48 protein-coding genes and 1 pseudogene (1 of these 49 running past the window's edge) are annotated in these 57,671 nt (G+C 39.3%); 30 read left to right on the top strand and 19 right to left on the bottom strand.

Annotated features, from left to right (window positions below; translation table 11 throughout):
- The 3 genes from ACE1B6_RS22895 to ACE1B6_RS22885 form a co-directional block, all read left to right on the top strand.
- A protein-coding gene (locus tag ACE1B6_RS22895) for a cation-translocating P-type ATPase (protein ID WP_413259588.1) crosses the window boundary here: on the top strand, window positions 1–2,731 show its 3' portion. It extends 431 nt beyond the left edge of the window; the window shows 2,731 of its 3,162 coding nt (coding positions 432–3,162); its start codon lies beyond the left edge, outside the window; the stop codon is at window positions 2,729–2,731.
- 83 nt (window positions 2,732–2,814) lie between these two features.
- On the top strand, window positions 2,815–4,017 hold the full coding sequence (gene metK / locus ACE1B6_RS22890; RefSeq protein WP_413259587.1) for a methionine adenosyltransferase: 1,203 nt from the start codon (window positions 2,815–2,817) through the stop codon (window positions 4,015–4,017).
- A 92-nt stretch (window positions 4,018–4,109) separates the two neighbouring features.
- Entirely contained in the window at window positions 4,110–4,340 is a 231-nt protein-coding gene (locus ACE1B6_RS22885) for a DUF7219 family protein (protein ID WP_413259586.1), read from the top strand.
- A 22-nt stretch (window positions 4,341–4,362) separates the two neighbouring features.
- Here ACE1B6_RS22885 and ACE1B6_RS22880 read toward each other — a convergent pair whose 3' ends face one another.
- From ACE1B6_RS22880 to ACE1B6_RS22860, 5 genes are all read right to left on the bottom strand, one after another.
- Entirely contained in the window at window positions 4,363–5,340 is a 978-nt protein-coding gene (locus ACE1B6_RS22880) for a magnesium transporter (protein ID WP_413259585.1), read from the bottom strand.
- Window positions 5,341–5,667: 327 nt separating this feature from the next.
- The gene (locus ACE1B6_RS22875; RefSeq protein WP_413259584.1) at window positions 5,668–5,961 is read right to left on the bottom strand and encodes a DUF5132 domain-containing protein; all 294 of its coding nucleotides are present in this window, start codon (window positions 5,959–5,961) and stop codon (window positions 5,668–5,670) included.
- 313 nt (window positions 5,962–6,274) lie between these two features.
- A complete protein-coding gene (locus ACE1B6_RS22870; protein WP_413259583.1) occupies window positions 6,275–8,002 on the bottom strand; it encodes a sensor histidine kinase in 1,728 nt (575 codons plus the stop codon).
- A complete protein-coding gene (locus ACE1B6_RS22865) occupies window positions 7,974–8,945 on the bottom strand; it encodes an ABC transporter substrate-binding protein (protein WP_413259582.1) in 972 nt (323 codons plus the stop codon). The genes ACE1B6_RS22870 and ACE1B6_RS22865 overlap by 29 nt, the downstream gene beginning before the upstream one ends.
- Window positions 8,946–9,047: 102 nt before the next feature.
- Entirely contained in the window at window positions 9,048–10,097 is a 1,050-nt protein-coding gene (locus tag ACE1B6_RS22860; RefSeq protein ID WP_413259581.1) for an amino acid ABC transporter permease, read from the bottom strand.
- A gap of 200 nt (window positions 10,098–10,297) precedes the next feature.
- Here ACE1B6_RS22860 and ACE1B6_RS22855 point away from each other — a divergent pair, with 200 nt between their 5' ends.
- A complete protein-coding gene (locus ACE1B6_RS22855) occupies window positions 10,298–10,639 on the top strand; it encodes a hypothetical protein (protein ID WP_413259580.1) in 342 nt (113 codons plus the stop codon).
- 2 nt (window positions 10,640–10,641) lie between these two features.
- Here the strand turns inward: ACE1B6_RS22855 and ACE1B6_RS22850 are convergent, their stop codons facing one another.
- The 3 genes from ACE1B6_RS22850 to ACE1B6_RS22840 all read right to left on the bottom strand — a co-directional run bounded on the left by ACE1B6_RS22850 (window position 10,642) and on the right by ACE1B6_RS22840 (window position 12,945).
- Window positions 10,642–11,550 (bottom strand): amino acid ABC transporter permease, encoded by a 909-nt coding sequence (locus ACE1B6_RS22850; RefSeq protein ID WP_413259579.1) that lies wholly within the window; start codon window positions 11,548–11,550, stop codon window positions 10,642–10,644.
- A 14-nt stretch (window positions 11,551–11,564) separates the two neighbouring features.
- Window positions 11,565–12,635, bottom strand: a complete 1,071-nt coding sequence (locus ACE1B6_RS22845) for an amino acid ABC transporter substrate-binding protein (RefSeq protein WP_413259578.1) — start codon at window positions 12,633–12,635, stop codon at window positions 11,565–11,567.
- Between the two features lie 76 nt (window positions 12,636–12,711).
- Window positions 12,712–12,945: a protein kinase family protein gene (locus tag ACE1B6_RS22840; protein ID WP_413259577.1), complete on the bottom strand. Its 234-nt coding sequence runs from the start codon at window positions 12,943–12,945 to the stop codon at window positions 12,712–12,714.
- A 600-nt stretch (window positions 12,946–13,545) separates the two neighbouring features.
- Between ACE1B6_RS22840 and ACE1B6_RS22835 the strand changes: the two genes are divergently transcribed.
- From ACE1B6_RS22835 to ACE1B6_RS22800, 8 genes are all read left to right on the top strand, one after another.
- Window positions 13,546–13,779 carry a hypothetical protein gene (locus tag ACE1B6_RS22835; RefSeq protein WP_413259576.1) on the top strand — a complete coding sequence of 78 codons (234 nt, stop codon included), beginning with the start codon at window positions 13,546–13,548 and terminating at the stop codon, window positions 13,777–13,779.
- A gap of 310 nt (window positions 13,780–14,089) precedes the next feature.
- A complete protein-coding gene (locus ACE1B6_RS22830) occupies window positions 14,090–14,374 on the top strand; it encodes a hypothetical protein (protein WP_413259575.1) in 285 nt (94 codons plus the stop codon).
- 41 nt (window positions 14,375–14,415) lie between these two features.
- The gene (locus tag ACE1B6_RS22825; RefSeq protein ID WP_413259574.1) at window positions 14,416–14,778 is read left to right on the top strand and encodes a YkvA family protein; all 363 of its coding nucleotides are present in this window, start codon (window positions 14,416–14,418) and stop codon (window positions 14,776–14,778) included.
- A 217-nt stretch (window positions 14,779–14,995) separates the two neighbouring features.
- Window positions 14,996–15,403, top strand: coding sequence for a hypothetical protein (locus tag ACE1B6_RS22820; protein WP_413259573.1), 408 nt, complete (start codon window positions 14,996–14,998; stop codon window positions 15,401–15,403).
- 88 nt (window positions 15,404–15,491) lie between these two features.
- A complete protein-coding gene (locus ACE1B6_RS22815) occupies window positions 15,492–15,836 on the top strand; it encodes an MliC family protein (protein ID WP_413259572.1) in 345 nt (114 codons plus the stop codon).
- A 103-nt stretch (window positions 15,837–15,939) separates the two neighbouring features.
- Window positions 15,940–16,611 (top strand): hypothetical protein, encoded by a 672-nt coding sequence (locus ACE1B6_RS22810; RefSeq protein WP_413259571.1) that lies wholly within the window; start codon window positions 15,940–15,942, stop codon window positions 16,609–16,611.
- Window positions 16,604–17,287: a hypothetical protein gene (locus tag ACE1B6_RS22805; RefSeq protein WP_413259570.1), complete on the top strand. Its 684-nt coding sequence runs from the start codon at window positions 16,604–16,606 to the stop codon at window positions 17,285–17,287. Before ACE1B6_RS22810 ends, ACE1B6_RS22805 begins: the two co-directional genes overlap by 8 nt.
- A gap of 8 nt (window positions 17,288–17,295) precedes the next feature.
- Window positions 17,296–18,615, top strand: a complete 1,320-nt coding sequence (locus ACE1B6_RS22800) for a four-carbon acid sugar kinase family protein (protein WP_413259569.1) — start codon at window positions 17,296–17,298, stop codon at window positions 18,613–18,615.
- Between the two features lie 325 nt (window positions 18,616–18,940).
- Here the strand turns inward: ACE1B6_RS22800 and ACE1B6_RS22795 are convergent, their stop codons facing one another.
- Together ACE1B6_RS22795 and ACE1B6_RS22790 are read right to left on the bottom strand one after the other, a co-directional pair.
- Window positions 18,941–19,312: an HNH endonuclease gene (locus tag ACE1B6_RS22795; protein WP_413259568.1), complete on the bottom strand. Its 372-nt coding sequence runs from the start codon at window positions 19,310–19,312 to the stop codon at window positions 18,941–18,943.
- A 6-nt stretch (window positions 19,313–19,318) separates the two neighbouring features.
- Window positions 19,319–19,522, bottom strand: a complete 204-nt coding sequence (locus ACE1B6_RS22790; RefSeq protein WP_413259567.1) for a hypothetical protein — start codon at window positions 19,520–19,522, stop codon at window positions 19,319–19,321.
- 103 nt (window positions 19,523–19,625) lie between these two features.
- On the opposite strand from ACE1B6_RS22790, the gene ACE1B6_RS22785 reads away from it, so the two are divergent.
- On the top strand, window positions 19,626–19,862 hold the full coding sequence (locus ACE1B6_RS22785) for a helix-turn-helix domain-containing protein (protein ID WP_413259566.1): 237 nt from the start codon (window positions 19,626–19,628) through the stop codon (window positions 19,860–19,862).
- The gene (locus tag ACE1B6_RS22780) at window positions 19,859–20,557 is read left to right on the top strand and encodes a type I restriction endonuclease (RefSeq protein WP_413259565.1); all 699 of its coding nucleotides are present in this window, start codon (window positions 19,859–19,861) and stop codon (window positions 20,555–20,557) included. The genes ACE1B6_RS22785 and ACE1B6_RS22780 overlap by 4 nt, the downstream gene beginning before the upstream one ends.
- Here the strand turns inward: ACE1B6_RS22780 and ACE1B6_RS22775 are convergent.
- Window positions 20,547–21,866 (bottom strand): DNA methyltransferase, encoded by a 1,320-nt coding sequence (locus tag ACE1B6_RS22775; RefSeq protein ID WP_413259564.1) that lies wholly within the window; start codon window positions 21,864–21,866, stop codon window positions 20,547–20,549. The two genes, ACE1B6_RS22780 and ACE1B6_RS22775, sit on opposite strands and share 11 nt — an antisense overlap.
- 95 nt (window positions 21,867–21,961) lie before the next feature.
- On the bottom strand, window positions 21,962–25,939 hold the full coding sequence (locus ACE1B6_RS22770) for a PAS domain-containing hybrid sensor histidine kinase/response regulator (RefSeq protein WP_413259563.1): 3,978 nt from the start codon (window positions 25,937–25,939) through the stop codon (window positions 21,962–21,964).
- 269 nt (window positions 25,940–26,208) lie between these two features.
- Here ACE1B6_RS22770 and minC point away from each other — a divergent pair, with 269 nt between their 5' ends.
- The 8 genes from minC (at window position 26,209) to ACE1B6_RS22730 (ending at window position 35,503) form a co-directional block, all read left to right on the top strand.
- A complete protein-coding gene (gene minC / locus ACE1B6_RS22765) occupies window positions 26,209–27,057 on the top strand; it encodes a septum site-determining protein MinC (protein WP_459563084.1) in 849 nt (282 codons plus the stop codon).
- A gap of 104 nt (window positions 27,058–27,161) precedes the next feature.
- Window positions 27,162–27,962 (top strand): septum site-determining protein MinD, encoded by an 801-nt coding sequence (gene minD, locus ACE1B6_RS22760; RefSeq protein ID WP_413259562.1) that lies wholly within the window; start codon window positions 27,162–27,164, stop codon window positions 27,960–27,962.
- A 144-nt stretch (window positions 27,963–28,106) separates the two neighbouring features.
- Window positions 28,107–28,418 carry a cell division topological specificity factor MinE gene (gene minE / locus ACE1B6_RS22755; RefSeq protein ID WP_413259561.1) on the top strand — a complete coding sequence of 104 codons (312 nt, stop codon included), beginning with the start codon at window positions 28,107–28,109 and terminating at the stop codon, window positions 28,416–28,418.
- Window positions 28,419–28,488: 70 nt separating this feature from the next.
- Window positions 28,489–29,364: a sugar phosphate nucleotidyltransferase gene (locus tag ACE1B6_RS22750; protein WP_413259560.1), complete on the top strand. Its 876-nt coding sequence runs from the start codon at window positions 28,489–28,491 to the stop codon at window positions 29,362–29,364.
- A 114-nt stretch (window positions 29,365–29,478) separates the two neighbouring features.
- Entirely contained in the window at window positions 29,479–30,852 is a 1,374-nt protein-coding gene (locus ACE1B6_RS22745; protein WP_413259559.1) for a hypothetical protein, read from the top strand.
- Between the two features lie 46 nt (window positions 30,853–30,898).
- A complete protein-coding gene (locus tag ACE1B6_RS22740; protein ID WP_413259558.1) occupies window positions 30,899–32,248 on the top strand; it encodes a DUF1822 family protein in 1,350 nt (449 codons plus the stop codon).
- Window positions 32,249–32,277: 29 nt separating this feature from the next.
- Window positions 32,278–34,767: a CHASE2 domain-containing protein gene (locus ACE1B6_RS22735; protein ID WP_413259557.1), complete on the top strand. Its 2,490-nt coding sequence runs from the start codon at window positions 32,278–32,280 to the stop codon at window positions 34,765–34,767.
- A complete protein-coding gene (locus ACE1B6_RS22730) occupies window positions 34,760–35,503 on the top strand; it encodes a DUF928 domain-containing protein (protein WP_413259556.1) in 744 nt (247 codons plus the stop codon). Before ACE1B6_RS22735 ends, ACE1B6_RS22730 begins: the two co-directional genes overlap by 8 nt.
- Window positions 35,504–35,548: 45 nt before the next feature.
- Here the strand turns inward: ACE1B6_RS22730 and ACE1B6_RS22725 are convergent, their stop codons facing one another.
- Window positions 35,549–36,535, bottom strand: a complete 987-nt coding sequence (locus tag ACE1B6_RS22725) for a tetratricopeptide repeat protein (protein ID WP_413259555.1) — start codon at window positions 36,533–36,535, stop codon at window positions 35,549–35,551.
- A 296-nt stretch (window positions 36,536–36,831) separates the two neighbouring features.
- On the opposite strand from ACE1B6_RS22725, the gene ACE1B6_RS22720 reads away from it, so the two are divergent.
- The gene (locus ACE1B6_RS22720) at window positions 36,832–38,625 is read left to right on the top strand and encodes an alpha/beta hydrolase (protein ID WP_413259554.1); all 1,794 of its coding nucleotides are present in this window, start codon (window positions 36,832–36,834) and stop codon (window positions 38,623–38,625) included.
- A 370-nt stretch (window positions 38,626–38,995) separates the two neighbouring features.
- On the opposite strand, the gene ACE1B6_RS22715 is transcribed toward ACE1B6_RS22720, so the two are convergent.
- The gene (locus tag ACE1B6_RS22715) at window positions 38,996–39,610 is read right to left on the bottom strand and encodes a Uma2 family endonuclease (RefSeq protein ID WP_413259553.1); all 615 of its coding nucleotides are present in this window, start codon (window positions 39,608–39,610) and stop codon (window positions 38,996–38,998) included.
- Window positions 39,611–39,662: 52 nt separating this feature from the next.
- Here ACE1B6_RS22715 and ACE1B6_RS22710 point away from each other — a divergent pair, with 52 nt between their 5' ends.
- From ACE1B6_RS22710 to ACE1B6_RS22700, 3 genes are all read left to right on the top strand, one after another.
- Window positions 39,663–40,520, top strand: coding sequence for a DUF4351 domain-containing protein (locus tag ACE1B6_RS22710; protein ID WP_413259552.1), 858 nt, complete (start codon window positions 39,663–39,665; stop codon window positions 40,518–40,520).
- 121 nt (window positions 40,521–40,641) lie between these two features.
- The gene (locus ACE1B6_RS22705) at window positions 40,642–42,591 is read left to right on the top strand and encodes an EcsC family protein (RefSeq protein WP_413259551.1); all 1,950 of its coding nucleotides are present in this window, start codon (window positions 40,642–40,644) and stop codon (window positions 42,589–42,591) included.
- A 162-nt stretch (window positions 42,592–42,753) separates the two neighbouring features.
- Window positions 42,754–44,553 (top strand): cyclase family protein, encoded by a 1,800-nt coding sequence (locus tag ACE1B6_RS22700; protein ID WP_413259550.1) that lies wholly within the window; start codon window positions 42,754–42,756, stop codon window positions 44,551–44,553.
- On the opposite strand, the gene ACE1B6_RS22695 is transcribed toward ACE1B6_RS22700, so the two are convergent.
- A complete protein-coding gene (locus ACE1B6_RS22695) occupies window positions 44,486–47,743 on the bottom strand; it encodes a PAS domain-containing protein (RefSeq protein ID WP_413259549.1) in 3,258 nt (1,085 codons plus the stop codon). The genes ACE1B6_RS22700 and ACE1B6_RS22695 overlap by 68 nt on opposite strands.
- Before the next feature lie 323 nt (window positions 47,744–48,066).
- Entirely contained in the window at window positions 48,067–50,034 is a 1,968-nt protein-coding gene (locus ACE1B6_RS22690; protein WP_413259548.1) for an FAD-dependent oxidoreductase, read from the bottom strand.
- 309 nt (window positions 50,035–50,343) lie between these two features.
- Here ACE1B6_RS22690 and ACE1B6_RS22685 point away from each other — a divergent pair, with 309 nt between their 5' ends.
- Window positions 50,344–50,910 (top strand): hypothetical protein, encoded by a 567-nt coding sequence (locus ACE1B6_RS22685; protein WP_413259547.1) that lies wholly within the window; start codon window positions 50,344–50,346, stop codon window positions 50,908–50,910.
- Window positions 50,911–50,978: 68 nt separating this feature from the next.
- Entirely contained in the window at window positions 50,979–51,368 is a 390-nt protein-coding gene (locus ACE1B6_RS22680) for a hypothetical protein (RefSeq protein WP_413259546.1), read from the top strand.
- A gap of 44 nt (window positions 51,369–51,412) precedes the next feature.
- On the opposite strand, the gene ACE1B6_RS22675 is transcribed toward ACE1B6_RS22680, so the two are convergent.
- The 3 genes from ACE1B6_RS22675 to ACE1B6_RS22665 all read right to left on the bottom strand — a co-directional run bounded on the left by ACE1B6_RS22675 (window position 51,413) and on the right by ACE1B6_RS22665 (window position 55,198).
- Window positions 51,413–52,018 (bottom strand): hypothetical protein, encoded by a 606-nt coding sequence (locus ACE1B6_RS22675; protein ID WP_413259545.1) that lies wholly within the window; start codon window positions 52,016–52,018, stop codon window positions 51,413–51,415.
- A 24-nt stretch (window positions 52,019–52,042) separates the two neighbouring features.
- The gene (locus ACE1B6_RS22670; RefSeq protein ID WP_413259544.1) at window positions 52,043–54,529 is read right to left on the bottom strand and encodes an HAD-IC family P-type ATPase; all 2,487 of its coding nucleotides are present in this window, start codon (window positions 54,527–54,529) and stop codon (window positions 52,043–52,045) included.
- Window positions 54,530–54,877: 348 nt separating this feature from the next.
- Window positions 54,878–55,198, bottom strand: coding sequence for a YkvA family protein (locus tag ACE1B6_RS22665; RefSeq protein ID WP_413259543.1), 321 nt, complete (start codon window positions 55,196–55,198; stop codon window positions 54,878–54,880).
- 248 nt (window positions 55,199–55,446) lie between these two features.
- On the opposite strand from ACE1B6_RS22665, the pseudogene ACE1B6_RS22660 reads away from it, so the two are divergent.
- A pseudogene (locus ACE1B6_RS22660) lies at window positions 55,447–56,062 on the top strand (MotA/TolQ/ExbB proton channel family protein); the annotation flags it as partial.
- A gap of 610 nt (window positions 56,063–56,672) precedes the next feature.
- Entirely contained in the window at window positions 56,673–57,377 is a 705-nt protein-coding gene (locus tag ACE1B6_RS22655; RefSeq protein WP_413259542.1) for an ExbD/TolR family protein, read from the top strand.
- Window positions 57,378–57,671: the final 294 nt, after the last annotated feature.

Raw genomic sequence — 57,671 nt, 5'->3', positions numbered from 1 at the left:
GGTAATCGCTGAGTTGGATACTTCTAAGAATAATGGTTTATCTACTGAGTTAGTGGAGAAAAATCTTCAGCGATATGGGCCGAATCTGTTGGCCCAAGCAGAACCTCGATCGGGATTGAGCATTTTTATCGATCAGTTTAAATCTTTGCCTGTTGCTTTGTTGGCTGTGGCTGCTGGTTGTTCAGTTATTACTGGGGGCGCGGTAGATGCAGCGGTGATTATGGGAGTGGTGGTGATTAATGCGGCGATTGGTTACGCTACGGAAAGCAACTCCGAAAAAATCATTCATTCCCTAAAAAGTTTGGTTCGACCGACGGCTTTTGTGTTGCGAGAAGGTAAGATTAGCGAAATTAGTGCAGCTGAGATTGCGATCGGCGATATTCTGGTTCTCAGACCGGGTAGTTATGTGGCAGCTGATGCCCGATTGATTGAGGCGAAACGTTTAAGTATTGATGAGTCGGCGCTGACGGGTGAAAGTATGCCTGTGGTGAAAACGATCGATCGCCTCACCGCCGCAGATACGCCACTGGGCGATCGGACCAACATGATTTACATGGGAACCTTAGTTACTGGGGGACAAGGACGCGCCGTAGTTGTGGCGACAGGGAAATATACCGAAATGGGGAAAATCCAAACCCTCGTCGGTGAAGCAGAAATACCCCAAACTCCGATGGAAAAACAACTCGATCAAGCTGGTAGTCAGTTAGTCATAATATCTGGGGCGGTTTGTGGCGTGGTGTTTGGGATTGGGTTGTTGCGGGGTTATGGATGGCTGGAAATGCTGAAAACCTCCATTTCTCTCGCTGTAGCTGCGGTTCCTGAAGGGTTGCCTACGGTTGCTACCACAACTCTGGCGCTGGGAATCGCGGAAATGCGTAAGCATAATGTGCTGATTCGTCGCTTGGATGCGGTGGAAACTCTCGGTTCTGTACAAACTATTTGTATGGATAAAACGGGGACTTTAACCGCTAATAAAATGTCTGTTGTGGAACTCTGGACGGATAGTAAATGTGTCAACTTGTGTCAGGGTAAGTTGACGATCGGGAATCAACAAGTTAATCCTTACACTTGTGATGAACTGCTGAAACTGATTCATGTTTTGGCGCTGTGTAATGAAAGCGAAATTAATGGCAATGGCGAACGCAACGGTAATCACAATAATGGTAATGGAAAGGGTAGCGAGTATGTAGTGCGCGGATCGGCGACGGAAAATGCTTTGATTGATTTGGCTGTTGAGTCTGGGGTAAATGTGGTTAGTTTGCGGGAAAACTATCCGATGCTGAAAATCAATCACCGTTCGGAAGACTGCAACTATATGTCAACTTGGCATCGTGCCCCCAATGGTCAAAAGTTACTCGCTGTCAAGGGCAATCCAACGGAAGTTTTAGGTTTGTGTAGTTCTTATTTGAAAGATGGGGAAATTCTGCCGCTGACGGAAACGGAGAGGATGGCGATCGAAATTGAAAACGAAAACATGGCAGGAAAGGCGCTGCGAGTATTGGGCGCAGCTTATCTCCTCGACGATCCTAAAGATATTAAAGACCGTGATGACTTGATTTGGCTGGGTTTGGTGGGAATGGCTGACCCAGTTCGCCCAGGTGTGAAAGGGTTGATGAGTGAGTTTCATCAAGCAGGCATTAATACGGTGATGATTACGGGGGATCAAAGTCCTACTGCTTACGCGATTGGTAAAGAATTGAATTTGAGTCAAAGCGATTCTTTGGAAATCCTTGATTCAACTCGCTTGAATGACCTCGATCCAGAGGTGATGAAAACATTATGCGATCGCGTTCATGTTTTTGCTCGGATTAGTCCCGCCCATAAACTGCAAGTTGTCCAATCTTTACAAAGTGCGGGTAAAGTTGTGGCGATGACTGGCGATGGCATCAACGATGCGCCAGCACTGAAGGCGGCAGATGTCGGCGTAGCAATGGGACATACGGGAACTGATGTTGCCCGTGAGGTGGCAGATGTTGTCTTGGAAGATGACAATCTGGAAACGATGATTATTGCTGTTAGTCAGGGACGGACGATTTACAACAATATTCGGAAATCGGTGCATTTCTTGCTGTCTACGAATATGAGCGAGATTATGGTAATGCTGACAGCAACCGCTTTAGGGATTGGTCAACCTTTGAGTGCCATGCAACTATTGTGGTTGAATCTCGTTACTGATATTTTCCCTGGTCTTGCTCTTGCTTTGGAACCCCCAGAACCAGATGTTTTGAGTTCACCGCCTCGTAATCCAGAGGAACCGATTATTCCCCAGTCTGAGATGGGAAGAATTTTGTTTGAATCGACGACGATTTCTGTTAGTGCTTTGGCGGGTTATTGGTATGCGGTGATTCGATATGGCATTGGGCCGGAAGCGAGTACGATCGGGTTTATGAGTTTGACGATCGGACAATTATTACACGCCCTGAGTTGTCGTTCTCAAAAACACACAGTTTTCAGCGCCCAACAACTGCCACCAAATCACTATCTAACCGCAGCATTAGCTGGATCGCTTGGTTTACAGTTGGTTGTGGCAGCTGTTCCGGGATTGCGTAATTTGTTACAACTAACACCGATTAATCCTGTGGATATGGGAGTGATTACCGCGAGTGCTGTATTGCCGTTGGTGGTGAATGAGGGAACAAAGGTAGCAGCTGAGTTAGTTGCAGATACAAAAGATGTTAAAGAACAAAATGTTTCTTCTCCCGTTCAGTCTGAAATAGGGGTTAAGGTTTAGGGGTTAGGGGTTAGGGAAAAAGACAATTCCCCAACCCCCAAACCCTAACACCCAACCCCTTGTAATCTTCAGGAGGTTACGTTATGAAAAAGGATTTCATGTTTACTTCGGAATCGGTAACGGAAGGACATCCTGATAAACTTTGCGATCAAATCAGTGATGCGATTGTGGATCATTTTCTGCGGCGAGATCCCTTTTCGAGGGTGATTACAGAATGCGCTGTTTCTACGAGTATTGTGTTTATTTCGGCGCGGTTTCAATCGGATGCGATCGTCGATTTTACTAAAATTGCTCGACAGGTAATTAAGCAAGTTGGCTATGAACAAGCTGATTTTAATGCTAAAACTTGCAGTATTATGACTAGTCTTAAGGAGTTGCCTTCTAAGATCGATCGACATTGGGATGAAAAGAAACTTTCGGAAGCAGAAATTGAGCGAATTCCTGTTAATGACCAAGTGACAGTTTTCGGTTTTGCCTGTAATCAAACTCCGGTAATGATGCCTTTACCAATTTGGTTAGCGCATCAGTTAGCGAGGAGATTGGCAGATGTGAGAATCAATAATATTCTGCCCTATTTAGCACCAGATGGAAAAACTCAAGTTGGGGTGGAATATAAAGACCGCAGACCTGACCGCATTCATAGTATTACTTTGATTGCGAGTCAAAATCAATCTTTAATGGAAAATGCTCCCGATTTAAAGCAAGTTCAGAAAGACCTTAAAGAAACGGTGATTGATTTTGTATTTCAAAATGAAGAAATTAAACCTGATGAAAAGACGAGAATTTTAATTGATTCTGACGATCCTTTTGCTGTTGGGGGCCCTTCGGCTCATTCTGGTTTAACGGGGCGAAAAAATGCGATCGACACTTACGGAGAATATTCTCGACATAGTGGTGCTGCTTTAAGTGGAAAAGATCCGACAAGGATCGATCGAATAGGCGCTTATGCTGCACGTTATGCGGCTAAAAATATCGTTGCAGCAGGTTTAGCTGATGAATGCGAAGTACAGTTAAGTTATTCCGTTGGACTGTCTCGACCTGTTAGTATTCAAGTGGAAACTTTTGGCACTGGAAAAATTTCTGATGAGGAGATTAGAGCCAGGTTAGAGGAGAATTTTGATTTCCGTTTAGCTGGAATTATCCGACAGTTTAATTTAAGATTGTTGCCCTCAATTTTTAAAGGTGGATTTTACAGAAAACTAGCCGTTTACGGTCAGGTTGGTCGCATGGATATTGGCTTGTTACCTTGGGAAATAACTGATAAAGTTCCGGTTTTGCAGGGATAATTTAATTTTAGAAATCATTAATGATTACCTATAAAACCTAGATTGTGTAATTTCTGAAGCTCTTAATTCTAAGAATTTCTGGAGATAAATCAATGAACCGTTTAAATTTCTTACCGAATTATCTTCCTTATCAAGGCGAATTGACTTGGAAAAATTTAGCGTTTAATGCTAATTTACAAGAATTTGCAGGGCGGGTTAACTGGATTTCTGAATTAGCTAACACTGGTGAAATATCTCCAGAAGAATCTTTCAATCAAATCGAATTGCTCTGGGAAAAATTAACGTTGAGTAAAGAACAATTAGGCATTGGTGGAGCAAGGTAGCTACACAGTTTGGTGATGGAGTTCATCCTAATAAAAGTTGAACGATCGTGAAATACATGAGCAAACTTAATACATCCTGAACGATCGTAGCGACTGGGCCGGAACCAAAGGCTGGGTCTTTTCCCGCACGATAGAGAAGCCAGGGGAAGAGCAGTCCAATGCTTGCGGCAATTCCTCCTGCTGTGATAATGGTTAAGGCTACCGCAAATGCTAAGCGAATATCGCCAAATGCTCCCCAGACGATCGGAAAACTGAGACCACCGAGAACCACCCCAATCAAAAGTCCAGTCCAAAGTTCGACAGATAACCAATTGCGGAGAGACATCTGGTTCAAAGACAAACCGCGGACAACGATCGCTTCTGTTTGTGTCCCGATCGCATCAGCCAGATACACAATTCCCGGCACGAAGAAGGCAACGAAGATTCGGGCTTCTAAAATTTGTTCAAAACGTGATACGACAAAGGTTGCTAAGATACTGCCGATAAGTCCGACAATTAACCAGGGTAGTCTATCTTGCGCCCGTCGGGTTGGGGATGCTTGAAGAGAGTGCTGAGTTTGTGCATCTTCTCGTCGAATACCTGCCAGTCGATGTAAGTCTTCAATGTGTTCGCGTCTTAAAATAGCGATTAGCGATCGGGCGGGAACAACTCCTCTGAGACATTCTTGGCTATCGATGACGGGTACATCAGTCAGACCGTATTTAACAGCTAACCCTGCTACTCGTTCTTGGTCTTCATGAAGATAGGCTCTTGGCGGATCGACAGTCATGATGTCACTTAGCTGTTGTTCTCGTGGCGCAGTCAGGAGATCTAGCAGACGCACTAACCCAAGTAAATGTCCTTCTCGATCGATAATGTAGACTGCATCTAGGGAATCGAAGGCATTCTCTGGAAGACTGGAAAGGGTAGAACCTACAGAGTCATCCGCGAAAGCAAACGGAATGTGGGGAACTAAGTACTGAGCAGCGGTTTCAGATACCGAAAATTTGGAGATTGACATCGATTCACCTCCCTTGTTAATACTTGTATAGGCTTTTTTTGGGTGTTCGAGAAAAGCGATCGCGCAACCATAACGTGCTTGGAGAAAGCATCCAAGCCAAGACTTACTAAGAAGTAAAAAGTAAAAAGATAATCTCCAGTTTTTACCTTTTAACTTTTTAGTTGGTACGTAATCTTACTTGTTAAAAAATTGGTTTTGATGCCATGAACTCTGAGAAAAGTTGCTTTTTTGAGTTTTGGTCATTTGCGGATTGGTTACTAGATCCCCGACTTCTTCAAGAAGTCGGGGATCTAAGGAAAAGAGCTTCTCAGTTTGGTCAGGTATAAACTAGCTTCCTTCTACTTGAATTTCTGTTAGTTTCAAGCTTTTAGGCTGTGCTTCTGTCAGTTCAGCTTTTGCTTCTGCTACAAGATTCTCAAAGCTTTGGTTCAATTCGTCGATCGTTTCCTTACTCTTCTCATACACAAAAAGCCCAGCTTTGATTGTTTCTTTTGCTAAAGGCTTAGCGATACTTGATGTAACAGGAATCAGTATTGGTAGCAATACTAATGCAGCAATTCCCGGAACACCAACTTCTTCAACTAAATTCTTCCATCCAGGTACAAAAAACTTAGAGGCCATCAGATTTTTACCTCCTTACTTCCTAATTTAAGTTATAGGATATTACAGTTAAATATCGGGAAAATCAAAACAAAGTTTAAACCTTTGAAACAAAGGTTAATAGTATAATTTATCTCTAGTTTGATTGAAGGGAAATTCTCAAACTTGTTCGCTTTAATTCCGATCGATAATTGTTGATTTTCAAAAAGATTATTTTCTTTAGGAAACCTGATTAATCAAGGGTAAAGGAATGAACGCAGATGTGGATCTGGGTTTTTTGTGGGGGTGCGATGTAGGCGATCGCTTTTTTTGCTTTACTATGCTGATAATCAGATTACTTTAAACTACAACTGAGATGCTTTTTAGGAATTAGAATCACAAATTCTGTTCCGCTTCCAGGTGTGGAAAAACACTCTAATTTACCATTATGTTTTTCGGTAATAATTTGGTAACTAATGGACATTCCTAAACCTGTTCCTTTACCTACAGGTTTTGTGGTGAAGAATGGGTTGAAAATTTTTGATTGAATTTCTGCGGGAATGCCTGGGCCGTTGTCGGCGATCGCAATTTTTACCCAATGAGAATCAACAACAGAAGTGGAAATTTTAATTTGGGAACAAGAATCTTTCTTTTCTTCTAAAGCATCGATCGCGTTTGCCAAAATATTCATTAACACTTGATTAAATTGTCCACTATAACATTCAACCTCTGGTAAATTGCCATAGTTGCGAATAATAGTAATCTCTGGACGTTCCGCGGTAGCTTTCAGACGATGTTGCAAAATTAGCAGTGTACTCTCAATTCCTTCGTGAATATCAACTTGTTTCAGTTCGGCTTCATCCATTCGGGAAAAGTTGCGAAGGGATAACACAATTTCCCGGATGCGTTTAGTACCTACTTTCATGGAATTGAGGATTTTTGGTAGGTCTTCCTGCAAAAAATTTAACTCGATTTCTTCTGCTGTAGCTTCAATTTCTGGTAAAGCTTTGGGGCAACATTTTTGACAAAGTTTCACTAGAGATAACAAGTCCTGAAAGTATATTTCTAAATGGGTTAAGTTTCCATGAATAAAATTAACAGGGTTGTTAATTTCATGGGCTACTCCGGCTACTAAATGGCCTAAACTTGACATCTTCTCTTGTTGAATTAATTGTGTCTGAGTTTGGCTTAACTCTTGCAACGTATTTTCTAACTCTTCTGTTTTCGTTTTAAGTTGCTGTTCTGATTTTTGCAATACTTCAGTATTATGTTGAATTTCAGCTGCCATATAATTGAAGGATTGAGCAATCTGGACTAACTCATCTGCGCCTAGTAAATTAACTCGAACGTTAAAGTTTCCTTGTGCTAGTTGATTGCTTGCTAAAACCAATCTTCGAGCACGTTGGGTGATAATTTTATCCAGAATGAATCCGACTAGAACGCATAAAATTAATAGAATTCCAATCATTTGCAGCGATTGATTTGTGGCATTTGCGATCGCCAATTGTTCTGCTTCAGTTAAGTCATAATCTAATACGATCGCACCGATGCGATCGGAACGCAGTTTACCTTCTGGTGGGGGAAATACAACTGGGTGAATTGCTGTAATACTCTGGCGATCTTGAGTAACTACAATCTCTCCTGCTTGATTGGTACGAACTTGCTCTATAACGGGTACTAAATCTGCCCAAAGCGTATTATTTAAGTATTGATTTTTCAGTTTATAGTCACTAGCATTACTAATTAGATTTTGTTCATTGCAAAACAAGGCAAACTTTAAATTTCTATCTCCAGAAAGGCGACCAATTAAGAGAGTAACACCCTCACTTTGAGAATTCTGGATATCAGTTCTCCGGTAAAGATATTCTAAAAGTTGAGCAGTTGATGTTGCAGTGAGTTTGGCGTGCTGAGTTAACTGTTCCTCTACCTGTTTGCGAGTTAGAAAAACTTGTTGTTGGTATGAAAAGCTTCCGGCAATACATCCCATGAATAGTAAAATTGCCGGAATTGTTAATCGTAAGGGAAAGAAAAGATACTTCATGCGACGAGCAAAATTACTTGATGGTTTTAATAATTTTTTCATTCAATAATGGTTCCAGGGGTATACTTCGCTCCAGCAATTTTTTATCGAGCATAACAGTTAACAAACGTTGTGTATTCTCCAGTAAAGAGCGATCGGTTTTACTTAGTAGTTCGAGATTTTTTTGGCGATCGGGAATAGTTAATAACTTCAAGGACGCGATAAACTGCTCTGGAGTAACTTGCTGTCTAATAGCCATTTGTTGAGCCGCATCGAGAGGATTCTGTTGATTATAATTTAGGGCGCGAAACCAGCCTTCAAGTAGCACTTTTAGATCGGCTTGACGCTGAATCAAAATTGGTTCTCTAACTACTAATACATCGATAATTTCCTGGGGAATTTGAGAACTGTCAAATAAAATTTTAGCTCCTGCTTCGAGGAGCTTAGAACGCACTGGTTCAAATGTGACAACTGCATCAATCAAGTTTTGTTTATAGGCTTGTTCATGTTCCGAGACACCGAGAGAAACTACTTGAATATCTGTGAGCAATAATCCGGCTTTATCTAACACACGCGACAATAAATAGCCTCCTACTGCATTAGACTCTACGCCAATTTTTTTCCCTTTGAGGTTTTGCAGCGTTTTAATTTCTGGCTTTGACATCAAAACATCTGCACCATTAGAAAAGTCGGTAATTAAGATAACTCTAATATCAGGATTAGTTTGTGCCAGCAATAAAGTTTCATCCATTGTCAATGCTGCGACTTCGATATCTCCGTTACGAAAAGCTTGACTAATTTCTGTTGCTGAAGGATAGTTGCGGAGTTCAATAGCAGATCCCTGATAATAGCCTAAATTTTTTGCTAGAAATAGTGGTTCATATCCCGGCCAAACATTTGCTCCAACTCGCAAGGGATTTATAGGTGCTTGAGCGCAACCGATCGAAATCGGTAATAGATAAGAAGTTATACCCAATCCGATAATCAACAAATGACGACGTTTCATAAAGTTGTGGTCGAAAATAGTTGGTGGGTGCGATCGCTAATCACTAACAATTAGTATAGGTAAATTTGGAAATAATTGCCTCTAGAGGAATTGAATTATTCCTTATCTTTGTCCGACACCTAGTTGCTTTTCTAACCTCCGACTTGCTAAAGACATTGAATAACAAAATACCCAATAAATCACTCCCACAAATAAGTAAACTTCGGCATATCTTCCCAGAAATTCTGGTTGTGCTAAGATCGATCGGGCTATCCCCGTCAATTCCAACAAAGCAAAAATTGCTAACAAAGAGGTATCTTTAAATAAGCCAATGAATTGACCAACAATTGCCGGAATTGCTATTTTCAACGCTTGGGGTAAAACAATTAATGAGGTAATCAAAACCGGATTTAATCCTAATGCTTTGGCGGCTTCTTTTTGTCCGCGAGGTATTGCTTGTAATCCGCCTCTAACGTTTTCTGCCATGTATGCGGCGCTGAAGAGTGTGAGTCCTGCGATCGCTCTCACCACCCGATCCAATCTCACATCAGATGGTAAAAATAAAGGTAACATTACTTGCGCCATAAATAGGATACCAATTAACGGTAATCCTCTAATTAGTTCAATATAAATAATACTGAATATTCGCACTATTGGCAGGTCGCTTTGTCTTCCTAATGCCAACAAAATTCCCAAGGGAAACGAAAGAGCAATACTGACAATTGCTAAAATTAAAGTTAATAATAAACCTGTCCATAAATCGCTACTAACAGGTTTCAATCCAAATCCTCCACCAATTAACCACATCACAACCGGAAAAGATAGCACCCAAATTAAGGATAACCATCGGCTAATTTGCGGCAAGAAACGTTTAGTTAATACTCCCCAAGTTACAAGAGAAAGAGAGATAATAATTCCTAAAACTATCCAAATTCGCCAAGTTAAATCAGCCGGATAACGTCCCACTAAAAACAAGCGTAAATTAGTGGTAACAACTGTCCATTGTGCTTGAGTAAATGCCCAATATAAGAAGTTTTTGCCAAAAACAAAGATTACCCAAAGACAGATAATAGTTAATAAACTGTTGTACCAGGTGTTAAACAGGTTTTTTAGTAACCAACTGAGCGTTCTGCTTTTAACTTTTAGAGGTGGTGTGTTATTGGCATCATTCATATTCACTAAGATTTTACGAATGTTATAGTATGATGTTTAATACAACATCATAATCAATCCGGGTTAGTTACCTCTTCCTCTCTTCTCTTCGCGCTCTTCGCGTCTTCGCGGTTCCCTAAAAAAAGGAAATTTTCCACCGGATTTAGTATAACTTATTATCGGGTATTGTTCTTTAGCTTTCAAGGTTTAGTACAAATCTTATGGCAGAATTAAGCGGAGAAATTCTTAGTATTGCTTTTGACTTACAAAAGCGACTGCTACAAATCACTCATCAAGCTAGTAGTTTGAGTTTTATGATTTGGGAAGAGATTGGGGAAACGGATGCAACTGTTGCTGATTTAGATTTGCTACAAGGTGTTACGGAACAAGCTAGGGCTAATTATACAAGGTTGACTAAACAGTTGTTTGAAATTGCGGTTTCTCGATCGAAGTCTAATTTAATGACGATGAACTCTCTGTCTCATTATTGTCACTCAATTGAAAGAAATCTGAGCGATTTAGAAGAAACGATCGCCCAAGTAAAAATCCATCAGAAGTTATAATACTATCTCTCTTTGATTTGAATCCGCCGATTGTACATATTTAAAAGCAGGGAAATACTTAAACTAATTGTCAGATATGTTATCATGATAATTACGATAACTTCTACTGCTCTTCCGGTAATGTTATTGGTAGTGGAGGCGATCGCATAAATATCAGGAAAGCCGATCGCAATTGCCAAACTAGAGTTTTTTGCTAAATTTAAATATTGGCTAGTTAACGGGGGAATAATTACTCTTAAAGCTTGGGGAAAAACTACTAAACGCATTAATTGAAAGGATTTTAATCCTAGCGATCGTGCTGCTTCCCATTGTCCTTTTGGTACTGCTTGAATTCCGGCGCGAATAATTTCGGCGATAAACGCACCTGTATATAAAGTTAAACCTAAAACTAAGGTTAAAAATTCTGGATAAAGTGCAGTATTTCCCGGAAGTAATAATCCTTGATTTGATAAAGAGATTATCCCAAATACAGAAATCGGATTTCCTCTTTGAGGTAACTTGAGGAAAATAGCGAAATACCAAAATAAAAGTTGTAATAATAAAGGTGTATTGCGGAGAACTTCTACATAAATCATTGCCAAGTTTCGCACTAACCAATTATCAGAAAGTCGTGCCACTCCGACAATCATTCCTACAATACTTGCTGATACTAGTCCGATCGCCATTACCCGCAAAGTATTAATCAAACCCACCAATAAAGCAGCGGCGAAAGTATCAGTAGATTTATAATTAACTACTGTCTCACCAATATCAAAACCAGCCTGTAAATTTAAGAAATCAAACCCAAACTGCAAACCTAATTGTTGCAGATTTTGCGTGAAATTTCCCCATAAAAATATCGCTAGAATTATTACTAGCAGGATTAATAATATTTGTCCAAACCAGCGCCAAAAACGGCTATTGTTCCACATAAATCAAGTAAAATTTAGCGAAAAGGAGGAGCATAAAGTAAGCCATTTTTTGTCCATAAATTATTTGGCCCACGGTCTAACTTTAAAGCTGTTTTTGGGCCTAAATTCCGGTTATAAATTTCGCCGTAATTACCCACAGCTTTAATGATTCGTACTGTGAAATCATTACTTAAACCAAGACCTTTACCCAAACTTCCTTCTACTCCTAAAAACCTGCGAAATAGAGGGTCTTTACTTTTAGTTAATTGCGTCACGTTTTGGGAATTTATACCTAATTCTTCCGCTTCGATTAAAGTGTAAACTACCCATCTAACAATGTTAGCCCAACGAGTATCACCTTCGGCGACTGCGGGGGCTAATGGTTCTTTAGACATTACCACATTTAAGATTTCGTGATCTTGCGGTTTTGGTAATGCTGTGCGACGGGAAAGTAACTGCGATCGATCGGAAGTTACCGCATCACAACGACCTTCTGCATAAGCAGTATAAGCCGTATTTACATCTTCAAAAACCACAGGTTTATAAGGTAGTCCGCGGCGACGCATTTGATCGGCAAGATTTTGCTCGTTAGTCGTGCCTGTTTGAGTACAAATTGGTTTACCTTTGAGATCTTCAAGTTTTTTCAAGCCACTATCTTTTCGCACCATCATGCCTTGTCCGTCGTAAAAAATTACAGGTGCAAATTCCATTTTTACGGAAGTATCTCTTCCCAAAGTTAAAGTTGTGTTTCGACTAAGAACATCGACTTCACCTGTTTGAACAGCGGTAAATCTTTCTTTGGCATTTAAGTTGCGGAATTGGACGGCATTAGGATTGTTAAATATTGCAGCTGCGATCGCTCGACAAATATCCACATCTAGTCCAGCATATTTCCCATCTGCGCGAACAAAACTAAAACCGGGCAATTCTCCACTCACACCACAGATTAATTTGCCACGACTTTTGATCGTGTCCAAACGACTTTTAACTTGTTGTTGAGCACTCGCATTTTCCGAAACGGCAGTTTTTCTTGATTCCCCACTACAACTAATTAGGGTCAAGAAAATTGGTATTGTGATTAGTATGCTGCAACACCATTTAGGCATATATTTCGTGCTTGCTTTCTCCTTTGCTTTCCCCGCCAAGTTTAGGTAAGGGAAATAAATGTAATCTATTTTACTATTAGTGACTTTCTTGCCAACCAGATTGACGTTCTTGAGCTAAATCGCGAATCAGCGTTAACTTTGAGTGCAGGTAGTCACTCAATATATCTACATCGTTACTGTTCAAAGAACCTTGATTTTTCAATTGTTTCAGCAGCCATTGCACTAAACTAGCGTCATCTAGCTTTAGTAGTATATTTGATTGAGTGTCTTCAATCAAAGACCAAATTTGACGGAGCATATTTGGAGTCATAGAATCTCCTTTTAATTATTGCTTTATGTTTTAAGATAACTAATAATTGTCTTATCAAACAGTAAGCAACACAAGTTGAAACAAGATTTACAAATCGCTTAATAAATCGAACAATATCTTGATTAGAACTGAAACACTACGTATTGAACTCCGGTCTTAATCTCTAGAGAGTATACCAGAAGTCGCTTTGCCGAGGGAAGGGAACGGGGCATCGGGAATGGGGAACAGATTTCAATACTGCTCAGTTCAGGGTAGGGGCGTTCGCGTAGCGTGCCGTAAACATTAGCATTCGGACAGAAAATCGGCTCTTCTGTATGAACGTATAATTATTTTTACCTATGTAAAGAGTTTTTTTAATTCAATTAGCTTATCATACCAATTACAGAAGAGTTTGACTATTGGGTGCTGAGTTTAGCGATCGCCTTAAAAATAAAATATCAAATGGCTAAAAAACAATTTTTAGGCAAAAATCCAAATAATTTCTCCAGCTTGCTTCTGTTTCTTGAGATAGATTACTCAACCAAGCAATTAATACCTAATGAAAGAGGAATCTACTTCAGAAATTCTCTAAGATCGGTGAAAAAGCAAAGGAGATTAATTATGTTAAAACTACGTCCAAAGCGTCCGAAAGCAGCGCCGGAAACCGATCCAAATCTTAGACCTTATACAGATCCAAATCCTGCTGATTACGAAGATCCTAATATCGAACCTTACACCGATCGCCAACCTAAAATTTATCAAGATCCCAACGTCGAACCTTACATTAATTCCCGTCCTCAACCATATAAAAACCCTAACATAGAGCCTTTTCTAAATCCCGCCTTAAAAAGCTAATTCTGTTTGCTAGAATCAGGAAATGTTAAGCTAAATATAGTGGATTATCAGGATTGCAGCGAGCGTACTCTTCACTTTATAGCTAATTTTGGCGATCGTTAAACCGACCGAATTTCTAGTAAATCTTATGTCAAGTACCAAAAGTAATAGTTTTAAATTAAATCAAGTTTATTTACTTCATCTATAAGTAAGATTTCTAGTTTTTATCTTTAGGAATAAACCATTTTAAAGTAAGTTAAGCTAAGGTTAAGGATATACTCTTCTTGCTAAACAGGAAGGGAAAAAATTTGTTAACAAGCGAGGAGAAGACATGAATATTGAATCCTTAGTTGATGGAACTATTAAGAAAGCATTGGAAGTGGGAGAAGAAGCAAAAAACCAGGCTGAAGATAAAGTAGTAAAGCCAGGGAAAAATGCTTTGCAAAAGGCAGAGAAGGAAGCTAAAAAGGCAAAGAAAAAAGCAGAAAAGGCAGCTGAAAAAGCAGAGAAAAAAGCTAAAAAAGAAGCCAAGAAAGCAGAGAAAAAAGCCAAAAAAGAAGCTAAAAAAGCTAAAAAAAAACAGCCAAAAGTTCTGAAAGAATTAACCCCAATCTAGATAGCGGTAGTGGCAATGATAAAAATCAAAGCAGCAAACCTGTGCAATTAGTGGCATCAGCTTTAAATGGTGCAATTAAAGATGTTAAAAAAGGGGAAATCCCTGGAATTCATCTGGATAATTTTCTTGGTAGTCTTAAATCTTTAGTTGAGAAAGTACCTTTTATCAAAGATGCAGTTGCCATGTATTATTGTATGAAGGATTCCGAAACACCCACTTTTGTTAAAGGGATTATTGCGGCTGCTTTGATTTATTTATTCTTACCCGAAGATGCGATTCCAGAATGGGTATTAGGACTAGGTTTCACTGATGATATGATTGTTATGTCAACAGCACTTTCAGCTATCAGCGGAAATATTACGGAAGCACATTGGCAAAAAGCCGAGGAATTTTTTCAAGCTTAATCAAGGCTTTCCGGTATATATTGATAGATATCATTTCCTCGGTTTCTAGACTTGGGAAGTGGTAGCAAGTAATGTATAAACAAAAATTGCTAAAATAATTATTTTATTCTTTGCGATCGTTCTAAAAATCTAGCTTGTCAAGTAAACAACATATCAGGTTTAATATAAGCGATCGCTTTTCCTTAAAAAAGGAAAATTATTAAAACCTAGAACGACAATGATTCAAAATGTTAAATTCGGATTGAAATTGCTGATTGCTACTTTTGGTACAGTAGGAATTACCCTAACTTTAGCCACCTTAACTGAAGCACAGTCAACCACCAAAACTTTCCGATATAACAATCAAACTTACACTGTGCGAGTAATTCAGGGTGCCGGAGATGAACGAGTAATTGAAATTGGAGTAAATGCACCTACAGAATCCGGCGACAGAAGCCTTACCACTTATCGTCAGTATAGTGGTAGCTGTAGCGGTTCTCAATACAGTTTTTTGGGAGAACATGGCGAGGATAGAAATGGCGTAGTAAGATTTTCTAATCCCCAATCTTCAAGAACAATTATTAAAGTCAGCGATGGTGCGGGAAAGGTGGTACAGCAGGGATTTAAGACAGCTTGTGGTAGGTAAGTAAACTTGACAAATTAGCGACGTTTTTCCCAAGAGATCGTAAGCTAGAGTAGTAACTTAAAACTGCGGTGTGCAGGTATGTAAAGTTATGAAAACAATCAAACTCGCAGCTTTTCTACTACCAGCAGTTGTGGCGATCGCTAGCTTACCAGCATCCGCCGAACAACAGCAAGTCTACCGCTATCAATGTAACAACGGTAAAACCTTTGAAGCAGAATATTCATCGGAAACAGCACAACTTAAGTTAGGTGAAAATGAAACCTTAACTCTCAAACAAACTCCCGCTGCTTCTGGTGTTCGTTATACTGACGATCGTACTACTCTTTTTACCAAAGGAAATCAAGCATTTATTGAAGTCGAAAATCAAAGAGTTTTTGACGGTTGTGTAGCTCAAGATACAACTAACCAAAGACGGATTCGTGCCCTTTGGTAAATGTTTCTCTCAAGAAATAGGGGTTAACTAAAATTATTAGTTAACCCCTCAATTATTCCTCTTTTTTGTAATTTTAGGTTCTATGATTCACCACTGGCAACGAATGAAAAAAGCATATCGAGTAATGCAGCCTGATTTACAAGGCTTAGAAATTACCAAAGGAGAATTAAAACATCTTAGTGGTATAGGTGTAGATGCAGTAATTCGACCTTTTAAAATGCGAAAAGTTGTCCAGGAGGTTTTCACATCACTGATAATTTTAGGATTACTGTTACTAAGTTGCTTATTGTTGATTTTATGCTTCCCCAATTACCGGATAACCTTAATTATTATTCATTTATTTTTTGCGCTTGGTTTAGTGTTTGAAGATGTGAAGAAAATATTTATAACTCAAAAAAATAAACATTTTGTCAGTTTAATTGACGACGTAGAAAGATATAACTCAGTAATTAAAAGTATTGATATTAACGATCAAATTGAAGCGGCGGGAAATCCGGGAGTTAAGTTAAACGACAGAGAACGAGTCATCGAAGCTTTGCAGTTAACCAGAGAAGATATAGTCCGGGCATTAAAAACCGAAAAAATTATTAGAGAAAACCAAGAATTTATTAACTTGAATCCCGACTTATTTGCTAATAACTTAAAAGCTTTGACCGCCTTACAAGTAGACGAACAAGCTAGCGAATATGGCAGAATTTTAAATGAAGCGTTACAGATTGGCATGAGTATTCAACATGAAATGAAACATTTAAAGGGTGACAGGTTTCATGAGTAAAAGCAACTTATTACAACAGGATTTGTTAGGTTTAGAAATTTCACCTGGGGAAATCAAACATTTAACTGGAATTGACCCAGAAGACATTTTTCGTCCTTCGATTTTGCGAGACTCAAGTAAGAAATGGAGTTTTTGGTTAAATGAAATTTCTATTGCCTTAGCCTTAACCCCAATTTTGTTAGGAGTTATTTACGTATTCATTATTTTACCAACGAGGGGTGCATCATTAAAATGGGCAGTTTTGTTAATAGTTTTATTTCCCTTTATCATCGTAGTTGGGCGGTTGATTTGGTTGAAAAAGCACAGTCCAGACATACTAGTAAATCTGTTAGATGAAATCGACAAATATCACGCAGTCGTGAAAGCAATAGATATCAAACATCAACTGGAAAAAGTCAGTAACTTCCATACTAATTGCAGCGACAGAAAACAAGTAATAGTAGCATTGCAACTGACACGGGAAGATTTGGTGCGGGCGTTGAAAAGCGATCGCATTTTGCGCGAAAATAAAAACCTACTTCCCAACAATGCCGAACTTTTAACCAACAACCTAGCAGCATTACAAACCTTACAAATCAACGCCAACGCCGACGAATACGGAAGATTAATCAATCAATCTTGGCAAATTAGCCTTACTGTCCAAGAAGAAATGAGAAAATTGCTAAATCAGCGTTAAAGTGAAAAATGTCCAGCAAACCTAAAATTATTGTCCTCGATGATGACCCCACTGGCTCGCAAACCGTCCACAGCTGTTTGTTGTTGACACGCTGGGATGTAGACACCTTGCGACTAGGGTTAACAGATGACTCGCCCATCTTCTTTGTTTTAACCAACACCAGGGCACTAACACCAGAAGCAGCGGCGCAAGTCACGCGAGAAGTTTGCCACAATCTCAAAATTGCCATCGAAGCAGAAAAGATTCAAGATTTTCTCGTCGTCAGTCGTTCCGACTCCACCTTACGGGGACATTATCCCGTAGAAACAGACGTAATTGCCGAAGAACTGGGTCCCTTTGACGCACATTTTCTCGTTCCCGCATTTTTCGAGGGCGGCAGATTCACCACTGACAGCGTACACTATTTGATAGTTAACGGCTCTCCCACCCCCGTCCATCAAACCGAATTTGCCAAAGATTCCGTTTTCGCCTATCATCACAGTTACTTGCCGATGTACGTCGAAGAAAAAACCAAAGGCAGAATTTCCGCAAACACGGTAGAAAGATTTCTTTTAAAAGACATTCCCAAAGGAAGTGTAGACAGATTAATGCAACTTTCGGGAAATCAATGCGGCGTTGTCGATGGTGAAACTCAAGCAGATTTAAACAAGTTCGCCGCTGACATTCTCACCGCTGCAAGTCAAGGGAAACGCTTTCTCTTTCGCAGTGCTGCCAGCATTTTAACAGCTTTGGCGGCTTTGCCTCCGCAACCGATCGCCGCTGAAGATATGGCAGAATATGTGAGAGAAGGGAAACCAGGCGCAGTAATAGTTGGTTCCCATGTGAAGAAAACAACCGAACAATTGGAAAAACTCTTACAAGAACCCGGTATTGTAGGAATTGAAGTAGACGTTTCTCATTTATTAGATGAATCAGAAGCGCAACGTGCAGCTTTGTTAGAAAAGACATTGCAAACTGTGCATAATGTTCATAACGAAGGGAAAACTCCCGTAGTTTACACCAGTCGTCAGGAACTCTCTTTTCCCGATACCGAAACTCGGTTAAAGTTTGGCGTAGAAGTTTCCAGTTTATTAATGGATGTAGTGCGAGGTTTACCTAAAGATATTGGTTTTTTAATCAGTAAAGGTGGAATTACCTCAAACGATGTTTTAAGTACTGGTTTAGCTTTAACATCAGCAAGATTGTTAGGGCAAATTTTAGCAGGTTGTTCGATGGTAAGAACCCCGGAAAATCATCCCCAATTTCCTAATTTACCAGTAGTTTTGTTCCCCGGAAATGTAGGAGACGCTGATGCTTTAGCCACAGTGTATCGCAGGTTATCCAAATAAATTCGTAGGGTGCGTTAGTAGTGATGGTGGGTTAGCATCGCGTAACGCACCCTACATATAACTTGGGTTTTTCGGATAATTACGTGAATATTTTAATACCTCACAGAGTCCTAGCCAAACTTCGTTTAAGAGGATTTTTACTGTTTCACGAGCGAACCCAATTTTTTCTTCAAAATCGACTAATTTGATGCCATGACATACTTCATTTAAGGAATTTTTCAAAGCTCGCAATTCATTTATAGTAATTTGAATTTCACTCTGGATAGTTTGATTATTAATTACATTTAATTTCTGACTGATGTGATTTATTAAAAAAATCACTTTTTCATGCCAACATCGTTGAGCGATTCAAATCAAGTGCTTGTATCGTTGCTCGACCTATAGCTGTTAACCCAACAATTTGCACACCGTTCCAATCAAAGTGTTCTTTCCATAGCTGTTGGCGAGGATTAAAGATTGAGACAACTTCACCCGTCTCCGAGTCTACAATAGTTTGCCGTGCGCCTTTCCGAAGTGAGCAAGAGACACAAGCAAGAGCCAAATTTTCCGCAGTCGTTTCCCCACCTGCTACTACAGGAACAATGTGGTCGATATGGAAAGTAGCGACTTGACCAATTTGCGAGATTTTGCAATATTCACAACGATTATCTGCTCTTTGAATGACTAATCGACGGAGAGAAACTGGTATTGCACTCATTTAAGCTCACTTTGTTACTCTTGTCGATCGCAAACGCAGTAAAGATAAAAATTCTGCCAGTTCCACAAGTCCTTCTGCTTCCTGTCTTTCTGCTTGAGACAATGTATAGCCTTCATCTTGACGATCTAACAAAGATTGTAAGCGTGCTTGCACTGCTTGGGGAAGTTGGAAATGGGTTAGTTCGATCGGAATCTCAACGATTTCAGGCATAAAGCAGTTAGCTTAATCAAAAACTTTGCTGTAGCTTTATTATAGGGGAAGCTGATTAGGGTAAGCTAACAATTAATCATTTAAAAATATAAAGTCAGCAGTCATGGATAATAGAGTAAAGGCTTTTGGACTGCGAGTTCGTTATTTCAGAAAACGGTTAGGAATATCACAAGATGATCTCGCAGATAAAGCTAATCTGCACCGAACATACGTTGGTGCTGTTGAAAGAGGTGAAAGAAACATTAGCTTACTCAATATATTGCGTTTAGCCGATGCTCTTCATGTTACAGCTAAAGAACTATTTGATGAAGATATTGATAACCAGGAGCATTTAAAGTGATAGATGAAACCAGATTACTTGAACTAGCTATAATTAATATTAGAAAAGTCCTAGAATTTAACCCCTACAAAAGTTATCCAGGTATAAATAATCGAGATGAATTTAAACAACTAATAGCACGCGATCCAGCTTTTAATACTTTAGGATTAGATGATGAGAGATACATTATTGCTAGGGTAGGTGGAAATCTGATTACCTCTTTACACCGTAAACTTGGCGATATGTATGAAGCTTTGTTTGGCTACCTCTTGAAAGAGAGTTTTGACTTGACTGAGGATGATTTGCATTTCAGTGTCGCAGTTCAAATTGGCGATCGCATTCAACTCCGTTCTACTGACGGTTTAATCAAAAAAGATCAGTTTAATCAGCGAATCCCTCAAGCTTGGATAGATTATCAAGGAATAGGTTTTGAAGTTCGTTCTTGCTATCAAATTGGTGATTCAAAAAGAATTCAAGCTGACTATGATATGTCATTAGCATTAAAATCTTACCAGATTCTACCTGTAATGTTAGTTTTTTGCAACACCTCACTGAGAAGTCCTTTAGTTAGATTATCTAAGAGTTGGGAGCTTTACCAAGGAATGAGCAGCTTTAACTTAATCGAATCAATTACTGGTTTCAACCTCTACAACTTCTTAGAGAATAATTCTCAGATTCTCAAAGCAGAAATAGATAATATTCTTTCTAACTTCTAATGCAAACCGCTGTCTCATAAAGCCGTTTTTTCCCACCTCTCTTTCTAAAAAAGATTATTCTTTCGACTTCAAAACCTTCATGTCTGAAAAGCTTACCTAAAATAGATTCAGTAAATATTTCCACACCTGAAAGTCTAGAATTTCCAACAATATATGCACCCCGGAATCTAGTTGCCTTAACTTCCTTGAGCAATTTTATGTGTTTCCACATATCAATAAAGTATTTGGTAGCGTAATTACACATCAAAACACTTTTATCTTTTAGTTCTTCGTAATAGCAAAGATATGATTTAATTTCCTCGGGAATTTCTAGCAATTCATTCTGTAAAATAGATGTAGCTCTACCCCAAGTTCCACCGATCGCCTGTAAGTCAATTTCTGTGGCTTGTCTTACATTATCTAAAACTTCCATAAAATGCAATTGCGGTCTAGTTTGATGAACGTAACTATAACGATTTGGATAAGGGGGTGATGTGATTACAAAATCCACAGGATGATTGATTTGTTGGGGCAAATTAGTAGTTGAATTGCCTAAATCGATCGATCCAAGTTCAGAAAATAATATTTCTTCGCTATTCAGATTGATTAAATCATCATGTATTATCCTTAAATTAAGGCTTACCTCGTAGAGAACATCAATTTCTCTTTTATGCTCATCGTCAAAAGTAATTGTTGGGTGATTTCTGTGAATATTTGCACAATCTAAACAGGCTTTGTTTAACGCCAGCCATACATAATCTTTAATTGGCAAGTATTCTGATTTTAACATGAATTGACGGCATATAATCAAATTTTTGAGAGCATACTTTCTCCACCATCTAAATACATTGTGAATAATTGGAATATTTGTATTAAAGGCAGTGACAACCTCTTCAAGAGAGGATTCTTTATATTGCTCGATCACACTAGATACTTCCGTCAAGTACTTCTCAAATAAATGAAGATGACTTGTATTCCACTGCAAAGATTTACTACCAACTTGTTGTAATAATGGGTTAATTTCAATTCCGATCGTTTTTATTCCTTTTTTCTGGCACTCTATAGATGTTGTTCCTCTGCCGCTAAATGGATCGACTACAAAATGCTCTCTAGTAATTTGAAATTCCTTGATCAAATATCTTACTAAACCTGGTGAATAACTGGGAGTCAGCCGATACCATCTATGCACAGATTCAACTTGTCCGGCTTTGAAGGTAATATCCCCAATATCTACTTCCTGATAATCAAAACCAGACTCTCGGATATTCCGATGAAAACACTTTTCATTATTGTCGATATCTAGTTCAAATAGTGATAGCTGTTGATACATAAAGTATTTTTTAAATATGCTACTTAAAAGTAGCATGATTTACTTGACCGGACAAGACTAGACTTAGGCAAAATTGCAATATTTCTTCAATCATTTCAGTGGAGATGGTGCGTTACGCGATCGCTAACGCACCTACATAAGGCGATCGCCACCACAGCTTGAACTAAAAGTTCTGGTTCTAGGGGTTTGGTGACGTGCTTTTGGTAGCCACTGGCTAAGACTCTTAGGCGATCGTCTTCTCTAGCATAAGCGGTTAATGCGATCGCTGGAACTTCCCCGCCCTTTTCTGGTGGTAAAGCGCGTATTTGTTGAATCAAGCAATAGCCATCGACTTCGGGCATTCCAATATCGCTGACTAACACATCTGGTTGAAAGGATTCCAGATTTACCAGCACTTCCGATGCAGAAGTAACGCTGAGAACTTCGGCACCATATTGGGAAAGTATGACGCTTAATAGCTGACGGGCATCAGGATCGTCATCAACTGTCAGAACGCGAAATCCCGTGAGATCGGCTTCTTGGTTGAGTAAATCTTCTGATTGTTTGATTTCTGGTTCTACATTCAGCAAAGGCAACCAAATTGTAAAGGTTGCGCCTAACCCTTCGCCGGGACTGTCAGCAGTAATTGTACCTCCGTGAGCTTCCACTAACTGACGGACGATCGCTAATCCTAACCCCAATCCTCCATATTTCCGAGTCGTCGAAGCATCTTCCTGACGAAATAATTCAAAGATGTGAGGCAGAAAATCTCGGTTAATCCCTTTCCCTGTATCCCTAACAGTAATTTGAGCAAAATTTAGAGACTGCGAGGAAGAGGTAGTTAGATGATTTCCCCCATTTCCCATACTGCTGACTCGTTCCATTTGGATGTCTACTCGCCCACCATCGGGGGTGAATTTGATAGCGTTAGAGAGTAAATTCCAGATAACTTGCTGGAGGCGGACGGGATCGCCTGATACTTGCCCGATGTTGGGTAAAACGGGATGTAAGAAGATAGATTTAGCTATGGCTGCGGTTCTGATTGTTTCGATCGCCCCTTCAATCACAAAGGATAAATTGACGGAAGTTACATTTAAGCTGAGTTTACCCCGGAGGATTTTGGCAATATCTAGCAGATCGTCAATTAATTGAGTTTGTAATCTGGCATTGCGTTCAATGGTGGCTAGGGCTTGGGCGGTGCGAACTTCGTCAAACTTGCGGATTTGCAACAGTTTTGCCCAACCTAAGATTGGATTTAAGGGCGATCGCAACTCGTGAGACAAAACTGCCAAAAATTCGTCTTTGATTCGGTTAGCCCGTTCTGCGGCTTCTCTGGCAACTTGTTCTCGCTGCAAAAGGCGATCGCGTTCGATTTCCAGTTGTTTTTGAGCCTCAATATCCGTTGCTGTGCCAAACCATTTAGTAATTTCACCTTGCTCGTTTTTTTGCGGAATTGCTTGGTGCAAGTGCCAGCGATACTCACCATTTGCCTGTTGCATCCGCCCTTCGGCTTGGTAGGGAGTTTTCAATTTTACTGCCTCAGTCCAATTTTGAATCAAAATCGGCAGATCTTCGGGATGAACAACTCGTTCCCAACCCTGGAGATGGACTTGTTCTAGCGACACTCCGGTAAACTCTGTCCAGCGTTGATTAACATCAAGTAACACACCTTCGGCGTTGGCTGTCCAAACTAATTGCGGGATCAACTCTGCTAAACAGCGGTAGCGTTCTTCGCTTTGGCGTAAGGCTTCTTCTGCTTGTTGGCGATCGGTAATATCAGTATTAGTGCCAAACCAGCGCAACACTTTGCCTTGTGCGTCACGAACGGGAACGGCGCGAGAGAGAAACCAGCGATATTGCCCATCTTTGCCACGCAAGGGGAAGGTATCCTCCCAAGGTTTCCCGGTTTCCATGCAGTAGCGAAATTTGGTAACGACTCGTTCTACATGATCTGGGTGATGAACTTTCTGCCAACCCCAACCTTTCATTTCCTCTAGGGTTGTACCTGTATAGTCAAACCAGCGGTGATTGTACCAAAAGATCCATCCATTTTCATCTGCCATCCAAGCAAATTGAGAAATGTTGTCTGCTAAGGTACGAAAACGTTGTTCGCTTTCGGTGAGTTCTTGTTGGGCTAGGGTGAGATCGGTGACATCCATTACGGCTACCCCGACTCCGATGACTTCACCATTCGGCAAACAAACGGGATAATGATTGGCGATCGTACTGCGAAAAAGTCCCGGTCTGACTTCGCCAGTGAACTTGACATTCAAGACGGGTTCGTGAGTTTCCATAATTTGCAGTAACATCGGGGCAAACTGTGATGCCATTTGTGGCACAACTTCCCACAAGGTTCTTCCCAAATGTTCGCTTAAGGGGAGTTGATTGATTTTGGCTAAAGCTTCATTGGCATAGAGGAAGCGGAGTTCTCGATCGAACAAAGCTAAAGTAATTGGAGAAGCGGTGATAAATGCTTGCAAAATCGCTTCGCTGCGCTGGCGTTCTAGTTCTACTTGTTTGCGATCGCTAATATCTTTAAATAAAATCGCCACTTTTCGGCTTTCTGGTTCTCCAATATGGAAAGCGGAAACCTCAAACCAACGTTTCATCACTTCCGAACCATTTTCAAACCGGACAGGTTCGCCTGTCAATGCCACTTTACCGTAAATTTCAAACCAATGCTCTTCCAAATCTGGCAATAGCTGACGTGCTGTTTTACCCTGTGCTTCTTTAAGTCCAGTTTGGGATTCAAATAATCGATTCATTTCCAGAAAGCGGTAATCAACAGGTTTTTCCTGTTCGTCAAACAGCATTTCTACTACACAAAATCCTTCATTCATCGACTCAAATAAGGCGCGATAACGTTCTTCGGCTTGTTTGCGTTCGTGAATGTCAATGACAGAACCGATATATCCTTTAAATTCTCCATTTTCCCCAAACCAAGGGCTTGCAGCATCGATCGCCCATCGATATTCACCACTTTGAGAACGCAATCGATATTCTAGTTTAAAAGCTTCTTGACGCTGATTTGCGGTTAAAAATATGTTACTGGAAAATTCCCGATCGTCTGGATGCACTGCCTCTAACCAACCAAAACCTAAACCTGTTGCTTCAGTTTGCCCAGTGAATTCGTACCAGCTTTGATTTAAATAAGTACAACTTCCAGTAGTATCTGTCACCCAAATCATGATTGGTGCGTTATCTGCCATATTGCGAAAGCGTTCTTCACTTTGGCGCAGGGCTGATTCTACTTGAATTTGCTCTGTAATTTCTTGACAAATTGTACTAATACCAATTACTCGATCGTCTTCTTTCAAGGGCAAAAAGTGTTCTAACCAAGTGCGTTTTACCCCCGGTTGTGCGGGAGTTTCACCCTGAATTTGCACATTTAACAGCGGTTCCCCAGTTTCCAAAATTGGGCGCAAAAGCTGTTCCACGGTATCCGCCAAATTAGGGAAGAGTTCCCGCACGCTGCGCCCAATATGGGCTTCAATGGGCAATCCATTAATTTCTGCTAGTCGCTGATTAATTCGCACAAAGCGGAAGTCAGAATCGAGGACATTCAAGCCAATGGGTGCAGACTGATAGATTGCTTGAATTTCCCGTGTTTGCAACTGTTTTTCTCGGCGTTGTCGTTCTGGTTGTGATTCGGTATTAGCGATCGTGTGATGTTGCGTTAGCAGTATCGCATTCCGCATCGCTAACCGCAAATCATCCGGGGTCATTCGGTCTTTAATCAAATAATCCGCTGCCCCATTTTTGAATGCCTGTACTACCGTTGCTGCGTCATCACCACCAATGACTACAATTGGCGGACAGCGGTTGCCACAGCCCAAAGAATTACCGAAATTTGAGGCTTTCAGGATTTCTTGATTCACAAAACAATCATCATCTTGCTCATTTTTAAATCCTGGTCTAAGTTCGAGAAGGATGCCGTCAATCGGTTTTTCTGGCGCGATTACAGAATTTAGGGTATCGTAGCTTTCTGTAAGAATTGTGTAGGTAAAACTTACCTCTTGCTGTAATTGATACCGATAATTATAATTGCTCCGATCCGAGTCAGCAATTACAAGAACAGTTCGGTGAGCTAACATACTGGAGATCCTATAGACGGGGTTTTTGCGAAATCAGTCTAGACTGGTTTAATTTTAAGGATTTTAATAGCCTTTCCCAAGGAATAGAGAAACTGGAACCAAGAAATCTATCCTCCTAAAACTCCTTTCAATTTATCAAAAAATACCGATTCCCAACTTAAATCTGAAATCCTAAATTGAATTAATAATCACAAATAACCAATGACCAATCACCCGCAAAGTTCTACTATACTTATTTAGTTATCCATTGCTGCTATAACCTTGAGCGCATGACAGTTGATTCTTCTCTTACTTCGGCATTAGAAAAGCTTCCTGAAACTCCAGAGGAAAAAATTCCTCCAACTACAATGGAGACTATTACTCAGAGTCAAGTTACTGCTGAGTCCGTTAGTCCGTTGCAAGTTCACCTGAAAGCGGAATCAGGAAAGTTATTATTAATTTTGCCCCCGGAAACGCAACCAAAGGAAGCGCCAGCTGTGTGGTCAGACCTTTGGTTACAGTTAAAACAGCGTTTACATGGTGGGGAAAAGTTTTGGGAACCAAATACTCCGGTACATTTAATTGCCGAAAGTTGGTTGTTAGATGGGCGACAATTGCAAGAAATTGCTGAGGCATTGGCGGAAAGTAAACTGGAGTTAAAACTAGTTCAAACGAGTCGCCGTCAAACTGCTGTAGCTGCTGCGACTGCTGGTTATTCGGTGGAACAGGAATCTGCGATCGCCTATATTAATCAAAATCAACTAACAGGAACTAAACCAGGACAACCTTTTTTAGAACCACTTTATTTAGAAACAACTTTGCGTTCAGGAGTCGAAATTCGTCACCCTGGAACAGTGATTGTTTTAGGAGATGTTAATCCCGGTAGTTCGATAATTGCTGATGGTGACATTGTAGTTTGGGGTCGGTTGCGCGGTTTCGTTCATGCTGGCGCAAGAGGTAAACGCGAATGTTTAATTATGGCCTTGCAAATGGAACCAACTCAACTCCGCATTGCTGATTTTGTCGCTAGAGCCCCCGAAACTCCGCCAGCACAATTTTTTCCAGAAGTTGCTTATGTGACTGATGAAGGAATTCGTATTGGCAAAGGACTGGGTTTTCAAAGACCCGAACTTTCTTAAAGGCAGGGATTTATGGGGGATGACGAGCCAACTCAAAACTCAAAAATCGAAACTTAAAACTTTTCCAAATAGCTATTACCTGATTACCAATTTTCTCATTGATTATGGCGCGAATTATTGTGGTTACTTCTGGCAAAGGCGGGGTGGGGAAAACCACTTCTACTGCTAATATTGGCATGGCTTTGGCATCTCGCGGACATAAAATAGTGGTGCTGGATGCTGATTTTGGTTTGCGAAATTTGGATTTGTTACTAGGTTTAGAAAACCGGATCGTTCACACGGCTTTAGATGTGATGTCGGGTGAATGTAAGCTGGAAGAAGCTTTAGTTAAGGATAAACGACAGCCAAATTTAGCTTTGCTTCCGGCAGCACAAAATCGGACTAAAGATGCCGTGAACCCCGACCAAATGAAACAGTTAGTTACTGATTTGGCTGAGGATTATGATTATGTGTTGATTGACTGTCCGGCGGGAATTGAAATGGGGTTTAAAAATGCAATTATTGCGGCGAAAGAAGCGGTAATTGTGACTACACCGGAAATTTCTGCGGTGCGAGATGCTGACAGGGTAATTGGTCTTTTAGAAGCACATAGTATCAAAAAAATTCACTTGATTGTTAATCGAATTCGTCCGGCAATGGTACAGGCAAATAATATGATGTCTGTACAAGATGTGCAGGAAATTTTGGCGATTCCGATATTAGGAATTGTCCCGGATGATGAAAGGGTAATTGTTTCCACAAATCGAGGGGAACCTTTGGTTTTGGCTGGGAGTAATTCTTTGGCGGCGATCGCTTATCACAATATAGCCCGTCGATTAGAAGGGGAAAAGCTGCCTTTCCTCAGTTTGGAAACTCCCCCGGAAGGTTTCTGGCAACGTCTGCGGCGCTTTTTTGGCAAAAAGTAAGGCTAATTTAAAGATTAGCTTTTCTTTTCCTTCTCTCCCCCAGGGAGCAGAAGTAGGCGATAATAGATTATTTAGGCTCTGGGATAATTTTTTACTTTAAAAAATCAATAATATCTGATTTTATTCTCTTTTGGGTAAACAGTCATGCTCAATGAATTTCTGGAAAAATTCTTTCCCTGGTCGAGTAATAATAGTAGTCGTGATGAAGTGAAACGACGATTAAAATTGGTGTTAGCGCACGATCGCACTGGACTTTCTCCCCAAGAGTTAGAAGAAATGCGAAAGGAAATTATCGAAGTAATTTCTCGTTATGTGGAACTTGACACTGAGGAATTCGTGTTTGCGATCGAAAATAATGAAAGATCTTCAGCTTTAATTGCTAATTTACCGATTCGCCGGATCAAAAAAGAAGAAAATGAAAATGAAAAAGAGGAAGAAAATGAAAAACCAGAATAAGTAAGATTTATTAAGCAGAATTAAATCATATTAAATGACAAATGACAAATAACCAAATAACAAGTGAATTATGAAACCCAGATACGCCATTATTCCTTTAGCTGGACTTGCTTCTCGGTTATATCCAGTAACTAAAATCGTTCCCAAAGCATTGTTACCAATTCCGGGAAAAGATGGTTCATTGCGTCCAGCAGTAGATTGGATTGTCCGGGAAGCTTTGGATAGCGGAGTCGAGGAAATAATCTTAGTAGTATCGCCGCGGGATGGGGAATTAATTAATCGATATTTTACCGAACCGCCGACGGAAAATTTAGAAACTGTGGCGGGAAAACGGATTTTAAATGCTTGGGAGGAGTTAAGGGATTTAGGCGATCGCTTGCGCTACGTTTATCAACAAGAACCTGCTGGTTTTGGGGATGCAGTATTGCAAGCCAAAGAAATAGTTGGTTCGGAAACTTTTGTCTTACTTTTAGGAGATCATATTTATAAGTCTCATTCTTCGATTTCTTGCATCCAACAAGTGCTTAATGTGGGAGAAGAATTGGGTAAAGGTGTATTAGGAGTTCGGCGGCGCAATGAATCAGAAATTCATCAATATGGAGTTGTGGGAGTGCGATCGATTCCCAATGAAACTAATATTTATGAATTAACTGATATGCAGGAAAAGCCTTCTTTAAATCCCGAAACAGCTACGCTTCGCATTCCGGGAAATAAACCGCAATATTTTTGTGTTTTTGGCATTTATTTACTTCCAGGTAAATTTATGGAGTATTTGGAAAATGGTAAACAACAGCAAAATCAAGAAGAATTGGATCTTTCTACAGCATTGCGAAGTTGGATTAAAACGGATGGTGGTTTTGCTTGTGAAGTCGCAGGAGACTTTTTAGATGTGGGTACGCCAGCTAATTTCCGGGAGACAGTTATTAGTTTTCCCGAATTCTTTTAAAACTGCATAGGTGTAACTACGCCAGACATATCTAAGATTATCAGGTTGTTAATTATTGACTTAGGAGGTGACACAATTGTAAGTGTCAGTCAAATTGGACTAAGTGAAGCCATTATGGTAGTTGCATCAAATTACTGGAGATTGGTGAGACTTGATGCTACAGGTAGACGCAAAGTTGAGGAAATTGTGTCTGCTAAAACATTTTTTCAAACCGAGTTTTCAGTGTTGTTAAGTCAAGCAGAAATAGACGATCGCAAAATTCAAACTCACCTGTTGCACTTGCTGCGTGAAAGTCCTAAATCTGCTTTGGCAGAAACTTGTTTGCGCTGTTTTATTTCTCAGAAAATTGCCCAAATTTGTATTCAACTAGAAGCAAAGTTCGGCAATAAACATGGCTTTACAAGAGGCGATTTATTTTCTTTCGTCTTAGATGAAGTTTCCCCTAAGCAAAGTAAAACTAATTACAGATCTCTGGCGACGGAAATCTTAGAAACTTTTGATTGTCAAAAGGGAAATTTTAATAGTTGGATCGCCAGATTAGTTAAACACCATCGTGAATTAAATGCTTTTTTATTACAACATGGTGTTTATTTAGTAAGTGATTGGGCGATTTTAAATGATACTACCAGCAGACAATTACAACGCATTTTTACGGAGTTTTATCATTTAACATCTGGGGAAATTCAACAGTTTACTTTACTTTTGGAAACTTACCATGCTATTTATCGTCAAGATCGGTTAAGGTTGCGTAAATCTGGGAAAAATGCTGGACAATGTTTACCACCGTCAAAAGCTCAAATTGAGGAGATGATCTCATATATTAGGGTTAAATATGGTATAGATTTATCATCGGAAAAACTGATGAATCAAGTCCGAGAGATGGCGAATAAATTACGAGAATACCGAATCTATATCCGCGGAGGTATGGCTAAAACTCAGTCTTTATATACTGTAGAGAATTGTATTTTAGAAAGTCCCAGTCAAGATAATAGTCAAGAGGAGGAAGAAGTAGAGTTTTTAACTGCTTACAGAACGGCTTTTCTTAATTGTTTAGACAAGTCTTTAGAGTCAGCAATTAGCGATCGCTTAAATCGCAGTTCTCGACCAAAAAATCATAGCTCTCAGCAGTTTATTTTTGGGATTCATTTGTTTCATTGCGAGCAATTATCTATGAGTGAAATCGCTGGTTTAATCGGACTAGAATATCAGTACCAGGTTAGCCGTTTGCTGAAGTTAAAAGAATTTCGTGCTGATGTGCGCCAACGAATGTTAAAGTGCTTGCATAATTGCGTTTTACAACAAGCAACTGCTTATACAGATCCCGATCTTCTACCGCAATTAGAACAAAAAATTGAAGTTGCACTCGACGAACAAATTACCCAATTAATTAATCAAGCAGAAGCAGAATCTTCTAATCCGAATCGCCGGGAGCAGAGTTTATTTGCTGCTAGACTTTGCCATTATTTAAAGCAAGTTTTACAGAGATAAATTGCTGAGCTTTCATCTAATCAAGAGTTTAATTCTAGGGGAAAATATGAGCTATTCACCAAATAATTCTACTGAGTTTAGTTTAGATTTTACGGCGGTGCCTACGGATGCGATCGCACTTCTACCCGAACAAATCGAGTCAGCAGTAAAAATTAGTAGTGCGATTCAAAATTTCGAGCAACAATGGCTGATTTATTTGGATAGTTTAGCTTTATTTGGCTTTATAGAATGGCTGAGAGAATATGCCCCCGAATTATCGATCGATCGAACAAAATGTTCGGTATTAAATCCGACAATTGCTAATTTAATTCCCGGAGTTTGTAACTTAGAAGTGGGCGATTTTAAAATTTGTTTAGTAGCGCAAGGTAGCTTAGATGATGTAGAAATTGACCTTCCGAGAGCAGCGATCGAATTACCGGAATTTATTCCCCATTTTTATGTAATTGTAGATGTTAAAGAAGAATATGGACAGGCAATAGTTAAAGGTTTTATTCGTTACGATCGCTTAACTGAATTGATTGCTGAGTCAAATTTAGATCCCAACTTAGACTGGACTTATAGTATTCCAACTACCTGGTTAGAAAATAATGCCGAACGACTATTATTATATTTGCGCTGTTTAGCAGCTACAGCAATTAGTTTACCGGAAATTCCTGGCGATCGCTTAGAAAATTTAGCCAGTATTCAAGCGGAAATTTCCAGTTTATTAAACAACTTAGAATCTCTAGATGCTCCTTTATGGCAAGTGTTAACTTGGGAAAGATTAGCTACTATTCTTACCTTGGAATTTGCGGCAATTAATGAAACCGAAACCGAGGGAGAAACGGCATTAACTAACTTAGATAGTTTACTCCAAATTTTAACTAGACCAGCGTTAAATGTAGGACTTTGGTTACAAGATAAAATGGACGAATTAGCCGAAAATTTATCTTGGATTTTAATGCCATCTTTCGCTACTAATCCTGCACCTTTACGCAACACTACAGAAGAATTTGAAACAATTGTTTCTGATTTGTCAAACTTTGGTGTAGAGATTCCTTCTCATGCCAGGGGTGCTTACCAAAAAGTTAAAATCAGCGAGCAACAATTCGATTTATACGCTGTAACTTGGCCTTTTTTAGCAGAAAATAATGTTCCTGAATGGATGTTATTACTCATCTTATCCGCCAACTATGGTACTACTTTACCTACTGGTTTAAAACTCCGAGTAAGCGATTCTACAGGAATTTTAGTCCAACGGAAAGTTGGGCCAAATAGTCCTGATAGTTATCTTTATATCCAAATTGCTGGTGCTTGGGATGAGAGATTTTTAGTAACTGTTAGTTTGCCCGATCGCGAAACAGGTAAAAGCTTATCTTTAACTTTACCGCCATTCACTTTTCGGATGCAACAATAAAAATAGTCAAATCTAAAACCTGAAATCCAATGATTCCCAATGCAGTTTACCAACTTAAAATTGAACGGATCGATCGCACTTGTAGATTTGAGTTATCTTGGGGTAACGGACAGCAACTTTTTGCTACTTTAGAATATCCAGAATCATTAACCAGACTTTATCAAGAGTGGCAAAGAATTTACCTCAGTTTCTATAAATCAGCATTGCGCGGGCGAGTACAGGGTAGCGGTAGCGGTGTCATTCCTCAAGTTGATTGGCACAATAAATTAGTGGAAGCAGAAGCGGCATTTTTGCAAGCATTTAATAAGTGGTTGCGTCATGCTGAATTATTCGAGATTCGCCAGGAAATTCTGATTAGCGATTCCTCAACTAACACCACATCAGCAACTACGATTTTACTCACTTGTTATCAACTAGAGTTAGAACGTTTACCTTGGGAAAATTGGGAAATTTTAACTAAATCAGTGCCGAAAAAACCAATCCAATTTATTCGCACTCCTCCCAATATTCGCGCCGAAAACTTCTCCCAAGTTACCCAAAAATTGCGCCGTAAAAGCAGATTTTTGGTGATTGTTGGAGATGATACTGGATTGCATTTTCAAAAAGAGTTAAAAGCGTTAAAATCTCTTTCTCGCTTGGTAGAAATGCAGTTTGTTGGTTGGCAAGCAGAACAGGAAGAACATCAAATTCGGGAAAATGTTTGTCAAGCGATCGCCGATCCGCAAGGTTGGGATTTATTATGTTTTTTGGGGCATAGTAACGAAGCTGAAATTACTGGGGGAAAAATTGCGATCGCCCCCAACGTTCATTTAACAATTAGCGAAGTTTCCCCTTATTTAATTCAAGCTAAACAACGAGGTTTGCAATTTGCGATCTTTAATTCTTGTTGCGGTTTAAATATTGCTGCTTCCTTAATTAACTTGGGATTAAATCAAGTAATAATTATGCGAGAATCAATTCATAACGAAGTAGCAGAAGAATTTTTCTTGCAGTTTTTGCTAAGTTTAGCAGAGTTTAAAAACGTTTATGAAGCAATGTCTTTTGCTTGCGAATATCTTCAGCAAGCAAAACTGAAATATCCCTCAGCTTATCTAATTCCTTCGATGTTTGGACATCCGAATGGGGAATTATTTCAGTTACAACCGAATCAGATTAGCCAAAAATTAAAGCAACTTTTGCCGACTCCATTTGAGGCGATCGCACTTTCCACATTAACAGTAGCCAGTTTATTAATACCCCTGCAAGATTATTTATTAGATCGACGCATATTTTACCAAGCAATCTATCGTCGTATCACCCATCAAATACCTACCCAAAAATCTCCTCCTCCCACCTTATTAATCCAAATTGATAATGAATCTATTAGGCAAGAAAAAGATATCTCTAATCCAAAACCTATGCCACGAAACTATCTGGCAAAACTAGTAGATAAACTGTCAGAATTAGACGCGAAAATTATCGGGCTTGACTATTTGTTAGATCGTCGAAGTGAAATAGAAATTCGAGATCGAAAATTAGCTCGATCGCTGATTAAAGCTGTGAAAAAACCTCAACCAACTTGGATTGTTTTAGTAACAAATCAAGGAAAAAATGGCGACAGCTTGAAACCTTTACCAGAAATTGCCAGTCCAAATTGGAGTTTACAAGGGGAAATGAATTTAATCGGCGGATTCATGCAACTCCCCATATCAGGAAGTAACGATCCCTCAATTGTGCCTTTTTCTTATTTATTAGCCCTAGCTTATCGGTTAAACTTTGAAGAGAAGCATAATATTCCCCAACCCCAATTACAGAGTCAGCAAAACTTTTTAATTCAAATTCAACAATCTCTAAAATCGAAAAATAAAAACTTATTTTCTTCTAAAACCTATCTGCAACCAATTAGCGAATTCTCTTATATTTTCGGTCAAATGTGGTTACATCCGGTGATAGATTATTCCATTCCTCCACAACAGGTGTACGATCGCCTTCCTGCTTGGCAATTACTAAATAATCAAATTAGCACTTCTCAAAAAAATCACCTGCAAAAACAAGTAGCAATCATTGCACCAGGAGGTTACAGAGATGCAGGAGTTGGATCTGGATCGGACTTATTTCCTAAACCAGCAGCAATTTGTTATTGGCGCATAGATGACGATTGTTTAAACCAGCGGAACCAATTTACTGGTGCAGAAATTCATGCTTACATGGTACATCATCACCTCAACAATAGTATGATTATTCCAATTCCTGATTTGTGGATGGTGGGAATGGCTGGATTGTTGGGTAAAATTGCTGTCATAACATTAAATCAGCGCGATCGTCAGCGAAAAAAGTACAAAACCGCTTCAATTAAAAACACTTTTAACCCAGAGCAAAAGGAGTGGACAATTGTAATTATTAGTACCTTAGCTGGTTATGCAATAATTAGTTTGCAAACCTACATTACAGCCGGAGTTTTGTTACCTTTGTTATTACCATCATTAACATTTTCACTATATGCTATACCAGTGTTTATGAGGAAAAATTCTCATGTTTAACCGGAAAAATTTAATAACTGTATTGCTATTTTTGGGTACATCAATCACTAGTTTATTTGCCATACTAGGACAAGTTTATAGTGCCGATTCAGTCTTGGTTTGGCAAGCAAAAAAGCCTTTGGCAAAGCAACTTTTAGCCCAACGGAGAAGACCTCCACGCCCACCAACTCCCGGTGGTGGTGAGGTGTATCAAGAGTTAGTAAACCAAGCGAAAAAAGAAGAATCGCCTGCAACTCGTGGGGTGAGATTATGTCCGCTTTCTCCGGGAGTAGTAGGGATAAATGATACTTTTAGCGATCGCCCCCTATTCCTTTGGCAAGGTGGAAATATTCAACGAGTAGAATTACGCCGTCCCGGTGGAGATCAAATTTTATGGGAACAAAAACTGCCTCCTGGAGATTCAAAAGTTATCTACGAAGCACAACCATTACAAGTTGGTCAAACCTACCAATGGTCTTTATACAATTCTGCTAATGATTACGTCCGTTTTATATTCCGAATTATGGATGAAACTCAGCGTCAAGAAATAGCAGCTGAATTAGCAGAAATCGAAAAATCACTTAAAGAACAAAACGCAACTCCCGAACAAATTGCTGTTGCTAAAGCCGAATATTTTGCCGCACAACGTCTTTGGTCAGATGCTTTACGCGAGATTTATTTAGTAGAAAATCCTTCTCCGGCATTAACTAAAACTGCCCAAGAAATTACTAATCAACTGTGTAGAAACAGTATTTAAGAAAAGATAGAGACGTTTCATAAAACGTCTCTACAGCAGGTATTTTCACAATGGGCTATCTACAATTTCCTCAATTCCCTGAAGCCAAATTAATAACTCTTCGCGAATATCTATGACTAATTGATGCTGCTCAATTTCTCCTTGTTGTTCATAGAGTTCAGCGGCTTTTGTAAAGTCTTCAATTGCTGCTTGATAAGCAATGGGATGATCGAAAGCGCAGCTAGCAAGACCGCGATGATAATAGGCATTAGCATCAGCGGGATTGAGTTTAATTGCTTGATTGTAATCGGCGATCGCAGCTTCACAATCAGTCATTTCTGCCCGGACAATGCCTCGATTTTTGTAAGCTTTTCCATAATTAGGATTTAGCTTCAAAGAGTGAGTAAAATCCGCAATTGCTGATAGTTGGTTTCCCAATCGATATTGACTAATACCTCGGTTCAGAAATGCCGAACCATCTAGAGGATTAATTTCTATAGCTTTGTTGTAATCGGCGATCGCACTAACAAAATCACCTTGTTTAGCGTTGGCATTGCCACGATTGTTATAAGCTGAAGAATAAAGAGGATTCAAACGCAAAGATTGATCGAAAGAAGCGATCGCCTCTGCTAAATCCCCTAAATTACAAAGTACTGCACCGCGACTGTTGTAAAAAACTGGATCGTTTTCTTCAAGCTCAATTGCCCGGTTATAATCAGTTAATGCTGCCTGATAATCGCCCAATGCAGTGTAAGCATTACCTCGGTTATGATAAGCCCCCGCATTATTTGGTTCTAATTCAATTACTCGATCGTAATTTGCGATCGCAGCTGTATAGTTTCCTATTGCTAAATGGGCAGCACCAAGTTGATAATAAGCAGCAACATTATTAGGCTGACTCTCTAAAATCTGATGATAATATCTCAGTTCAGCATTGTAATCTCGCGCTTCCAAGCGAACAAACCACTGACTTTTATCAGCAGCGATTTCGTTATCTTGTACATGATTTTCTTGATTATCAGGTGTGCCGAATGAATTTGATTGGTAATACATAACCTGAGTAAAACCTGTGATTTACTTAACTCCTAAATTCCCGAAAACTTTCTATACTAGAGTTTCTGAGCTTCTGGATTTTACTGAAAAACCAATGTTGTCTGTTAATACAGACAATCAAGGAGTCAAGCGACAAGGGAAACATATCAATCATGGGTTGGTATAGTGACCTGAAAATTACCTCAGTTAAGCGATCGGTCGTAACTGATCGACCTGATTATCCCACAGGCTGGGGTAATAAAACTGACTTAACGAGACATATTTCTGCTTTTTAATGTTATTTCACGATTTACTCTATGAATACTGCAAAATTTAACGCTCTTGCTATCAGTCCCAGGAAATTGAGCCAGATTTTTACCAGCAGGCAGAAAGCAGAAGGCAGAAGGCTTTTTCAGCAGTTTTTACCTGCTCAATCATTTCTGTCGGTGGGCACTAATGTCACCGTTGTCGGATTGGGATTTTGGTTAGTTTCGGCTATTTCGATCGCCATTCCCGCTATAAGTGCAGAGCGAATCTCAGTTGTTTATGGCCCAATAAAATTTTCCCTTTCCGTGGAATCGTTGGAAGCTTTAGTTAAGGAAGGTAAAGTCACAGAAGAATTATCTTCCTATATTGGGGAAATCGATCCGAAAAACTTAACAGAATTGCGGGAAATTATGCAAAGGCGATTTGAAGCTGGCCCCACCGTAATTTCCCAATTTACCAAAGCTCAATTAGGACAAACTGTATTAGAAAGATTAGGCAGAGTTTTACAAACAGAAACCGGACAAAATGGGGCAAATTATTTGCGAACTGCTTTTATTGCTGCGGCTGGCGATCCGGAAGGATTAAACTTACTAAATATGTTGCGGAAATTTCCCGATCGCACTGTCCGCGTAGACCTAACTCAAGGTTTCCAACTGATTGGTGAATTTGAAAAAATTCTCCGCAATACAGAAGCCAGCGTTAAAGCAATTCAACAAGCATCAATAATTGAAGCATCTGCTAATTCTAACTTCAATTTTAGCGAACTTCCAGACTTAAGCCGAACCGGATCTTTTACTTGGCAAAAACAAACGCTGACCATCAACGACACCGAAAGAAATCGCCCTTTAATGGTCGATCTTTACCTACCCCAAACTAACAGCGCAGCCAATGTAATTGTGATTACTCACGGTGCCGCCGGAAACCGCAACACTTTATCACTTTTAGCCGAACATTTGGTATCTTACGGATTTGCGATCGTCGTCATGGAACACCCAGGCGACAGTCTAGAAAGATTTCAAAACTTCTTAAGTGGTTTAGCTGATTCTCCCCAACCCCAAGAATTAATTAATCGACCATTAGAAATTAAATATGTATTAGATGAATTGCAACGCCGCGAACAAACAGAACTAGCACTCAAAGGGCGATTAAACTTACAACAAGTCGGAGTAATTGGTCAATCCCTCGGTGGTTATACCAGCTTAGCTTTAGCAGGAGCTAAAATTAACTTCGATCGACTCCGTAAAGATTGTGCCAATAGCCAAATCTTCAACTTATCCCTGTTAGTTCAATGCGAAGTTGCTCGACTAACTCCCGCCAATTACGATTTACAAGATCCTCGAGTCAAAGCAGTAATTGCCATTAACCCTTTAACTAGTAGCATTTTTGGCGAAAGTGGACTGGGACAAATTCAAATCCCTCTGATGTTTGTCGCTGCTTCTGATGATATTCTCACTCCAGCTTTTACCGAACAAATTGTCCCTTTTACCTGGCTAACTACACCCAACAAGTATTTAGTTGTAATTGAAAAAGCCAGTCACTTTTCTTTATTAGGAGGTCGCGAAGAAGATAACAGTGCTTTACCCGCATTCCCTCCCGAATTAGTTGGCCCAGATCCCAGGTTAGCCCGTCCTTATCTGAATGCGCTAAGTGTAGCTTTCTTCAAAAACTATCTCAACAATCAACCAGAATATCAACCTTATTTAACCGCTAATTATGCCAGAGCAATCAGTCAATTACCATTCAATTTAAGCCTAGTACAGAATTTTACTCCAGCACAATTAGCAGAAGTATTAAACAATAATTCCACTAACACTGTGAAACCCCAAAATAGTCCGAATAGGTAAATGTTTGAGATACCCGACTTCTTGAAGAAGTCGGGTATCTCAATTCTGCTATATCATTGAATTGAGAGTTTTGGCAGAATCCATTATGTTAAATTACAAACCTTGGCATTGTTTGCCTGGTGCGGAAGATTTACCCGACTCTGATGATACTCCTGTGGATAATGAATGACAAGATTTAATTCCCCATTTATTGAAGTCAATTTTAGCGTTAATTTGGAGCGATCGCTGGGATTGGTTTTTCAGTGTGGATATGGGAATTTATTAATTAGCAGAGTGCTTACTCTACAAGGTTTCCCAGTCCCCAGTCCCTAAAACCAGGGTTTTCCACAACAAGTACGGAAGAACCGAGAGGTTTTAGATTGCCGGAAAATCAAATGCTGACAGCTTGAAATATTTGTTGGGCGGTTAAGTTTAACTCAGGGAAAGTTAGCGATCGAATACAATCATTCTCTCGAAATTGACTAACTTGGTATTCTCCATCGACTAACGAGTAAATAGAAACTGTTGGTTTTTTAGGATTACCAACAAATTTTCGCGCACCCAAACCGAGGTAATCTACAATCCAATACTCAGGAATTCCTATCTCTTCGTACTCTCCATATTTTTTATAGTAATCATCCCGCCAATTAGTGCTAACCACTTCAATAACTAAAGGAATAGATTCAGCCATAGTCACAGTAGATTCTTGTTTCCAAAAAGGTTCATTTACCAAATTAGAACGGTTAAGTAACAAGATATCTGGCGAATAAGCTGATTCACTTGATGGTGATTTAACCAACGCCGTTTTCGGGATAGAATAAGGCAGATTTAAGCGGACATATTCTAATATCAGCTTTTCGGCTAAAAATCCCACAATATCTTCATGTTCACCTGTAGGTTGTGGCATTTCAAAAATTGCTCCATCGTGTAGTTCGTAACGTTTATTTTCTGGCTTCCATTGGATGAATTCAGCAAAAGTTATTGGTTTTTCTAATGATTGAGCCATTGGGAATACTTGAGCTATATAATAAAACATCTGATTCCAATACTTAAGTTTAATGTCCTTCGATAACCTGTGCAAACTATTATCGGAAAAATATCCCGATCGTTTTGCTGCTTGGATTTTAGGAGAATTACCGCCCAGCGTGCAGGTATTAAAAACTGAACTGAGTATCGAACCAATTCGAGCAGATTCGGTGACATTTCTCAACACTTCTGAGCGAATATTACATTTAGAATTTCAGGTCAAACTCGAATCGGAACCACCGTTACCTTTCCGAATGCTAGACTATTGGACAAGGTTATATCGACTTTACAGAAAACCGATTACCCAAGTCATTATTTTGTTGTTACCTCCCGCAGAAGGAACGGTCATTGAAACAGCGTTTGTCTTAGAAAGAACTCGTCATGAATATCGGGTAATTCGACTGTGGGAAGAAGACCCTAATATATTTTTATCTGATATCGCTTTGCTACCATTAGCATCTTTAGCGGCGACATCTCAACCAGAGCAATTGCTTGCCCAAGTAGCACAAGAAGTGGATAGAATAGAGTCGATCGAACAAAAACGAGAAGTATCCACATACATCCAAATATTAGCAGGTTTAAAGTTTAATAAAACAGTTTTGCGTCAATTATTTCGGGAGAAAACAATGCGGGAATCAGTGATTTATCAGGAGATTTTGCAAGAAGGTCGCCAAGAAGGTCTTCAAGAAGGTCGCCAAGAAGGTTTTCAGCAGGAAGCTTTTGCTTTGATTGTTCGTCTTCTGACTCGAAAGTTTGGGACAATAGATGAGGGAATACGATCGCACCTTTCCACTCTACCAGTTGCTTTGTTAGAAGACTTGGCGGAAGCACTTTTGGATTTTAATTCTATTGCTGATTTGCCAATTTGGTTAGAAACTCATCTTCCTTAGATACACCAATTGTCTTGAATGTAACTTTCTGGAATTGCTAGAGTACGGAAATTTGCTAAATGTGTTACTACTCTGTTGTAGCTGGGAATACTAGAGCTAGGTGTGATTAACCTAACTAGATATGGAACAACAAAATCTCTCGGAACTTGCTAAACAGGGAAATGCACAAGCGATCGCAACTTTCATGAATCGCCCACTACAACCCAAAGGAATTACAGTAAAAGCTGTCATGAAAAATGATTGCTTACAAATTTTACTGGAAGCTGCTCAAGTACCAAATCAACAGGTATTAGTTCCACTAATTAATAAGTGGATGAGCAACTTAGGGGCTGAATCGATTAAAAAAGTTAAAGTTTTTGGGCGACAGGCGGGTGAAGAATTTCCCGCTTGGAATGAGGAATTTGAAGTTTCGGCGCAGAATGTACCCAACTTTGAAGAACTTGCTAAACAAGGTGATATAAATGCTCTGACTAAATTGATTAATCAGTGGATGAACTCTCAAAGCATTACTGTAAAAGCTATTCTGAAAAATGATTGTTTGCAAATCAAGGTAGAATCAGCCCAAGTTCCAGAGCAAGATTCTGTAGTTTTAGTTATTCGTGAGGGATTAATTGGTTTAGGCATACAGTTTTGCCAAAAAGTTAAGATTTTTGGGCAACAAACAGGTGATGATTTCCCTGACTGGCAAGAAGAATTTGAGTTAAATAAGCAGGTAGATTCAACTTTAATTACACCTGAAATAGTTGTTGAAGATCTATCTTCTGCTGCTATTGTTAATGTTGAGCCAGCAAGCCAATTAACTGTAAAAAAACAACCTTCTTCTTGGGGCGGATGGTTAGGAGCAGTTAGGGGCGCAGCTGGAACAGTTGGAGGTGCTGCTGTTACTGCAAGTCAAGCTGTCGCTGCTACTGCATCTCAAGCAGGTAAAAACGCTTTAGATAAAGCCACAGAAGTTGGTGGTGCAATTACAAATACAGCTTCTCAAACTAGTAAAATAGTTGCAGAAAAAGCTTCAGGAGTTGGCGGCGCGATCGCAAATACAGCATCTCAAACTAGTAAAATAGTTGTCGAAAAAGCCACAGAAGTTGGTAGTGCAATTACAAATACAGCATCTCAAACTAGCGAAATAGTTATTAAAAAAGCCTCTGATGTAGTCACACCTGTAGTTGATGCAACTGGTAAAACAATTCAAACTGCTAGAGAATTTAGTACCGAATGGTTAGTACGCTTTATAGATAACGTAGATGTTGAAAAAGCGGAAACTAAAGTTAGAAAACTACAGCAAAAGTACCCTAACGAAAACCCAGATGAAATTGCTCATCGCTTGATGGTAGATAAAGCATTCTTAGCTGGTGGAGCAGGTTTAGTCAGTAAATTAATACCAGGAACAGCATTGGCGCTAGCGGGATTAGATTTAGCGGCTACTACTGCATTATCAGCTGAATTAATTTATCAAGTTGCTGCTGCTTATGGTTTAGATTTAGACTCTAGCGAGCGTAAAGGAGAAATATTAACAATTTTTAGTTTGTCTCTTAGTGGTGGTTTGGCGATCGATGCAGGTGTAACTTTGTTGGGAAATATACCTGTTGCTGGTGCAGTAATTGGTGCTAGCAGTAATGCAGCACTGCTTTATACGCTGGGATATGCTTCTTGCCGTTTTTATGAAGCAAAACTAACTCCAACTATCACAATGGAAGCGACTTTAGAAACTGCTCAATTAGAAAGTCAGAAGTTTTTAAAAGGTGCAATTTCCCAACAAGTAATTATGGATCAAATTTTAATTCATGTTTATTTAGCTGGAAATCCTGGAAAAACTTGGGAAGAAATTTTGCCCGAATTAGAAACTTTAAATCTTAGCCCTGCCTCTTTAGAAACTATAGCTGCTAATAGCAATTCTCCGCCATCTTTAGAAAGTTTGCTAGCTCAAATTAATAGTGATTTTGCTGTTCCTCTCTTAGCGCAATGTGAAAAAGTTGCTCAGTTAGACGGAGTAATTACCCCCGAAGAAAGTCAAGTGATAGAAACAATCACGAGGAAATTCAACATTAATCTAGAAGCAATTACTCTATAATCAAACAGGTTCGTTGTAGGGACTTTAGTCCTACTAGCTGAAAAGGCAACGACTGAAGTCGTTACAACGGACTGTGATAAATTTGGTTCGTTGTAGGGACTTTAGTCCTACTCTCTAACAACACAACGACTGAAGTCGTTACAACGGACTGTTATAATTATCATGAACATGAATCAATTATATACTTTGCTAGAGCAAACTAAATCCTACTTAATTAACTCTGTTGCACCAAACGCCGCAGTAATAGATTATGACTCCGAAGCATTACAAAAAGCACTCAATGGACTTGCAGAATTAGGATTATTAGGCTTAAGAATTACCCAAGAATGGGGAGGTTTAGAAGTTAATCAACAAACATTTGATGATTACCAAGAATTAGTTGCTAGATATTCGGGTGCTTTAGCTTTTTTGCAAACTCAACATCAAAGTGCAGCGGCGATGATTTCTCAAAGTGAAAACATTGCTTTAAAACAAGAGTATTTGCCTTTGATGAGTCAGGGAAAACGTTTATTAGGGATTGGTTTTTCTCATTTGCGAAGGAATGGTGAACCATTTGTTAAAGCAATTCCTATTACCGGGGGTTTTTTAATAGAGGGAAAAGTACCTTGGGTAACTGGTTGGAAAATATTTTCTGAGTTTATTATTGCTGCTACTTTACCTAATGGTGAAGCGGTTTTTGGTGTGGTTCCTTTAGTTGAAACTCAGCAGGAAAATCAAGGTTTAATTAGTTTTGCTGAACCGATGGAATTAGCAGCGATGACAGCTACTAATACTGTTGCTGCTAATTTGCAGCAATGGTTTTTAGCACGGGAGAAAGTTGTTTTTATTAAACCAAAAGATTGGATTCATGATAACGATAAAAAGAGTATTTTAAAACAAACTACCTTTTTAGCTTTGGGTTGTGCTTTGGCGGGAATTGATATTGTAGAAGCGGCGAATAAAACTAAATCTTTGCCTTTTCTTGAGGAAAGTTTTCAGGATTTATATTCGGAATTTAATGATTGTCGTCAAGCGATTAGAGAAGCGCAAGAAGATGTAAATTTAGCTTTAGTAGAGAAACATAAATTGCGGGGGTGGGCGATCGCCTTAGCAGTACGTTGCGCTCACGCAGCAATTACCATTTCTAGTGGTGCAGCTAACCTCAAATTTCATCCCGCACAAAGAGTTTATCGAGAGGCATTAGTCTTCACTGTTTCTGGACAAACACAAGCAATTAAAGAGGCAACTTTGCAGAGATTAACTAATCCAAAACCTAACCAAAAAACTATTAAATATTCCCAAGTTATTCACCTAAGTCATATTATAGATTCTAACATTCCTCAATGGCCTGGAGATCCAACTGTAGAATTACAAACAGTGGCGGAATTAGCCAAAGATGGTTACTATTTGCGACGGTTTTCTTTGGGAGAACATAGCGCCACACATATCAATTCACCTCTAAGTTTTCACAGTTCAGGAATTGGAATAGATGGATATTTAGCTTCATCTTTAGTTAAAGATGCGGTAGTAATTGATATTAGTAACCAAGCAATAACTAATCCCGATTATCTCTTAAGCATTACTGATATTTGGAATTGGGAACAACAAAATGGCAAACTTCCTGCTGATAGTATCGTCTTAGTTTATACGGGTTGGCAAGAGAAATGGTTAGACAATAAACAGTTTTTAAATCCAGATTCATCAGGGAAAATACACTTTCCGGGTATTAGCAAAGAAGCAGTTTTGTTTTTACTCAAAGAACGGAGAATTTCCGGTTTGGGAATTGATACTCATGGAGTAGATTCCGGGCAAGATACTACTTTTACTGTTAATAGTTTGATGCTGGAAAAACCGCGAATAGTCTTAGAAAATTTGACTAATTTAGAACAGTTACCTGCTAGAGGAACAACTTTAATTATTGGTGTTTTACGATTGAAAGATGGTTCTGGTTCTCCTGCTGCTGTACTGGCGTTTTTACCATAGTACTACACTGTTCTAAAGGAATTTCTACAATGAATTTTGTTCCTTTTCCCAATTCCGATTCACAGGTAATTTTACCGCCGTGACGTTCAATAATTGAGTGAGCAACTGATAACCCTAAACCTGTTCCTTGACCTACAGGTTTAGTAGTAAAAAATGGGTCAAATACTCGTTTACGAATAGATTCCGGGATGCCACAACCGTTGTCAGAAATAGATATTGCTACATTTCCGATCGCAGAAAGATAAGTCCGAATAGTAATCCTACTAGGATGAGGATCGGCAGAAATTTCTTCTATGCTGCCGTTTTGCTCTTTTTCTTCTAATGCTTCGATCGCGGAGCGTGACTCGAAAGAGTCGATCGCATTACTGAGCAAATTCATAATTACCTGATTTAGCTGTCCTGCATAACATTCTACTAATGGTAATTCGCTATAATTTCTAATTACCTGAATTGCTAATTTTTTCTCTGGACATTTCAGGCGACCTTGCAACAACATTAACGTACTTTCTATCCCTTCATGAATATCCACAGACTTCATATCTGCTTCATCCAAACGCGAAAAAGTGCGTAACGATTTCACTATCTTTTCAATTCTTTCTGCGCCTGATTGCATAGAATTCAAAAGTTTGGGGAAATCTTGAATAATAAACCCTAGATCGTTTTCTTCAATTTGTTGCTGAATTTCGTATGGTGGATTAGGATAATAAGTGCTATATGATTGCACTAGTTTAAAGAGAGTTTTTACATATTCGTTAGCATAATCGAGATTACCATATATAAAACTTATTGGGTTGTTAATTTCATGAGCTATTCCCGCTACAACTTGACCCAAGCTTACCATTTTTTCACTTTGAATTAACTGAGTTTGGGTTTGTTTCAAATCTTTTAAGGTACTTTTCAGTTGTTGGTTTTTTTCCTGCAATTTAGCTTGACTTTCCCGCAAAGCTAACTCTGCTTTTTGACGTTCAGCAATTTCAATTTGCGCTTGTTCAAAAAGTGTGGATTGCTGAATGGCAATTCCTAGTTGTACGCCGATTTCCTTTAAACAATCAATTTCTGATTCTTGCCATTTTCGCGGACTGCGACAATGATGAGCAATTAATAATCCCCATAAATTTTCGCCTTGTAAGATCGGAACTACGATATTCGCTTGAATTTGCAATTGTGCTAATCTATCCGCATGACATTTATGTAATTCACCATTGTAAATATCTTCTATAGCTCGAATTCTGCCTTTTTGATAGAGAGGAACATACTTTTCTACAAAGCAATTATCTTGAATGACTATCCCGTAAACTGGCATATATTCTTCAGCTACAGATTCTACAAGAATTACACCACTCCAGTCAGGATTGAAGCGATAAATAATTGTGCGATCGGTTAACAAAAACCGTCTCACTTCTTCTACTGCTGTTTGTAAAACTTCTTCCGAATTTAAAGATTTACGAATTCTTTCCAGAATCGCTGCTAATAAACGTTGTCTTAAAAATTGCTGTTGCAAAGCTGCTTCCGCTTGACAACGTTCAGTAATATCTATTGAAGTCCCAAATAAACGCAACACATAACCGAATCTATTGCGATGTTGCGGTTTATGGTTAGTACGTAATGCTTGACCTTTACTGTTAAGATATCTAATTACTCCATCAGGTCGGATAATTCGATGATCCATTTCATAAGGTGTACCTTTAGTTAATGCTATTTCTACAACTCTTAAAAATGCTTCTCTATCTTCCGGGTGAATCAGTTCTATTAGTTCATTAAAACTGGGTACTTTTTCCGAGTTAACGCCCAAGATTCGAGATAGTTCATTTGACCAAGTAATTGTTCCTGTCAATACATCATATTCCCAATTGCCAATGTGAGCAATTTTTTGGGATTCTTGAAACTTGCGGGTTAGTTCTGAGTTAGCTTCTTCGACTTTTTTCCGATCGCTAATATCTTGATGAGTTCCCGTCATCCGTAACGGTTTACCTGTTTCATCATACTGGGAAACTTTACCTCGTGAAAGTATCCATTTCCACTCTCCCGATTTACTTTGCATCCGAAATTCTGCTTCATAAAAATCAGTCGAACCTGCTAAATGCTCGCTTAAAATTTGCAATATCTGCGGCAGATCTTCTGGATGTACTAGTTCTTCAAAAGCTGTATAATTACCTTCAATTTCTGTTTCTTCATACTCTAGCATCTGCTTCCAGTAGGAATTAAAATATATTTCTCCAGTACTAATATTCCAATCCCATAAACCTAAATTGCTAGCAGCGATCGCTAAATTTAACCTTTCCTCACTTAACTGTAAAGCTGCTGCGGTTTTTTTCCGTTGAATATGCGAACCCAACTGTGTCGCTACTGCACGCAAAAGTTCTAATAAATGTTTGTCTTCACAAGTTTTCCTTTCTTGGAAAAACACCAGTACAGCTAATACTTCACTATCCCCAATAATCGGTAAACCAAAACAGCTTTTTAACCCTAATTTAGCGGTAATTTCGCATCGAACAAAAACTGATTTCTCGGTTGCAGTTAGATCTTCTATCCATTCGGGATTTCCTGATAAAAAAACTCTTCCCGGTAATCCTTCACCAGGTAAAAGTTTTAATTTTTGGCTATGTTCGACAAACTCTTCTAATCTCCGATCGCCACTATACCAACCTGGACTATAAACTAACGTCCGATCGTCACTAACAATCCAAGCTTCGCCAAAGTTCCAATTGATCTGCTTACATAATAAATCCAAAGTAACTGCTAGAGCTTCATTTAGATCTTGAGACTGATTAATCGCCGTAGTTGCATCTAATAATAAATGAACTTCATTTTCTGTGCGCTGACGTTCCACGGCATAATTGAAACAATGAATTAAAACCTGACTATCAATACTGTTTTTTACTAAATAAAATTCTGCACCTGCATCAATTGTTGATAAAGCTAATCTTTGGTCATTATTTTCTAATAAAACGACAATTGGAGTTTTTACCCCGGAGTTTTTTAGCTGAATAATTGTTTCTATTCCTTGGCGATCGGGTAAGGTTAAATCCAACAAAACTACATCAAACTTTGCCGCACTTAAAACTTCTTTACCCGCTTGCAGACAGCCAACATTAACTAAATTTAACTGACTTTCTCCGTAAGTTTTTAACAACACTTCCCTAATTGATTCTACATCTTTTAAATTGTCTTCAATCAGAAGCACTTTCATATTATTATGCGGAAGAGCTATATTGGTTTCCTTAGCTGTCTTCATTGATCTTTAGGGATAAAGTAAAGGACTGTAACGTTATTTAACGAACTAAGGTATTTATTAATACCATTTCCAGCGATCGACTCATTCGCTACATTGAATTCATTCTCACTATTTACCGATAAATCTATTATTCCCCAATTAATTGCCTAAGCAACATGACAAAACATAAAATTATTAAGCGACAACGAAAAGTTGATTACCTAATATCTATAAGCCGTTCTATGGTGAGAGCGCCACAGGAAAAATACGGAAGAGTTCCCTGGCAATGAACCAAATTTTTATCGAGATTGATACCAAGTAAAGCGCAACCCTTGATTTCTTAAGTGTTGATGTAACTTAGGCATTAATTTATTGGGAACGATCGCAGTTGGAGTTAATTTTGGGTTATTTTGCTGCAAAATCCAACCCGCAGTTGCGCCCGCTGCTGCACCCACACTCCATTCCCCTTGATGAATGCGAGTTACACCATTAACAATATGCGTCACAGCGATCGCCTTTCCACCAATTAATAAATTATCTACTCCTTGAGGAATCAAGCTTTCCAAAGGAATAATTACAGGTTTAACTTTATCTTCTGTAGTTCCCGCACTTTGCGCTTCCCAAGGTTGAACCCAATTACGATACATACAACCTTGAATATCCACATCATAATGAGTAACACCGATCGCAGTCGGTTGAAAATTTCGCCCCCCAGACATATCTTTTCTCATATCTTGTTCCCGAATCATAAAATTAGTTTGACCGTAAGCTTTTCTGCCAATAATCCTTCTTCCCTCGCGAAAATAAGGCATCATACTCAACCCTGAAAGCGTACCCATTGGCGAATCTTTACCTGATAAATGTGCCAGAGGAAACTGAGAATTAGCCTTTTTTGCTACTTCCATTAACCACTCAGAAAATAACAAAGCCCGATCCTCGCCATGCTTTAACGCAGTAGTAGAAATTCCCCCCAACCAATTTTGGTATTGCCCAGTTTGAATTAACCTTAATTCACCCATTAACAAAGGTGGATTCATTAAGTTCCAATTGTTACCATGAAACCAATTAACTACAGTCATATCTCCGAAAGATGGATTACCTTCAAATCGGCGATTATGCTTAGCACTGACAATCCGACGATACTTAAAAAAGCTACGTCCATCAAACATGGGAAACCCAATCAAATCAAAATGATCTCGATGTTCCGCCTCAGAAAATATCGGTCTATGTTGAGATAAAATCGCCCGACTAATTCCGTAATCGTTTTTAATTGCTAAGACAAAAGTAAAAGTAAAAGCTTGAGTACAATCAGGATTATCTTTCAGGGAAGCGTTAACTTCCCCAGTCGTAGTATAAGACTCCGAACCTACACGATGGGGAATTCTCGCCCAAGCTACCAATTCGCCTGTATCTGTAGCATCAATCACGATCAATCTTTTTCCTGGTGGCGCTTCTAAACGAATTGGTACTTTCTGATAAGTATTCGTACTTGACCAAGAATACCAAGAAGGTAAATCTTCCGAAAGGCGACCTCTCGGTACATAATTGCGATCGCGCGGAATTCGCCGTACCCCATAAATCGCCGTAATCAACCTACCTGTAGCATCAAATTCTGCCCCCTTAAAAGCAATTCCCGCCCCCCAACGACTCCCAGGCGCAGATTTAGCCGCGGAATTCAGCAATTGTCGCGCCGCTTGTTCCCCTACCTTGGGCGGAAAACATAACCTTCCTACCCAGCAACTATTAGTATCATCAACAGTCAATTTTTGCTTTTGTTTCGCCCAAGCTGGCAACTTAATCTGTTGCCGTTTAATCAACTGTTTAAAAGAGTTCCAATCATTAGAAAAATTATTCCGTTTTACCATTGTGTCTGACTCATCGATCGCAGACACACCTTGAGAACTAATCTGTCCCCCAAACCAAGGCGTTAACTCAATTAAACAAGTCTTCGCCCCAGATTTCATTGCCTGAGAAGCTGCCGCTACTCCCCCCAAAGAACCACCAACCACCACCACTTCACATTGCCAAACCTCTTTCGCCGCAGGTAACGGATCGAGTCGCGGTCTACCATTAGCTAACAGCGATAATCTCCGAGAAGGATTTTCCCTTTCCGGTTGCTGTTCCGACTCGGTAAAAAACGAATTCAATAACGCCAATAAAGGGCGATGCTTATAGTTACCGGAAGCAACAGCTAAAACGACCACAACTAAAGCAGCGCAAATCGATATTTGCCAGATTAATTGCCGAAATGAACGAGGTTGCCACATTGATTCAGTGCAAGTAGTAAAGTGTGCGGGAGTCTGTTACTGTACCCAAACTATTATCCACTTTTCACTGTCTGACTCAGGATTTAATTTTTCCCTGGAGATCAGCCACAGGCAAGGAAATCTGGGCATTTAACTTAATCAATTAATAAAGACTTTTTACTAAATGTCAATTTTTTTTATCCTTCACCTAATTGGGTGATAATAATTCACCTGGTATGGTGAAGACTAAATATAGTCACAAATATTACTTTAAAAGTATAGTCAGGTAAATTATTTACCGATTCAGACTAACCATCCCGGAGAACCAATATGTCAGGAAAAGACGCTTATTGCACTGTCAAGCTGTTAATGCGAAAACATATCAAGTCTGTTAAGGATCATCCTCATCTGTTAGCAGAGCAAAAAGACAAGTATACTAACCTATTGTGGACATATAATTTCTTAAATATTTTTCTCCGGTCTAATGAAGAATTTATCCCTTCCTGCATCGATGAACTGAACGATCGCAGTCTGGATCATTCTTCCCCAGATCCTAGTTTTGATGAAGGAAGATTTTTTTCCGAAAGTGATGCGGTTCCCTATTGGGAAATTGTCCGCGATATTGACTTAGGAATACTGAACGGTTATCTGGATTATTGGAATTTAGTCGAAGAATTAATTATTACCGATCAGTCCAATGAAGACGATTTAAACAAGCACTTTAAAGTATTAAAATATATTTTGAATGAAGTTATAGCTTCTGATTGTTTTAGTGAAAGGTATAAAGGGAGACTTGAGGAAAGATTTATTCAACTGTGGGATAAGCGTTTATTTTTTGCAGCCCAAAGAAAGTTAGCTGCACTAGCAGTTAATTTTTCTCATATTCAGTTTCAATAAAGATTTGGTAATAACTAATCATTGTGCAAGTTTCGGAATCATTTAATTAGAGGAAGTTAGGTTAAGTTATGGAATACGTTTACTATTTTGCTAATGCGAGTTTAACCCTCCGAGTTATAGATTACTTAAATTCTCGCCCCTGGTTAGGAATTAATTTTATTACTGTAATTCATGACTTAGATGGCTGGGTAGTTAAAATCAAATTTTTGAGTTATCTAAACTCAGAAGAAGAAGGAGATTTTCGCGCTGTATTAGATGAATTCGGGATTCCTTATCAACCAGAAATTCAAATAAAAATGGCAATGTGGGCTTTGGAAATTGGAAAATCTCCCCTTTATGTAATCGCCAATTATCAGGTAGCTGTAGTTGCTCATGGTAGCCCAAATACCGCAGAAATTGAAGAGTTTTGCGATCAATTCATTGAAGATTTAGGCTACTCTCCCCAAACTTTACTGTGAAAAGTAAGTTGTTGCGCTTTACGCCAAAGCGCAACAACTTACCTTTACTTACACTGGATTGATTTAAAAACTGCTAAAGCTTTTTGTTTAGCATTTTTACCTGTTGCTTGTACTTCTACAATCAGTCTTTCATTGTTGTTGATAGTACTAACACTATATTGCACCGCAGGTAGAGTTGAGGCTCGATCTTCTAATAAATAACTGCCTTCGTCAATGGTGACATTCAGCTGTTTATTGCAGAATTTCAAGTTTTCTTTAGTAGAAGAAGAGATTTCAAATTGGGTTGGTGTTGGTTCGATCGGGCTTCGCAATCTTTCTATTTCTTCTTGTCTCCGGGTATCGCGGTTTAACGGCGTTTGCATCACAAATATTTCAACATCGGGCGGCGAGGTTTTGCTGTGAACTATGGCAAGTTTAATTCCGGCAAATTTAATGCCGAATTTTCCTTGAGAACCACCGGGAATGCGATAATCAATAATACTTTTAGCTACTGCTTCGGCTCGTTTGGGATCGAGGGCGTTATTATAAGCTTTGATGCCTAATCCAATGATTCCGGTTGTGACAAGGGCGATCGCACCACCAATAATCATCACCCAATCCAATAACTTAACTCGATCTACTTGTTTAGCTTTAAAATCCGCATCGTTCATTATTAATTAACTACCTAAAACTTTCTAGTACAATTCAACACCCAAAAACTTATCTAAAAATTTGCTTCGCCACATAAACCGAACTAATAAACACCATTCTAATGCTACTAAACCCATAAATAAATAATCCAAAACGCCAAAATGCCAAAGCTCAAAAAATCGCCGTAAAGGTGGCACAGAGATAATTACAATATATACTAATAATAAAACTCCAGCAGTAATTGTATATCGCCAATCACCGCTTAATCTTTCCCCTCCTACCCAAGAATTAGTAGGTGGTTTCAAAAAGAGAATCAGAAACAATTGACATAAAATTAAAATTGTCGCTAAAGCACTGCGAGGAATCGAATAATCAACTTCAGATAAATCCGCATTTGGCGGTAAATCTAAAACAGCCCAAACTAAATAATATAAATAAACGAAGAGGGCAGTTAAGGTAATTGTGATTGTAGCTGGGATTGTAAAATGTAGCATTGACTGTACCATACTTCGTCTTGGTAAAATTCCCGGTTTTGCCCAAATTGGAATGCAAATTGTTGGTAATCCAACACCAATTAAGGAAACTAAAGCACTTTGCTTATTTTCTAAGGGGAAACTATCAGTTACTATGGCTGTGGCAAAGATTAGTAAAGTTACACAAAATACCCGGACTAAAAACAGTTTTAAAATATCAAAAATGCCATTACGAATTCTTTGTCCTTCCAAAAAAGTATAAGGTAAAGCAGCAAAAGAATCTTTGAGTAAGACAATATCAGCTATGCCTCTAGTGGCTTTACTACCGCTTTCCATTGCGATCGCTAAATTTGCCCTTTTTAAGGAAAGTACATCATTGACTCCATCACCAATCATGGCTACATAGTGTCCTGTTTTGCGTAAACTTTCTACTAATTGAGCTTTTTGTTCGGGAGTAATTCGCCCAAAAATTCTGGCGTTTTTCGCAGTTTGGGCAAATTCCAAGGGGTTCATTTGCGCTAATTCTTGTCCCGAAACTACTGCTAAATCTGTATTGATTCCAGCTTGTTTGGCTAATGCTGCTACTGTTTGAGGATGATCGCCAGAAATAATTTTAATTTCAATTCCGGCTTTAGCGAATCCTTGAATAGTTTCGTAAGCTTCGGGGCGCAATCGATCGCTAAAACTCAGAACTGCTAACGGGACTAAATGTGCTGGTAATTCTACTTCTACAGGTTGATTATTAGTTGCACAATGCCAGTTTTTTATTGCTACAACATCAGGACTATGAGCGAATAAAACTACTCGTAAACCTTTGTTTGTTTCGGCGGTGATATGTTCCTTAATTTCTGGGGTTAAATCTATATTTTTTGTTAAAACTTCCGGTGCTCCTAAAATATAAATACCTGGGTTTAATCGATCGTCAAAGGCGATCGCACTCCATTTACGACTGGAAGAAAAAGGCACTTCCGCAATTAGCGATCGCACTGTTCCCGGACAAGCTAAAGCCAGTGCATCACTAGTTTTATTTCCCACTTTAGTTGCAGCAGCGAAATCTCCTAAGAGCGATCGTAATTCTGTTTCATCAATATTGAGAGGATAAATTTTTTCTAAGTTAATTTCATTAGTCGTTAAAGTCCCAGTCTTATCTAAACAAAGCACATCAACATTACTTAAAGATTCCACCGCATTTGCTTGCTGAATCAAGACATTTTGCCCGATCATTTTCACAGCACCTAGCCCATAAGCCAAAGTAATTGCCAACAGCAACCCGGCTGGTACTAACCCGGCAATTACCGCTGCTCTCTGCAACAAATCAGATAAAGAATAAGAACGACTGAGAAAACTAATACTAATTAAAATCCAGAGAAAGCAAGCAATTAACATAAAAACTCGAATTACTACATTAATTTCTCTCTGGAGAGGCGTTAAAACTTGTCGAAAAGCTCTTGCACCAATTGTTAATTTATAAGCTAAGGTTTCGGTTCCCACCTTTTGCACTTCACAGCAAGCACTACCGCTAACACAAAAAGTCCCAGAAAAAACCGATTGTCCGGCAAATTTCAGAATCATATCTGATTCACCAGTTAACAGAGATTCATCAACCTCCATCCGACCTTCGCCAACTACTACCCCATCAACAACAATTTGATCTCCGGGTCTAATTAATAGGATATCCCCCAAAACAATTTCTGCCGGATCGATATTTCTTTCTCTACCTTCTCGAATTACAGTGGCTTTTGGTCGATTGAGTAAAGCAATTTTATCTAACTTTCTTTTTGCCCAAATTTCCTGGTATATATTAATTATTATTCCCCCGACGATTACTACTACTACCAGGATGCTATCGCCGACTTTACCTAAGAGGAAAAAGACTGCACTAATGGCAAAGAAAATCCAGTTAATAAAAGTAAAGAGGTTTTCTTGGAGGATTTGTTTATAAGAACGGCTGGTTTGTAGTTTAACATTATTACCTTGTCCAGCACTCAGGCGAGCGATCGCTTCATCCTCAGTTAGTCCAGTTAACCCATAAGTTTGGGGAATATTTGCTTCAGTCATACTATGTAATAAATAATACTTGGCACAAATCTTACTACTAGAAGCGATCGGAAAAAAGCAGAATCGCCTTCCAGTTAATATTGCTGCCTATTAGGAAGCTGATCTATGATATCTCAAACGAGGAATGAACTGATAATTATCTACCAAATTCGCTCGAGGGATTTTCGGAATAAATTACTAATTCCGGCGATAATAGTGGCTATTGTGACATTTTTCTTTGCTGATTTCGTGAAGTAAATTAATAAATTCCCAAAGAACTGATTTCTAATTTAAATTAGCAACCAGACAAAACAATAAACCCTTCCACTGGCTAGGAAAGGGTTTATTAAGGCATAGTGTATTTTTTATTTATTCAACAGAAACAGCATTAACTTCCACTACGGTATCATCAACGGTTTTGGCGCTTTCGGTAACATTATCAGCAACATCGCTCTCGTGTTGACCTTGGCGCAATTTGACATAATCGATGAAGATCTGAGATACTTCGGAAACTAATAGTGCCGTAATTGCAGCATCATCAATCCATCCGACGATCGGTAAGAAATCAGGAGCAATATCTATTGGACTAAACAAATAAGCCAAAGTTCCTAAAACTAACCACCAACGATATTTAGGATTACGAATTGTGCCGCGATACCAGTTGTAAAATGATTGAACTAAATTTTTCATTTCTATTTACCTTCCAGCTACTTTTATTCTGGCAAAAGCCCCTTTAAGAAACTGGTGTGGATATCCGTCATTAGGTTTTATTGCCCTTTGGCAAAGATTGCATTAGATTTTCTGAAATTAATTCAGGTGATAACCGTCTTTGCTGCGCCCTCTTTCTTTACAATTTAAGTTGCCTAAGACTCGTTACCAGCGACCTGGGCGACAGAACTTTTTGCAAAGAGATTAAACTACGGAGGAAACCCAAAACTGTGAATATTGTAGAAATTTTCCAATTAGGTGGGCCAGCAATGTGGCCTTTGCTAGGTCTGTCGATCCTGTCTTTGACCGTGATCCTGGAGCGTCTGTGGTTCTGGGCAAGAATTCTCAGCAAAGAAAAGGAGATCGTTAATCGAGTTTTAGATGCAGCGGTGCAGGACTGGGAAGCGGCGAAGGAAATTGCTAGACGTGCCAGCAATAAGCCAATCGGCAGGTTTCTTTACGCACCATTGCGCTTGGGTCAACCAGATCCAGAAGTGTTTAAGCTAGCACTGGAAAGTACAGCCCACGAAGAGTTAAACTCGATGCGCGGTGGAGACAAAATTTTAGAAGCAATTATTGGTTTAGCGCCCTTGCTGGGTTTGTTTGGTACGGTTTGGGGTTTAATTGTTTCGTTGCGATCGATTCGGATTAGTGATTTAGGAACTCCTTCCACTAGTGGAGTAACTTTAGGAATTGGGGAAGCTTTAATTAGTACGGCTACGGGGTTGGTAGTGGCGATCGTCACTTTAGCTTTTTACCGTTTGTTTCAAGTTTTGCTATTTAATCAGATGAAAATTTTTCATCGGTCTGGTAGCGAATTAGAATTGCTTTATCGTCAGTATTGGTCACAAGTTAGTTTAAGCTCAGGTCGCAAAGGCAAAAAGAGAAACGCACCACAAAAACCAGTAATTAAAACAGAAGAAGTTGAACCAGAAGAGGAAATAGTTTCTCCTCCAATTACTAGAGATTTTGTTGAACCTGAAGAAACTACAACTCAAATTCAGGCAGAAACCATTGTGCAAACTCCCGAAACAGATTCGGATTTGCCATCAACCGAAACTGCAACAGAGGAAATTAATCCTACTGTACCGAGCAAAACTGGTTTATTTCAACGGTTACGAAATCGGATCGCAAATAACGACTACGGGATGAAAGAAAGCAGTTTTACAGAAACACCGGAAACAGCAACAATCAGCGATAACTATTCAGATGAATTCCCAGCAAATGAAGTATCAACCACTTCCGAAAATGTTGATGCTGATGTTGATGTTGACGATCGCGCAACAAGCAATCCTAACTTTTCTGAAACTTCAGAGACAACAGTAGAAGACAGCAGAAAAGACTAAAATAGATGAAAAGTTGAGTGCCGATTTATCTGGCTGCAATCATGCACTGACATCGGCACTAATCAAAAAATCATTTTTCAATGTTCTTTAAGTTAGGTGATTTTTCCCAAATGAAACTAAATCTTGATAATTCATCTGATGAAGCTAGAATAGAAATTCTGCCCCTAATTGACGTAATATTTTGTATATTGACTTTCTTTTTGTTAGCAGCTGTCGGTTTAACTAGGCAGCAAGCAATTACTGTTGATTTGCCTCAAGCTAGTAACGCCACTACACCCCAAATATCTTCTAGATTATTAGTCAGCATCAATCCCTACAATCAAATTTATGTGGAAAATCAGTTAGTAACTCCAGAACAATTAGAACAAAGATTGCGGGAATTTAATCAACAAAATCCTCAAGGAACAATGGTTTTATACGCTTCCAAAACAGCTTTTTATAATGATGTAGTGCAAGTTTTGGATAAAATGCAGGCAGTGGGAGGCGATCGCGTAGCCCTAGCCACTTTACCTGAACCAGAAACCTCCGAGCAAGTTCCCGGCGCAGTTTCTCCCCTACCCACCCCAAGTTTTCCCGGTGTCATCACTCCCGGAACACTCCCCACTCCCACCCCAGATGCCGGAACTCCCGGAGCACTCCCCATTCCCACCCCTGGTGCACAAGTACCCGGAACACTCCCCATTCCTACCCCCGGTGTCATCACTCCCGGAACGCTTCCCACCCCCGGTGTCATCACTCCCGGAACAGTTCCCACCCCCGGCGCACAAACTCCCGGAACTTCTACTCCTGGCGCAACTCCAGAGAGTTCGCCTTAGAAGGGTTGCACAGGGGCAGTTTTGAGTTCAAGAATCTCCCCATCTCCCAATACTGCTCGGTTAAGCAAATTTGTTGTCTGTAGGAGCGTTCGCGTAGCGTGCCCCTACCCTTAACCGAGCAGTATTGTAGCCGATCGAATTTAGGAAAATATAGTTACCTAAAAATGTCGGATGAATGCCCCCGTTACACCGCAGGTTAGCGGGGGATGAAATCCGACCAGCTCGCCTCAGAAGCGTAGCAACGATTTAATTCTACCAGTTGTGGGTAAAATATGTTAATCTGAAGCTAATCCA

Origin of the sequence: Floridaenema fluviatile BLCC-F154, assembly GCF_041929135.1 — a bacterium.
GTDB classification, from domain to species: Bacteria; Cyanobacteriota; Cyanobacteriia; order Cyanobacteriales; family Aerosakkonemataceae; genus Floridanema; species Floridanema fluviatile.
This window is presented reverse-complemented; position numbering and strand designations above follow the sequence as displayed.

Excerpts from the sequence above, each read along its gene's own strand:
- ACE1B6_RS22800 (WP_413259569.1), top strand. The coding sequence starts at position 17,296 with ATGTCCAGCAAACCTAAAATTATTGTCCTCGATGATGACCCCACTGGC.
- ACE1B6_RS22820 (WP_413259573.1), top strand. The coding sequence starts at position 14,996 with ATGATTCAAAATGTTAAATTCGGATTGAAATTGCTGATTGCTACTTTT.
- ACE1B6_RS22735 (WP_413259557.1), top strand. The coding sequence starts at position 32,278 with ATGATTCCCAATGCAGTTTACCAACTTAAAATTGAACGGATCGATCGC.
- ACE1B6_RS22740 (WP_413259558.1), top strand. The coding sequence starts at position 30,899 with ATGAGCTATTCACCAAATAATTCTACTGAGTTTAGTTTAGATTTTACG.
- ACE1B6_RS22850 (WP_413259579.1), bottom strand. The coding sequence starts at position 11,550 with ATGTGGAACAATAGCCGTTTTTGGCGCTGGTTTGGACAAATATTATTA.
- ACE1B6_RS22805 (WP_413259570.1), top strand. The coding sequence starts at position 16,604 with ATGAGTAAAAGCAACTTATTACAACAGGATTTGTTAGGTTTAGAAATT.
- ACE1B6_RS22690 (WP_413259548.1), bottom strand. The coding sequence starts at position 50,034 with ATGTGGCAACCTCGTTCATTTCGGCAATTAATCTGGCAAATATCGATT.
- ACE1B6_RS22810 (WP_413259571.1), top strand. The coding sequence starts at position 15,940 with ATGAAAAAAGCATATCGAGTAATGCAGCCTGATTTACAAGGCTTAGAA.
- ACE1B6_RS22655 (WP_413259542.1), top strand. The coding sequence starts at position 56,673 with ATGAAACTAAATCTTGATAATTCATCTGATGAAGCTAGAATAGAAATT.
- ACE1B6_RS22880 (WP_413259585.1), bottom strand. The coding sequence starts at position 5,340 with ATGTCAATCTCCAAATTTTCGGTATCTGAAACCGCTGCTCAGTACTTA.
- ACE1B6_RS22745 (WP_413259559.1), top strand. The coding sequence starts at position 29,479 with ATGGTAGTTGCATCAAATTACTGGAGATTGGTGAGACTTGATGCTACA.
- ACE1B6_RS22680 (WP_413259546.1), top strand. The coding sequence starts at position 50,979 with ATGGAATACGTTTACTATTTTGCTAATGCGAGTTTAACCCTCCGAGTT.
- ACE1B6_RS22670 (WP_413259544.1), bottom strand. The coding sequence starts at position 54,529 with ATGACTGAAGCAAATATTCCCCAAACTTATGGGTTAACTGGACTAACT.
- ACE1B6_RS22845 (WP_413259578.1), bottom strand. The coding sequence starts at position 12,635 with ATGCCTAAATGGTGTTGCAGCATACTAATCACAATACCAATTTTCTTG.
- ACE1B6_RS22695 (WP_413259549.1), bottom strand. The coding sequence starts at position 47,743 with ATGAAAGTGCTTCTGATTGAAGACAATTTAAAAGATGTAGAATCAATT.
- minC (WP_459563084.1), top strand. The coding sequence starts at position 26,209 with ATGACAGTTGATTCTTCTCTTACTTCGGCATTAGAAAAGCTTCCTGAA.
- ACE1B6_RS22815 (WP_413259572.1), top strand. The coding sequence starts at position 15,492 with ATGAAAACAATCAAACTCGCAGCTTTTCTACTACCAGCAGTTGTGGCG.
- ACE1B6_RS22855 (WP_413259580.1), top strand. The coding sequence starts at position 10,298 with ATGGCAGAATTAAGCGGAGAAATTCTTAGTATTGCTTTTGACTTACAA.
- ACE1B6_RS22720 (WP_413259554.1), top strand. The coding sequence starts at position 36,832 with ATGAATACTGCAAAATTTAACGCTCTTGCTATCAGTCCCAGGAAATTG.
- ACE1B6_RS22665 (WP_413259543.1), bottom strand. The coding sequence starts at position 55,198 with ATGAAAAATTTAGTTCAATCATTTTACAACTGGTATCGCGGCACAATT.
- ACE1B6_RS22835 (WP_413259576.1), top strand. The coding sequence starts at position 13,546 with ATGTTAAAACTACGTCCAAAGCGTCCGAAAGCAGCGCCGGAAACCGAT.
- ACE1B6_RS22775 (WP_413259564.1), bottom strand. The coding sequence starts at position 21,866 with ATGTATCAACAGCTATCACTATTTGAACTAGATATCGACAATAATGAA.
- ACE1B6_RS22870 (WP_413259583.1), bottom strand. The coding sequence starts at position 8,002 with ATGAAAAAATTATTAAAACCATCAAGTAATTTTGCTCGTCGCATGAAG.
- ACE1B6_RS22795 (WP_413259568.1), bottom strand. The coding sequence starts at position 19,312 with ATGAGTGCAATACCAGTTTCTCTCCGTCGATTAGTCATTCAAAGAGCA.
- minE (WP_413259561.1), top strand. The coding sequence starts at position 28,107 with ATGCTCAATGAATTTCTGGAAAAATTCTTTCCCTGGTCGAGTAATAAT.
- ACE1B6_RS22725 (WP_413259555.1), bottom strand. The coding sequence starts at position 36,535 with ATGTATTACCAATCAAATTCATTCGGCACACCTGATAATCAAGAAAAT.
- ACE1B6_RS22840 (WP_413259577.1), bottom strand. The coding sequence starts at position 12,945 with ATGACTCCAAATATGCTCCGTCAAATTTGGTCTTTGATTGAAGACACT.
- ACE1B6_RS22875 (WP_413259584.1), bottom strand. The coding sequence starts at position 5,961 with ATGGCCTCTAAGTTTTTTGTACCTGGATGGAAGAATTTAGTTGAAGAA.
- ACE1B6_RS22885 (WP_413259586.1), top strand. The coding sequence starts at position 4,110 with ATGAACCGTTTAAATTTCTTACCGAATTATCTTCCTTATCAAGGCGAA.
- ACE1B6_RS22685 (WP_413259547.1), top strand. The coding sequence starts at position 50,344 with ATGTCAGGAAAAGACGCTTATTGCACTGTCAAGCTGTTAATGCGAAAA.
- ACE1B6_RS22710 (WP_413259552.1), top strand. The coding sequence starts at position 39,663 with ATGTCCTTCGATAACCTGTGCAAACTATTATCGGAAAAATATCCCGAT.
- ACE1B6_RS22770 (WP_413259563.1), bottom strand. The coding sequence starts at position 25,939 with ATGTTAGCTCACCGAACTGTTCTTGTAATTGCTGACTCGGATCGGAGC.
- minD (WP_413259562.1), top strand. The coding sequence starts at position 27,162 with ATGGCGCGAATTATTGTGGTTACTTCTGGCAAAGGCGGGGTGGGGAAA.
- ACE1B6_RS22860 (WP_413259581.1), bottom strand. The coding sequence starts at position 10,097 with ATGAATGATGCCAATAACACACCACCTCTAAAAGTTAAAAGCAGAACG.
- ACE1B6_RS22830 (WP_413259575.1), top strand. The coding sequence starts at position 14,090 with ATGAATATTGAATCCTTAGTTGATGGAACTATTAAGAAAGCATTGGAA.
- ACE1B6_RS22730 (WP_413259556.1), top strand. The coding sequence starts at position 34,760 with ATGTTTAACCGGAAAAATTTAATAACTGTATTGCTATTTTTGGGTACA.
- ACE1B6_RS22865 (WP_413259582.1), bottom strand. The coding sequence starts at position 8,945 with ATGAAACGTCGTCATTTGTTGATTATCGGATTGGGTATAACTTCTTAT.
- ACE1B6_RS22785 (WP_413259566.1), top strand. The coding sequence starts at position 19,626 with ATGGATAATAGAGTAAAGGCTTTTGGACTGCGAGTTCGTTATTTCAGA.
- ACE1B6_RS22675 (WP_413259545.1), bottom strand. The coding sequence starts at position 52,018 with ATGAACGATGCGGATTTTAAAGCTAAACAAGTAGATCGAGTTAAGTTA.
- ACE1B6_RS22790 (WP_413259567.1), bottom strand. The coding sequence starts at position 19,522 with ATGCCTGAAATCGTTGAGATTCCGATCGAACTAACCCATTTCCAACTT.
- ACE1B6_RS22705 (WP_413259551.1), top strand. The coding sequence starts at position 40,642 with ATGGAACAACAAAATCTCTCGGAACTTGCTAAACAGGGAAATGCACAA.
- ACE1B6_RS22715 (WP_413259553.1), bottom strand. The coding sequence starts at position 39,610 with ATGGCTCAATCATTAGAAAAACCAATAACTTTTGCTGAATTCATCCAA.
- ACE1B6_RS22700 (WP_413259550.1), top strand. The coding sequence starts at position 42,754 with ATGAACATGAATCAATTATATACTTTGCTAGAGCAAACTAAATCCTAC.
- ACE1B6_RS22750 (WP_413259560.1), top strand. The coding sequence starts at position 28,489 with ATGAAACCCAGATACGCCATTATTCCTTTAGCTGGACTTGCTTCTCGG.
- metK (WP_413259587.1), top strand. The coding sequence starts at position 2,815 with ATGAAAAAGGATTTCATGTTTACTTCGGAATCGGTAACGGAAGGACAT.